Here is a 57,671-nt window from a genome sequence, read left to right on the forward strand (position 1 = left end):
CAGGAGCCGGCGGCGCAGGCGGCGTCACACCACCAGCCGAACCCTCAACCGGCACACCAGGAGCCGGCGGCGCAGGCGGCGTCACACCACCAGCCGAACCCTCAACCGGCACACCAGGAGCCGGCGGCGCAGGCGGAGCGACATCACCGGCGGCAGCCGCGATCGGTGCGCCCGGAGCAGGTGGGACGGCTCCGGCCTCGCCGACAACCGGGGCACCGGCCGGAGGAACCGCACCTGACGCGCCCTCCACGGGGGCACCGGCCGCACCTGCGCCGGCGGCGTCACCACCGGCACCGATTCCACCGCCAGGTGCCGCGTCTCCGGCGGCCGCGGCGACTGGGGCGCCGGGAGCCGGGGCGCCCGGGGCTCCGGCGGCGCCGGCCTGACCGACCACAGGCGCTCCGGGAACGCCCGGCGCAGGAGGCGCAGGTACCGCAGCAGGCACGGCGGCGGCGCCACCTGGGGCTGGCGGCGCCGGCGGGGCGACCGCTCCGACGGGCACGGCGGCGGGACCACCGGGGGCGGGCGGCGCCGGCGGGGTGACCACTCCGACGGGCACGGCGGCGGGACCACCGGGAGCCGGTGGCAGCGGCGGAAGCGCCGTTCCCGCCTGGCCGACGGTAGGCAACCCGGGCGCCGGCGGAGCCGGCGGCGCAGGATTCCCCACGGGAGTCCCCACGGGACCACCCGGGACACCGGGTACCGGCGGCGATCCCGCGTTGACCGTCGTGGCGGACGGGCCTCCGGGGACGGGCGGCGTGGGCGGCACACCGCCGCCGGTGGTGGTCGAGGCGGGGGTGCCCGGGCCGCCGGGCACCGGGGGCGTTGCGGCGCGGACCGGCGTGGACGTCGAGGCCGGCGGACGCGGGGGCACCGGCGGAGTCCCCGCGCGCGAGTTGGTTGCCGGCGGGATCACCACCGGGGGTGCCGGCTCCCTCGGTCCCGCAGTCAGAGACGTAGCTGCCTGCTGCAATGCCTGAGGGATGTCGGCCGGCCGGGAGACCATTTGCTGCAGGATGCCCACGCACGGAACTCCGCCACGGGTCGGCGCTGCAGTTGCCAACGGGCTCAGCATCGGGGCACTCAAGAACATCCCCGCGCTGCCCATCATGACAACGACGATGCCCTTCTTGGTCCGTGACATGTGCTCCCAGTCCTTCTGCGTCGTGCTGTGCGAATCGCTTCCGCTTACTGGGCTTACTGAACCGACAATTTGTGAAAACACCGGCGCGACAATTTGGGCGTTACCAACCTGTTGCGAAGGAGAAGCTGTCCCGTCATAGGCGAAGGCCGGTGACCTGGGGAAACGCTGTCAGCGCAAAATTACACGGATGTGCTTTTGGGAGTGTCTCAGGGCAGGGGTGCGCGCCACTCGAGCGTGGTTCCGCCCTCGCCGTTGGGGCGCAGTTCGAAGACGCCGCCGACGTCCTCGGCTCTGCGTCGCAGGTTGTCCAGACCGCTGACGGTGACGTTCTCCGCCACCCCGCACCCGTTGTCCGAAACCTGAACGGTCAGATCGTCGTCGACGGTCACCACGACACTCAGCATCGACGCACCCGCGTGGCGGACGACGTTGCTGACGGCTTCGCGCACCACGGCTTCGGCGTGGTCGGCCAGCGTCGCGTCGACAACCGACAGCGGCCCGACGTACTGCACCGACGTCTTGAGGTCCGCTCCGGCGAAGTCGGCGATCGCGGCGTCGAGGCGCTGACGCAACCGCGTCACCCCGGAGGAGCCACCGTGCAGGTCGAAGATCGTGGTGCGGATTTCCTGGATCACGTCCTGAAGGTCATCGACGCACGCGGAGAGCCGTTCCCGGACCTCATCGGACCGCGCTCGCGCGACTGTCCCCTGCAGCGACAGACCGACGGCGAACAGACGCTGGATGACGTGGTCGTGCAGATCGCGGGCGATCCGGTCCCGGTCGCTGAGGACGCTCATCTCTCGCATCCGGTGTTGGGCGCTGGCCAGCTGCCATGCCAGAGTCGCCTGGTCGGCGAAGGCCGACATCATGTCCAACTCCTCAGCCTGAAAGAGTTGAGCACCAACCGGTCTCATCGCGATCAGCACACCCGCCACCGAATCGGTGGCCCGCAACGGTAGGACCAGGGCGGGGCCACCGCCGGTACCGGCGCCGACATCGAAAGTCCCGAACCGTCCTGAGACTCCCCCGACGAACGCCTCACCCACCGCGTTCCCCGACACCGGGATCCGTTGGGGGAACGCACTGTCGACGTCGCCGGCGGCAGCGACGACGGAAAGCTCGGTGACTTCCCGGTCGTTCGTGTCGGGATCGGCGGGAATCGCCACGAGGGTGGCCTTGGCTCCGCTGAGTTCCTGCACCTTCTCGGCCACCGAACGAAAGACGCCGGCGGGATCGGTGCCGGACAACAGGTCGGTGCCGATGTCGCGGGTCGCCTCGATCCAGGACTGCCGACGACGCGCCTGGTCGTACAGGCGCGCATTGTCGATGGCGATCCCGGCGGCCGCGGCCAACGCCTGCACGAGCACCTCGTCGTCTTCGCTGAACTGCTGACCGTCGCGCTTGTCGGTCAGGTAGAGGTTTCCGAAGATCTCGTCGCGGATCCGTACCGGCACACCGAGGAATGTCCGCATCGGGGGGTGATTCGGCGGGAAGCCGACCGATGCGTCGTGGCACGAGATATCTTCGAGGCGAATGGCTTTGGGCTGATCCATCAGCACACCCAGGACTCCGCGACCCTCGGGCAGGTGCCCGATCAGCTCGCTGGTGGCCTCGTCGATGCCCTCGTAGATGAACTCGACGAGTTCATGCCCGTCACCGCGTACGCCCAATGCCCCGTACTGGGCGTCGACGAGCTCGATGGCGGTGTGCACGATGGTGCGCAACGTGCGGTCGAGCTCCAGACCGGAGGTGACGGCCAGCATGGCTTCCACCAGCCCTTCGACCCGGTCGCGGCCTTTGATGATCTGCTCCACCCGGTCCTGGACCTCGGTGAGCAGTTCACGCAGACGCAGCTGGGAAAGCGTGGTCCGCACGGGCTCCGCTCCCCCGCCCCTCGGCTGCTCGATGCTCGTCTCCGCCACCCCTCCATGGTGCACCACCTGACGTGCGCACCCGCCCATATGGTGACCATTGACCCTGGCGATACGCAGCCGACGCAGGCATCGTGGAGGTGCGAACGCGAAGGAGGCCGTCATGTCCGCCCACTCAGTCCCGTCGGAGATCATTCTCGACGCACTGCAGTTGGCGTGCCGGGCACCGTCGTTGCACAACAGCCAACCGTGGCGCTGGGTCGTCGCACCCGATCGCGTCGACCTGTTCGCCGATCCGGCCCGGCTACTTCGCGGATCGGACGCCTCGGGCGGAGAAGCCCTGATCAGTTGCGGCGCCGCACTGCACCACTTCCGGGTCGCGATGGCGGCGGCAGGATGGGACACCTGGGTGCGCCGCTTCCCCGATGAGAACGACCGCCGGCACCTGGCCGCCGTGGACTTCACGCCGGCCGCAGCGGTCACCGATCACCAGAAGCGAAGAGCCGACGCGATCCTGCTCAGGCACACCGAGCGGCTGCCGTTGGAAGCCCCCACCGAATGGGACCGTTTGTCGGGTCTCGCCGAGACCGTGGCCGAGACCGGGTCGGTCAGGATCGACCATTTGGCAGACGAAGACCGGCCGACCGTCGCCGAGGCATCCCGGTTGGCGAACTTCCTGCGTGCCGGCGATCCGCTCTACCAGGACGAGCTCCACGTCGCGACATCGGATTTCGCGTCGCCGGAAGCGATCCCGGTGTCGGCGCTGCCCTCCTCGGATCAGCAGCGGCGCGTCGATGTGGGCCGGGATTTTCCGGCGACCACCAGTCACCGCCGGCACCCGTCGGTGAGCGAGGACCGATCGACGATTCTGGTGATCTCGACCGTCGAAGACACCGCCGAGAACGTACTGCGTTGTGGGGAAGCACTTTCGGCGGTCCTACTGGATGCGACCACCGCGGGTCTGGCGACGTGCACGGTCAGCCATGTCACCGAGGTGGCGTCGGGACGCGACGTCGTGGCTGCACTGCTCGACGACCGCGTCGTCCCGCAGGTGCTGGTCCGCGTGGGGCGCGTCGCCACGCTCGACCCACCCCCACCGGCCACTCCTCGGCGCCCGATCGGTGAGGTCGTGGAGATGCGAAGGGGCACACCGTGAGTGAGTCCCATGGCGCGCCCTGCATCGTTGTCGGCATCGACGGATCACCTTCGGCGGTCGACGCTGCTCTCTGGGCGGTGGACTACGCCGTCGGTGACGGCGTCCCGTTGCGGTTGGTCTATGTCATCGAACCGTCCGAGGACAGCAGCACGCCCGACCCGCAGGACCGGGCGCGCCGTCTGGCCACGGCGGAATTGGCGGTGCGATACGCCGTGACTGCCGTGGAGTCAGCCGACCGACCGGTCGACATCGAGATCGCGATCATGCACGGATCGCCGGTGCGGGTGCTGCTCGAGGCGGCCCGCACGGCCACGATGGTCTGCGTGGGCGCCCGGGGCCTGCGCCATGCCACCCGGGGACGCATCGGTTCCACGGCGGCGGCGGTGTCGGCAGGAGCGCACTGTCCCGTGGCGATCGTGCGCGCTCACCGCCCGCACAGCGCACGTGAGCGCGCTGTCGTCGCCGAGTACCACGACGTCTCCGCCGGCACGAGCGTCGTACGACGGGCGCTCGCCGAGGCCCACCGACGACACGCCGCGGTGCGGCTCATCGCTCCGCCGCGCGTGTGCGGTGAGATCGCGACCCGTGGATCCCGTCAGCTGTCACAGTGGTCGCACGACTACCCCGATCTCGACATCAGCCCGGTCAGCTGCACTGACACCCTGGACTATCTGCGCCACCACTCCGGGACGATCCAGCTGCTGGTGATCGGCCGTAACCGCACGGCCGGGGTGACCGAGGTGGTCGGCCCACCCGGCAATGCAGCCATGCGGGACACCGATTGTTCGATACTGGTGGTGTGAACCGCATACAGACCGGTCTGTCGTCATGGTGAAGGTGTTCCTGGTCGACGACCACGAGGTGGTCCGCCGCGGCCTGATCGACCTGCTCGGAGCCGACCCTGATCTCGAGGTCGTCGGCGAGGCGGGGTCGGTGGCAGAAGCACTCGCGCGGATCCCCGCCGCCCAGCCCGACGTCGCAGTCCTCGATGTCCGACTACCCGACGGCAACGGCATCGAGCTGTGTCGTGATCTGTTGTCGCAGATGCCGGATCTGCGCTGTCTGATGCTGACCTCGTTCACCTCCGACGAGGCGATGCTCGACGCGATCCTGGCCGGCGCCAGCGGCTATGTGGTCAAGGACATCAAAGGCATGGAGCTCGCGCGCGCGATCAAGGAGGTCGGGGCGGGACGTTCCCTGCTGGACAACCGCGCCGCCGCGGCGCTGATGTCCAAACTTCGCAACGATGATGAGCGCGCCGACCCGCTGTCCGGGCTGACCGACCAGGAACGTGTTCTGCTCGACCTCCTGGGCGAGGGATTGACCAACAAACAGATCGCAGCACGCATGTTCCTCGCCGAGAAGACGGTGAAGAACTACGTGTCGCGGCTACTGGCCAAGCTCGGGATGGAACGTCGAACCCAGGCGGCGGTCTTCGTATCGAAGCTCGACCGGGACCGCCGCCCGGGGGCGAGTCAGTAGATCGGGCTGCCGTCGAGCGCGGTCACGATCTCCGAGAGGTCGCGTCGCGGCGTCGACGGTAACGGATCGGCGTTCAGCGGCGCCCACCCGATCCGCAGCATGATCTGCGGATGCGCGTCGGCCCCGAACACGTCGGCGCGGACGGTCTCGCGGGTCTCAGCCACTTCCAGCGGCTCGGTGATCGGGCAGCAGGCCAGCCCCTGTGCGGTGGCGGTCAGCATGACGATGCTGGCGGCCTCCCCGGCGCGCAGGCGCGAGATCGCGTCGTCGGCGGCGGTACCCAGCGCGACCACGACGGCGTTGTCCTCGTCGGCTCGGACCCCCGGCGGCTGCGCCAACACGCCACCGGCGAACGAGCGCACCGGGATCGGGCCCGTGCCGTTGGCGCCGGGGACACTACGGGCAGGAACCCCGGCGCGCGATGCGTAGCGGCCGCTCCAGGTTGTCAGTTCGGCCAGGTACTCGGGGTCGGCGAGGTGCCGCGACGCAGCCGCGGTGACCAGGTGGCGCAGTGCGTCGAGATCGTCGATTCGGCGCAGGATGACCCCGGCGCGCGCGGCCCGCACACCCATCAGCGCGATATCACGACCGGGCACCGGCCAGGAGCTGAAGTGGCGACGGTCGGTCCGCCGGCGTGGGATCGCGGCCGCCAAGGCGACATCGAGCTCCGCGGCGGGATAGGGGTACAGGGTCAATGCCGCCAGATGGTTGGCGTCCGCGGGATCCGGGAAACGGCGGATCTTGGCCTGCCACCCCAGCGCCGCCAACGCGACGACACAGTGATTGAGGGCGGCCCCGCAACTGAGCATGAGGTCTCGGCCGTCCGGATCGGTGTGCGGCAGCAGCAGATCCGGGTTCGCGTACAGGTGCAGGCTCTGCTCCCCCACCCGCCACTGCCACGGCTGCGAATTGTGTACCGATGGGGCCCTGCCGGCCAGCGCCAACGCCGCACGCAGTGTCTCGGCATCGGGGAACTCTTCGTCCATCGTCGCCACCACCCTTTTCGAGTCCTCGTCGTTCACCTCTCAGGGTGCGTGGACCGGCGCGCGCCGACGAGAGCACAAAGACCTTTCCTCAGCGCGCCTGTCGTAGCCAGGCAGCGGTGTCGGGGGGCAACGCGTCCTCGACGCCCGGTGCCGACGCGAGGATCACCGTCGCCTCGGCCGGCAGTGCGACGTCGCGATCACCGGTGTTGACCCAGCACTGCAGATCGCCACGCCGGAACACCGCGACGTCCGCGCCGGTGTCGAGCCAGCACACCGGACCCGCATCTCGCCACAGTGCCGGTCGCAGCTGCAGTGCCCGCCGGTACAGGTTCAGCGTCGAGTCCGGATCACGGTCCTGCGCCTGCACGCTGTGCTGCGCCCAGTGCGCGGGCTGCGGTAGCCATGTCACCGCCTCAGGACGCGATGCGAATCCGTAGGGAACGTCACTTTCGGTCCAGGGCAACGGGATTCGACATCCGTCCCGGCCGACGTCGGTGAACCCGGACTGCGCCCAGGCGGGGTCCTGCCGGACCTCGTCGGGCAGATCCTCGATCTCCTCGAGCGCCAGCTCCTCGCCTTGGTAGATGTAGGCCGTCCCCGGCAGCGCGAGCTGGACGAGGGCTGCGGCGCGGGCGCGTCGGCGTCCGAGTTCGTGGTCGGGTTCCTCGTCGGACCAACGCCCGCGCTCCCAATCGGTTTCGATCAGGTGCGGCGGCTGAGAACGTGCGAATCGCGTCACCGTCCTGGTGACGTCGTGATTGGACAGCACCCAGGTGGGCGGGGCGCCGACCGACGCGGCGGTGTCCACGGCGTCGTCGATCACTTTGCGCAACAGGGTCGAGCGCCAGGGGGTTCGCAGGAAATCGAACTGGAACGCGGTGTGCAGTTCGTCGGGACGCAGGTAGCGCGCCAGGCGTTCGTTGCCGTCCACCCACGCTTCGGCGATGAAGATGCGCTCGGGGGTGTAGCGGTCGGCCACGGCCCGCCACCCGCGGTAGATCTCGTGCACCCCGTCCTGGTCCCATGCCGGGTGACCCGCGCGGTCCTGGACGAGCGACTGTGCGGTGTCGACGGACTCGTCGGCGTCAGGGAGCCCGTCCTGCTTGACCAGACCGTGCGCCACGTCGATGCGGAAACCGTCCACGCCGCGGTCGAACCAGAACGCCAGGATGTCCTCGAATTCTGCACGCACCTCGGGGTTTTCCCAGTTGAGGTCCGGCTGGCCCGGCGCGAACAGGTGCAGGTACCACGACCCATCGGCGAGCTGCGTCCAGGCCGGCCCACCGAACACGCTCTGCCAGTTGTTGGGCGGTTGCGCGCCGTCCGGGCCGCGACCGGCGCGGAAGTGGTAACGCTCGCGGGCTCCGGGTTCGTCGGCCAGTGCGGCGCGGAACCATGCGTGCTGATCGGACGTGTGGTTGGGCACGATGTCGAGGAGCACGCGGATGCCCACGCGGTGTGCCTCGGCGATCAACTCCTGCGCATCGGCCAGGGTGCCGTAGGCCGGTTCGATGTCCCGGTAGTCGGCGACGTCGTAGCCGGCGTCGGCCATGGGCGACGGATACCACGGGTTGATCCAGATCGCGTCCACCCCCAGGCCGGACAGGTAGGGCAGCCGGTCCCTGAGCCCGACGATGTCCCCGATGCCGTCACCGTCACCGTCGGCGAAGCTGCGGATGTAGACCTGGTAGACGACGGCGGTCTGCCACCACGACGTGTCTGCAGCGGGCACGACTCTCCTGACTTCTACGCGGACTCCGATCCCCCAGCCTTGCGGGCCGCCCCGGGTGTGTCCACCCGGCATGGGCGCCATCAGACCGATCCTCCGCTGACCTTGTGAGGTGTGACACACTCGACACGTACCGAATGTGCTGCCTGTGACCCCTATCGGGGGCCACGGTGTCATGTACGAGGACAAACTTCATAAACGAGGACGTGATGAAACGAAACCTGTTCGCCCGCGGGCGACGGCGTCGCGCAGTCGCGCTGGCCAGCGCACCCCTGGTCGCCGCGTCACTGTTGTCCGGTTGCGGCAGCGAGGGCGGCCCACCGACGCTGACGTGGTACATCCTCCCCGACAACGGTGGCTCCGTCGCACGGGCGCAGGAATGCGCCGACGGCTCCGGCGGCGCGTACCAGGTCCGCATCGAAGCCCTCCCCAGCACCGCGACAGCTCAGCGCGAACAGATGGTGCGTCGACTGGCCGCCGGCGACTCCTCGATCGACATCGTCAGTCTCGACGTGGTGTTCACCGCCGAGTTCGCCAACGCCGGGTTCCTGAGGCCCTACACCGCCGACGAAGCCGCACGGCTGACCGCGGGCATGCTGCCCGCTCCGGTGGAGACGGGCACCTGGGACGACCAGGTCTACGGGGTGCCCTACAAGTCCAACGCTCAGCTGCTGTGGTACCGCAAGTCGCACGCCGCGGCCGCCGGGGTGGATCCGGCCGCACCCACCTTCACGTGGGACGAGATGATCAAAGCCGCTGTGGCACAGAACAAGAAGGTCGCCGTGCAGGCGCAGCGCTACGAGGGTTACACGGTGCTGATCAACGCCCTGATGCTCTCGGCGGGCGGGGAGCTGCTGCGGGACGTGGAAGCAGGCCGCGACGCCACCCCGGCGATGGCCGGCCCTGCCGGGGACAAGACCGCCGAGATCATCGGCAACCTGGCCCGGTCGAGCGCAGCGCCGACCGACATGTCCAACGCCTCCGAGGAGCAGGCCCGCGCCAACTTCCAGTCCGACCAGGGCATGTTCATGGTCAACTGGCCCTACGTGCTCGCCGCGGCGCGCACCGCCGCCAAGGACGGGACGCTGCCCCAGGAAGTCGTCGACGACATCGGCTGGGCGCGCTACCCGCGGGTGGCGCCCGACCGTCCCAGTGCTCCCCCGCTGGGCGGTGCGAATCTCGGTATCGGTGCGTTCACCGAGCATCCCGAGGAGGCCGTCGCGTTCGTCGAGTGCGTCAACGCACTACCGAAAGCCACGCAGTACATGCTCGACGAGGGCGAACCGTCACCGTATGCCGCGACCTACGACGACCCTGCCCTGCGCGCGGAGTACGAGAACGCCGACCTGATCCGGGAATCCATCGCCGACGGCGGACCCCGTCCGCTGTCGCCGTTCTACACCGACATCTCCGGAGCGGTACAGCAGACCTGGCATCCGCCGGCCTCGGTGAATGCCGAAACCCCGGAAAGGACAGACCAATTCATGGCTGACGTGCTGGCGGGGAGGCGGCTGCTGTGACCACACTGCAGGATCCGCCGCTACAGAAGGAACCGGGAAAGTCCGCGCTCAGTGAGCGGGCCAAGGGGGAACGGCGGCTCGGTCTCTACCTGACGGCGCCGTCGTATGTGGTGATGCTGCTGGTCACCGCCTACCCGCTGGGCTACGCGCTGGTGCTCAGTCTCTACAACTTCCGGCTCACCGACCCGGAGGGGCGCGAATTCGTCGGCCTGAGCAACTACGGCGTCATCCTCACCGACCCGGTCTGGTGGAACGACTTCGTCACCACGCTGGTGATCACGGTGGTCACCGTCGCCATCGAACTCGTGCTGGGCTTCTGGTTCGCGTTCGTGATGCTGCGCATCGTGCGCGGGCGCGGACCGCTGCGGACCGCGATCCTGATCCCCTACGGCATCGTCACCGTCGTTTCGGCGTTCATCTGGCGCTACGCGTTCGCCATCGACTCCGGCTTCGTCAACCAATGGCTCAACCTGACCGACTTCGACTGGTTCGGTGACCGGTGGTCGGCCATCTTCGTGATCTGTCTGTCCGAGATCTGGAAGACGACGCCGTTCATCTCGCTGCTGCTGCTGGCCGGTCTGGTACAGGTGCCCGAGGACATGCAGGAAGCCGCCAAGGTGGACGGCGCCACTGCGTGGCAACGGTTGTGGAAGATCACGTTGCCGAACATGAAGGCCGCCATCATGGTCGCGCTGCTGTTCCGCACGCTGGATGCCTGGCGCATCTTCGACAACCCGTATGTGATGACCGCAGGCGCGAACAACACCGAGACCATCTCGTTCTTGGCGTACCGACAGAACGTCACATTGGTCAACCTCGGGATGGGCTCGGCGGTCTCGGTTCTGCTGTTCCTGTCGGTGGTCGCGATCGCGTGGATCTTCATCAAGGTCTTCCGAACCGACCTCTCGCAAGTCAGGGGTGACCAGTGACCAAGAACACCAAGTGGTGGACGATCGCCGGCATCGTGATCGTCATCTACAGCTTCGCGCCGATGCTGTGGATGATCAGCCTGGCCTTCAAGCCGCCGTCGGACATCGTCTCCGGCAACCCGCAGTTCCTGCCGAGCACGTTCACTCTCGACAACTTCGCGCAGATCTTCAGCCAGCCCCTGTTCACCCGGGCGCTGATCAACTCGATCGGCATCGCGATCATCGCGACGATCATCTCGGTGATCATCGCGATGTTCGCCGCCTACGCCATTGCACGGTTGGAGTTCCCGGGCAAGAAGATCCTGCTGTCGCTGGCGCTGGCCATTGCGATGTTCCCGCAGGCCGCACTGGTCGGCCCGTTGTTCGATATGTGGCGTGGCCTGGGCATCTATGACACGTGGCTCGGGTTGATCATCCCGTACCTGACGTTCGCTCTGCCGCTGTCGATCTGGACCATGTCCGCGTTCTTCCGCCAGATCCCGTGGGAGATGGAGTATGCGGCGCAGGTCGACGGCGCCACCCAGTGGCAGGCGTTCCGCAAGGTGATCGTGCCGTTGGCGGCGCCGGGGGTGTTCACCACCGCGATCCTGACGTTCTTCTTCTGCTGGAACGATTTCCTGTTCGCGATCTCGCTGACCTCGACCGACAACGCACGCACGGTCCCCGCGGCACTGGCGTTCTTCCAGGGCGCCTCGTACTTCGAGTCACCCGTGCCCTACATCATGGCGGCGTCGGTCATCGTGACCATCCCGGTCGTCATCCTCGTCCTCATCTTCCAGCGGCGCATCGTCGCCGGCCTGACCTCCGGAGCAGTGAAGGGATAGCCATGGCAGCAATCACCCTGCGCAACATCGTCAAGAAGTACGGTGACGGCTACCCGGCCGTCAACGACGTCAGCCTCGACATCGCCGACGGCGAGTTCATGATCCTGGTCGGGCCGTCGGGGTGCGGCAAGTCCACCCTGCTCCGGATGATCGTCGGCCTGGACGACATCACCTCCGGTGATCTGTTGATCGGCGACAAGCGGGTCAACGACAAGGCCCCGCGTGATCGCAACCTCGCGATGGTGTTCCAGAACTACGCGCTCTACCCGCACCTCACGGTGTTCGAGAACATCGCGTTCCCGCTCCGATTGGCCGGCAAGCTCTCCGACGACGAGATCCGCAAGCGGGTCACCGACGCGGCCGACACCCTCGAGCTCGGCGAGCATCTGGATCGCAAGCCGGCCAACCTGTCCGGCGGTCAGCGCCAGCGCGTGGCCATGGGGCGCGCGATCGTTCGCGAAGCCGACGCGTTCCTGTTCGACGAGCCGCTGAGCAACCTGGACGCGAAGTTGCGTGGACAGATGCGCACCGAGATCCTGCGGCTGCAGCGCAAACTCGGCGTCACCACGGTGTACGTCACCCACGACCAGACCGAGGCGATGACCCTCGGCGACCGCGTCGCGGTGCTGAAAAAGGGTGTGCTGCAACAGGCTGCGAGTCCACGCGAGCTCTACGATCAGCCCGTGAACCTGTTCGTGGCCGGCTTCATCGGCTCCCCGCCCATGAACTTCGTACCGGCGCGGGTGAAGGGCGACCAGATCGAGCTGCCGTTCACCACCATCCCCCTGCTCGACGAATGGCGTGGCGCGCTGGGTGAGCGCAAGGACGACGCGGTGTACATCGCGGGGATCCGTCCGGGTGCCTTCGAGGACGCCGAGTTCGTCGACGCCGACAAGAAGAGCCGCGGCGTCACGTTCGACGTCAAGATCGACGTCACCGAGTGGCTGGGTAACGAGCAGTACGCATACGTGCCGATGGAGGCCTCCGCGGAGATCTCCGGGCAACTCGAGCAGTTGGCCCAGGATCTCGACAGCGAGCAGTTGCGCGACCAGATCGTCGTCGAGCTCGATCCGATGAGCCGGGTCAGCGCCGGCGACAACGCGACCTTGTGGCTGGATGCCCGTCGCCTGCACCTGTTCGATCCGCAGACGGGAGAGAACCTGACCCGGGTCGGCGAGTCGCGCGGACGGCACGCCGCACCGACGGGCTGAGCGTAGGCCGATGGCCGCTCCCGAGTTGCGGCTGCGGGCCCCCCGTCCGGGACTGGTCGCGCTGCCGTGGGAGCGCGCTCTGGCCGAATGGTCGGGGCCCGAGGTGGTGCTGCGCACGCTGCCGGTGGGGCCCAGCCGGCACCTGGTCCGCTTCGTCGAGTCCGACGGTGCGCTGTGGGCGCTCAAGGAACTCCCGCCGCGCATCGCCGCGCGCGAGTACGACGTACTCCGCCGGCTGGAGACCATGGGACTCAACGCGGTTCGGCCGGCCGGAGTGGTGGTCCAGCCCGACTTCGACGCGGCCATCCTGGTCACCCACTACCTCGAGTCGTCCTGGCAGTACCGCCGACTGTTCATGCGGCTACCACCGGACGCGCCCAAACACCGGGCTCGGTTGTTCGACGCGTTGGCCACCCTGTTGGTGGAGTTGCACCGCCACGGCGTGTTCTGGGGTGACTGCTCCTTGGCCAACACCCTGTTCATGCGTGACGGCCAGGCGCTCCAGGCCTTCCTGGTCGACGCCGAGACCAGCGAGGTCCATCCTCGACTGTCGAACGGTCAACGCGCCCAGGACATCGAGATCACCGTCGAGAACGTGGCCGCGGGCCTGCTCGACGTCGCGGCCAGCATCGGCCGTGACGACCTCGACGCGGCCTTTCTGCAGGAGGCCCTCGGTCTGCGCGATCGCTACGAGCAGTTGTGGGAATTGCTGCACGCCAAGCCGACTTTCGGCTTCACCGACCGTTACCGCGTGGAGGGCACCATCCGCAGGCTGAACGAGCTGGGCTTCGCCGTCGACGAGGTGTCGCTGCAGCCGGTCAGTTCCGGCGCCGAGGAACTGCGCCTGCACGTCACAGTCGGCGACCGCAGCTACCATGCCAGCGAGCTGCGGCGGCTGACCGGGATGAGCGTCGGTGAGGGACAGGCGCGCATCCTGCTCGGTGACCTGCACGCCTACCGCGGTCAGCTGTCCCGGGAAGCCGGCTACGACGTCGACCTGTCCACGGCCGCACAACTGTGGTTCATGGAGGTTGCCACCCCGATGATGCATCGCGCGCATCAGGCGATCGGCGCCACCGGGTCCCCGATCCAGGCGTACTGCGATCTGCTCGAGGTGCGATGGCTGCTCTCCGAGCAGGCGCAGCGCGACGTCGGCACCGAACGTGCGTTGCAGGCGCTGTCCCGCCAGGCCGTCCCCGACGAGTCGGCCGCCCAGCTGCGGGTGGTGGAGATCCCGACCGAGCCCTTCTCGGTTCTCGACGACGATTGATCCGTTAATGCGGATAGTATCGCCCTATGAATCCTCATCTGCGGACGAACTGATGGTTCCTGCGATCCGCATCAAGGAGGCCGCGGCGCTGCTCGGCGTCAGCGACGACACCGTGCGCCGCTGGGTGGATACGGGCGCCCTGCCGTCGACCAAGGACGACGCGGGCCGCAAGGTCATCCCGGGTGAGGACCTGGCGCAGTTCGCCCGCGAGCAGGCCGCACCGCCGCCCGACCCGCTGGGAGTGGGCAGCTCAGCCCGCAATCGACTGGTCGGCCTGGTCACGAAGGTGACCGCGGACAGGGTGATGAGCGAGGTGCAGATGCAGTGCGGCCCGTTCACCGTGGTGTCGTTGATGAGCAGCGAGTCGGTCAAGACGCTCGGCCTCGAACCCGGTGTGGTCGCGGTCGCGGTGGTCAAGGCCACCACCGTGATCGTCGAAACCCCCGAGGGCACGTCGTGACAGCGCCGCGCCGGTGGTTCGCCCTGGCCACGGTCGGCACGGCGGTCCTGGCCGGGTGCTCGTCACCGCAACCGGACACCCGCACCGTGACCGTGTTCGCCGCAGCGTCGCTGAAATCGCCGTTCGCCGAACTGGGCGCGATGTTTCAACGGGAAAACCCGGGCACCAGCGTGACATTCAACTTCGGCGGCTCGTCGGACCTCGTCGCGCAGCTGGCCCAAGGCGCGCCCGGGGATGTGCTCGCGACCGCGGACTCGGCGACGATGACCGCCGCGGTCGACGCCGGGCTCGTGTCGGGCGCACCCGTCGACTTCGCCGCCAACGTCCTGACCATCGTGACGTCGCGAGCAAACCCGAAGAACATCAACGCGTTTGCCGACCTCGCCGCGCCTGGCCTGGCGGTGGTGGTGTGCGCCCCGCAGGTGCCGTGCGGGGCAGCTACCCAGCGGGTCGAGCAGATCGCGGGTGTCGCGCTCACGCCGGTCAGTGAGGAGTCAGCGGTCACCGACGTGCTCGGCAAGGTCACGACCGGGCAGGCCGACGCCGGACTGGTCTATGTGACCGACGCCCGGGCCGCCGGCGACGCGGTCCACACGGTGCCGATCCCGGAAGCCGAGGACGCGATCAACACCTACCCGATCGCCGTGCTGGCAGAATCGGACAACCAGACCGATGCACGCCGGTTCGTCGATCTGGTCACCGGTCCGAGCGGTCGAAAGGCCGTCGCTGCAGCGGGTTTCATCACCCCATGAACAGACGTCGCGTCATCGGGGAGGTGCCGGTCGGGTTGCCGGCCTGGATCTATGTGCCGGCGCTGGCGGGCGCGGTCTTCGTGGTCCTGCCACTGGTGGCGATGCTGGCGCGGATCGACTGGCCGCAGTTCGTGCCGTTGGTCACCTCGGAGTCCTCGCGGGCAGCGTTGCTGTTGAGCCTCGAGACCGCGGCGGCGAGCACCGTCGTGTGCCTGGCCGTCGGCGTGCCGATGGCCACGGTGCTGGCGCGCAGCACCTTCGGCGGCTGGAAGTACCTGCGACCGTTGATCCTGCTCCCCTTGGTCATCCCACCGGTGGTCGGGGGTATCGCGCTGCTCTACACGTTCGGGCGACAAGGTCTGCTCGGGCACGAACTCGACGTCCTCGGCATCCGCATCGCGTTCACCACCGCCGCCGTCGTGCTCGCGCAGTCCTTCGTGTCGCTGCCGTTTCTGGTGGTCAGCCTCGAAGGGGCGCTGCGGTCGGCCGACACCCGCTATGAACAGGTCGCCGCCACCCTGGGTGCCCGCCCTACGACCGTGCTGCGAACGGTGACCCTGCCGTTGGTGCTGCCGGGGTTGGCGTCGGGAGCGGTGCTGGCGTTCGCGCGGTCGCTCGGAGAGTTCGGCGCGACACTAACTTTCGCAGGCTCCCTGCAGGGGGTGACGCGCACCCTCCCCCTGGAGATCTACCTGCAGCGCGAGACCGACGCCGACGCCGCCGTCGCATTGTCGGTGCTGCTGATCGCGGTCGCCGCCGTCGTGGTGCTCGCCACCGGCCGGCGACGGCTTGCCGGTGCGCTGTGAACGGGCTGCGCGTCCGGGCGCGGCAGGACCGCCGCGGACTCGACGTGGACTTCACCGTCCACAACGGCTCGGTCCTTGCCGTCCTCGGCCCGAACGGGGCGGGGAAATCCACGGTGCTGCAGATCATCTCCGGACTGCTCGGCCCCGACGCCGGCCGGGTACAGCTGGGTGCGCGGACACTGACCGACACCGAGACCCGCACCTTCGTTGCACCCCATGACCGGGGTGTGGCCCTGTTGTCCCAGCAGCCGCTGCTGTTCCCCCACATGTCCGTCGCCCGCAACGTCGCCTACGGACCGCGCTGCGCCGGCGCACCGCGCTCGGCGGCCCGCGCCACCGCGCAGCACTGGTTGGCGGCCGTCGGGGTAGCCGACCTGGCCGACCGGCGCCCGACCCAGTTGTCGGGCGGGCAGGCCCAACGGGTCGCCCTCGCGCGGGCGCTGGCCACCGACCCGGAACTGCTGCTGCTCGACGAGCCGATGGCCGCACTGGACGTGACGGCGGCACCCGCGATGCGCCGGCTGCTGCGTACGGTACTGCGCGAACAGAAACGAACCGCCGTCGTCGTCACCCATGACGTGATCGACGCGCTCGCGATCGCGGACTGCGCGGTCGTCATCGAAGCGGGCAGGATCGTGGAGAGCGGGCCGGTACGTCGCGTCCTGACCACCCCGCGCAGCGATTTCGCCGCGCGTCTGGCCGGGCTCAACCTGATCTCCGGCACCGTCACCGCGCAAGGCATCCTGGAAACGTCGTGGAAGACCAGCCTTTCCGGTCGGGGCGAGGTCGATCCCGGGGCTGCGGCGGTGGCGGTGTTCGCGCCGAGCGCGGTCGCGGTGCATCTCGACCGGCCGCACGGCAGCCCCCGCAACGTGTTCGCGGTGACCATCGAAACCATGGACGTCCAGGGGTCTGTGGTGCGCATCCGGGGCGGCGAGTTGCCCGACGGCACCGCCGGACCCGCCGCCGACGTCACCCCGGCCGCCGTGGCCGATCTCGAACTGCACCCGGGAAAAACGGTGTACTTCGCGGTGAAGGCCCAGGAAATCGCAATTCATCCCGCAGACGCGGACTGACGCCATCGGCTATGACGACTGCCAGGGACGGTGCCAATGGTCGCAGGCCGCGACCTCGGTCAGCGGTTTGCGCCGTACGACGTGATGGGCACCCCTCGGCCAGCCGACGGTGAGCAGCGTCGCCACCTTCCAATCCTCGGGTATGCCGACGAGCTCGCGCAGCTCGCTGTCGCACGAGTCCTGCCACAGCGTGATGGCTGCACCGAGGCCCTGCGCCCGCGCCGCCAGAAGGAAGTTCTGCACCGCCGGAAAGATCGAGCCGCCTTGTTGCAACTCGGTGGTGCCGCGCTGCGGTTGAACGCAGAACAACACCAGAGCGGGTGCGTTGCCACCGACGCGCATGTGTTCGGCCATCGTACGAATGGTCCGCGACTTCGGATCGTCGGCGGTCTCGTCGGGTTCGGCCAGACGATAGAAGTCCTTCATCACCTCCCACGTCCGATGCGCAGCCGAGGTCACCACGCTGCGTACCTGCGGCGAGTTGAGCACCACGAACTTCCACGGCTGCTGATTACCGCCTGACGGCGCCCAGGAAGCTGCTTGCAGACACCTCTCCAGCACGTCAGCGGGGACCGGTTCGTCCCGGTATCGGCGAACGGCCGTCGCCGAGTTCATCACCGTCCACAGATCGTCGGAGACCGGTGGAGCCTCGCCGCTCATGCCTCCGCCGAACGCGGCAGCACGCCCTGCCAGTTGCCGCCCCGCATCGGACCTGTGATCACCGGCAGGTCCAGGGTGGACAACAGACCTGGTTTCGCAGCCACCACGGCAGGGATGGCGTTCAGCTCACGCATCACCGTCGCATACGTCAAACCGCGCAGATTGCTTCCGCGACCATGCATCTCGATGTCGACGGTGTAGGTCGGCATACCCTCGACGATCACGCGGTAGCCGCCGTGGGGCGACGGATGCTGGGGCCAGTCCGGAGCCGACTGTTCCCCCATCCTGGTGAAGTGCTCCAAGATGACGCGTTCTTCGCCTTCGACGACACCGGCGAGCCGAAAGCGCATGGCTCCCATCGTGCCTGCTTCCACCCAACCGGACGCCACCTCGTAGCGTTCCGTGGCGATCCAGGGTTCGATCTCGGTGTCCACCCGGTCCAGCGGGAGACCCAGTCCGTCGGCCACGATGTGCACCACCGGCGCCCACAGCGCGGCAAGCCGCTGTTGATCCAACAGCGGAGCGGGGAAATCCGGCGGGTGACCGAAACCCATGAAGTCGAACATGATCTCGGGCTGATTGATCCCGCCGTAGTCCAGGATCTCTTGAGTGGTGACGGTGTCGACCCAGCTGCTGAACCCTGACATCACCAGCGGGATGACGTCATTGGCCCATCCGGGGTCGACCCCACTGTTGAACAGACTGACGCCGCCCTCTCGGCACGCCGCTTCGAGCAGCGTGACCGTCTCGACGTCGGCGGCCGGTGGATAGCACAGGGGCACCAACGATGTGCAGACGACATTCTTGCCCGCACGCAGACAGCGAGCGACGTCCTCAGCCGCGTCCCGGTAGCGGTAGTCACCAGACGCGAAGAACGCGACCACATCGGCGTCCACCGACAGCGCCGCCTCGACATCACGAGTGGCGATCACACCCGTTTCCGGCATCCCACAGAGCGCCCCGGCGTCCATTCCGTCCTTGGCTTCGGAGTGAACGATGAGCCCCACCAACTCCAGACCGGGATGGGCGATCACGGCGCGCAATGCGCCCACGCCGACCTGTCCGGGACCCCAGAGGATTACGCGATACTTGCGATTATCGGCCACGGGGTACCGTCGTCAAGAGGTCACGGAGGTTGGCTCCCATGATGCGTTCGACCACCGGTGGCTCCAATGCCGCGATCTCCGGGGTGAGCTCGGCCGGCTCGGCGAGTCCTTCGGGATGCGGGTAGTCGGACCCGAACAGCACCCGGTCGGCGCCGATGAGGTCGATCAGCCCGGTCATGTCCTCTTCGTGAAAAGGGTTGACCCAGACGTGCTCTCGGAACTGTTGGACAGGATCGACTGCGAACTCCGCAGGCATCTTCTTGTAGACGCGGTCGAACAACTCGATCAGCCGTGGAACCCAGTTGCCACCGTTCTCCACCACGCCGACGCGCACTCCGGGGTGGCGGGTGAACACCCCGTGGGCCACCAGCGCTGCGCAGGTGTCGAGGATCGATCGCGCGTCCTCGTAGACGATCGTGCGAAACGCGTCCGGTTTGAACGGCGTGTATTCGGCGCCCGCTCCCTCCCAGTCTCTGCTGTAGCGGTCATACCCCGAGTCACAGGCATGCATCAGCACCGGAATGCCGTGGTGTTCGACGCGGCTCCAGAACGGGTCGAAGTAGGGTTGCCCCATCGAGGTGGTGTGGCCGGACACCGTGGCCACGGGCCGCGGGTTCACCAAGACCGCGCGCGCCCCCCGCTCCACGCACCAGTCCAGTTCGGCGACGGCCTTGTCGACATCCGGCAGCGTGATCACGGGTGTGGCGAAGATGCGGCCTTGATAGTCGAACGTCCACTCTTCGAACAGCCACTCGTTGTAGGCGTGGACGACAGCGTGGGTCAGCTCGATGTCGTCGAGCATGCGCTCTTCCAGCATCCCGCCGGTGGTCGGGAACATCACGCATGCCTGGATGCGCTGGGAGTCGAGGAGCTCCAGCCGCTCCTGCGCCCGTCGGAACGAGTCCGGGCACGCCATCGGCTTGGCAAGCTCGCGAGGACTCTTGCCTTCCGGGTTGATACCGCGGAAGTAGTCGGCCCAGGCGCCCGGCGAAGCCACGACTTCGTAAGTCGGGTTCGGGATGGTGTCGGTGAGCCGACCCTTGATCATCAGCTTGGTGTGTCCGTCGACCTGGATCCATTGGATGGCACCGCGGTACTTCTTGGGCAGGTGACGGGTGTAGGCGTCCGGCGGTTCGTACAGGTGGTTGTCGGCGTCCCAGATTTCCAAAGCTTCGGTCATTCTGCGGAGTCCTTTCATCGACTCCGAGAATATATCCTCTCAATTGAGGATAGTCACGTTTTCGTTGCGTGCGGAAGGGTCGGCGCCGGTGGCGCGGTTGTGGGACTCAGCCCGTCATCTTCTTGGGTCGACGAGCCGACGTGGTCTGCGTCGCAGCCCTGGTCCGCCCCTTGGGCTTCTCCTCGATGGGCGGGCTCACCGCCTGCTTGCACCAGGCCCAGAGTTGGTCTTCGGTCAGTTCCGCACCCTTGACCCCCAGCTGGAAAACTCCGATCTGGGCCAGCGCGATGAGAGTGGAGTTCAGCAGAGTGGTCAACTGTGCGGGCGTGAGGTCTTTGCGTATCAAGCCCGCGCGCGAGCATGACGTGAGGATCTTCGTGAGCAGCTTCTGGTGCGGTTCCCAGATTTTGGCGAATTCGGCGGGCCGCTCGATCTCCAAACTCAGGTTGTAGATCGTCATGACGCGGCCCCCGATCGCCTCGGACGATTCCGCACGCGAGAGGAAACCACGGCAAAACGCTTCGAGCTGTTCCATCGGTCCGTCCGCCGCGGCGACCTCGTGCCGGATGCTCTCGGTGAACTGATTGGTGACGTTCTCGTAGAGCGCCAGTAACAGTTCTTCCTTGCCGGCGAAGTGTTGATAGAACGCACGCAAGCTGAGATTGGATCTGTCGATCAGGGTCTGGATCGTGAAGTCGGCACGTCCGGACTCCTCGATCAACTCGAGCGCGGTCGCGAGGAACCGGGCACTACGGGCGAGGGCACGTGCTCTTGCCGCGCTGAGCCGCCGCTCGATGGTGCGCTGCTGCCACGTGCCCGCCATCTCCGAGCCGGCGTCGACGATGCCGAGTTCCTCACCGGGGACGTCGGCCGTACCGTTCTTCTTCTTCATGATGCTGATGAGAATACGCGATTCGATCCAAGAACCACGGTTCTACCTACACGAGTATGTTGGTTATCAGGCCACCGGATGTGACGCATCGGAGCGAACTCCTGTGGAATGACCACCGCCGCACGCGATATGGTCTGCTGTTATGCCCGCCCCGAATCTCGGCGAACTCCTGAACCCGGCCACCACCGCGCTCGTCACACAGGAGTGCCAAGGGGGCGTGATCGGCGACCAGGCCGGGTTGCCGTTGCTCGCCGAGGAGGCGCGCCGCGAGGCGATCCCCAACATCGTGGCTCTTGTCGAAGCGGCACGGTCAGCCGGTGTCACCGTGGTGCACTGCCTCATCGAGCGGCGGCCCGACGGGCGCGGCTCGAACACCAACGCGCGCCTGTTCGCGGCGGGAAAGTCGATGGACGTGGACTTGTCACCCGGCAGTGCCGGAGCCTCGGTCCTGCCCGAACTCGGTGCAGATCCGTCGGACCTGATTCTGACCCGCACACATGGCCTCGGCCCAATGACCGGAACCGACCTCGACCCCGTCCTGCGTAACTTGGGGATCAAAACCATTGTTGGTGTTGGCGTTTCGGTGAACGTCGCCATCACGAACTTCGTCATGGACGCAGTGAACCGGGGCTACCAGTTCGTGCTTCCACGCGACGCGGTGGCCGGGTATCCGCGGGACTACGCGGAGTCGGTCATCTCCAACACCCTGGCACTGCTCGCGACGATCACGACGGCCGGCGAGGTACGCGAGACGTGGGCTGCGCGCTGATCGCCGAGTACTTCCTGACAAGTTCGGACTTGTACAACTTGCCCGCATCCGTACGGGGCAGGCGGGTCTCGAAGGCGAGTGTGCGCGGACATTTGTGACGCGCGAGGCGCTCCCGGGCCCATGACAGCAATTCCGTCGATGCGGCCTCGCCGGTCGGAACACCGTCGGTGAGTTCGATCACGGCCGTCACCGCCTGGCCGAGATCGTCGTCCGGCACCCCGAACACCGCGACATCCGCCACCGAGGGATGACTGATCAGAACGTTCTCGGTCTCCTGCGGATAGATGTTGACGCCGCCCGAGATGATCATGTTGTGTCGCCGGTCGGTCAGGTAGAGGTAGCCGTCCTCGTCGAGGTACCCGACATCGCCCACGGTCACCCAGCCCTGCGCGGAGCGAGACGCTGCGGTCTTCTCTGCATCGTTGAGATATTCGAAGGCATAACCGCCCTCGAAGTAGATGTCACCGATCTGACCCGGTGGCAGCTCGGTACCGTCGTCGCCGACGATGTGCGGACGTCCGAGTAGTGGCCTTCCCACCGAACCCGGATGCTCGAGCCAGTCCTGCGCCCGGATCAACGAAATACCCGCCCCCTCAGAGGATCCGTAATACTCGTCGATGATGGGGCCCCACCACTCGATCATCTGGTGCTTGATGGCCGGCGGGCACGGAGCAGCGGCATGGATCACCCGGCGCAGACTGGACAGGTCGAACTGCTTGCGCACATGCTCTGGGAGCCGGAGCATGCGGACGAACATGGTCGGCACGAATTGCGCGTGGCTGACGCGGTATCGCTCGATGCACTCGAGGGCCTGCGCCGCATCGAACCGCTCCATCATCACTGTGGTGGCGCCGACCGCCTGCGCCGACAGGGTCCACATCGCAGGCGCGGTGTGGTACGTCGGCGCCGGACTGAGGTAGACGGATCCGGACGTCACCCCGAGGGCCTTGAAGACCGGCGTGGGCAGAGTCGGACGTTCGGCGCTCGCAGCCGACAGCGGTCGGCGAATCCCCTTGGGCCGCCCGGTGCTACCGGCAGAGTATTGGAGCAGTTGGCCTTCCAGCTCCTCCGGTGTGAACTCGGCCGGCACGGCGGCCACATAATCCGGATAGCGTTGCCAGCCCTCCATGTCGTCGTCGGCCAGCAACGCTACTTCCGGCAAACCGTTCGGCAGATGCTGCGCCATCTGCCGACACAGATCGCGCATTGCACGTGAGGACACGATTGCCTTTGCCCCACAGTCATCGACGATGTATGCGACCTCAGGTCCCGTCAGGTGAATGTTGACCAGCGTGAAGTACAGTCCGGACCGGCGGGCCGCCCACATCACCGCGTGGATGTGCTCGTTGTTCTCCATGATCACCGCGATGGTGTCGCCCGCGACCAGACCGGCCCGGCGGAGATACCGCGCGAGCTTGTTGGCGCGTTCATCGAGTGCACGGAACGTGAGACTGCGCCCCGAGGGACACAGGATGAGTGCAGCATTGTCCGCGCCGACATGTTCGCAGAGATCCACGAGGGTGCCTCTTCCGCTCAGCAGTCCGCTCGGTCAGCCCGCGACGCTTGCGGGCTCGGCGTCGTCTTCCAACGGCGCGACTGCTTGTCGGCACCATTTCCACAGCTGGTCCTCACTCAGGTGGGCGTCGTTCATACCCAGATGAAGAACCCCGATCTGTGCGAGCGCCGTCAGCGTCGAGTTCAGCAGAATGGTCAGGGCGGCCGGCGACAGGTCTTGCCGCACGAGCCCTTCTCGTGCACACGCCGTGAGGATCTTGGTCAGCAACTTCTGATGAGGTTCCCAGATCTTGGCGAAGTCTTCGGGTCGCTCTATCTCGAGACCGAGGTTGTAGATCGTCATCACCCGTCCGCCGACCGGCTCCGATGATTCAGCCCGGGACAGAAACCCTCGGCAGAACGCCTCGAGCTGGCCCATCGGGCCGTCGGCTGCCGCGACCTCCTGGCGGATACTCTCGGTGAACCGGCTGGTCACGTTTTCGAACAGTGCCAACATCAATTCGTCTTTGCCGGCGAAATGCTGGTAGAAGGCACGCAGACTCAAGTTCGACCGGTCGATGAGGGTCTGGATGGTGAAATCAGCGCGTCCGGATTCCTCCACCAGTTCCAGAGCCGTCGCCAGAAATCGCGAACTGCGTGCGAGCGCGCGTGCCCGAGCGGAGCTCAGTCTCCGGTCGATGGTCCGCTGTTGCCATGGCGCCGGCGCATCCGATGCGGCGGCCCCGTCGGTCTCGAGCGCGCCGTTCTCGTCGACCTTGCGTTTCGCCGCCATGGTGCGTGAGAATACGCCCTCTCGCCCGGTAGGTGCGATCTATCGCCGAAGACTGCGCCGCCTGCCCGACAGAGGACTGCGTGCACTCGGGACATGTGCGGCCGGCCATGCGCTACCCTTGGAAACAATCATTCTCGAATGTGTAAATCATCATGTCGGTCGTCGAGCCCGTCGTCGAAGGAGTGCAGCGTTGAGCACAGACATTCTGATCGTTTCTCCGGACGACCATCTCGTGGAGCCGGCGGACCTCTGGACCAGCCGACTGCCACAGCGTTACCGCGACATCGGTCCTCACATCGTTCGGCACCGCGGACGCATGGACCCCACGGTCACTTCCGACGTCGCATTCATCGACGACGAGGAGGGTCGCGAAGCCGATATCTGGCACTACGAAGACTCCATCATCCCGATCCCGCTGATCAGCGCAGCAGCGGGTTACGAGATCGACGAACTGACCACCGACCCCATTACCTACGACGAGATGCGCCCGGGCTGCTACCGGCCGGCGGACCGGCTCGCGGACATGGACATCGCCGGAATCGAAGCCTCCGCGTGCTTCCCCAACACCCTCGTCCGCTTCTGCGGTCAGCGTTTCCTGCACGCCAAGGACAAAGACCTGGCGTTGCTGTGCGTGCAGGCCTACAACGACTTCCAGATCGACGAGTGGGGCGGTAGCTCCGGCGGCCGGTTGATTCCGTTGGGCATCATCCCGCTGTGGGATGTCGACCTCGCTGTGCGCGAAGTCGAACGCGTTGCCGCCAAAGGCATGCCCGCCGTCTGCTTCTCCGAACTGCCGGCCCGCCTGGACCTGCCGTCCATTCACAGCGGATACTGGGATCCCTTCTTCGCCGCGTGTGAGCGAAACCAGGTCGGCATCATGCTGCACATCGGCTCGAGCTCGTCGCTGACGAAATCCTCCCCTGACTCCCCGCATGTGGTGACCTCGGCGCTGATGGCGGTCAACTGCACGATCGCGCTGGTCGACTGGCTGTTCTCCGCAAAACTCAAGCAGTTCCCCAAGCTCAAGATCGCCTTTGCCGAAGCTCAGGCCGGCTGGATCCCCTACTACCTGCAACGCGTCGACGAGGTCTGGGAGGACCGCCGCGCATGGGGCGGCATCCACCCCCTGCTCACCGAACCGCCCAGCACCCAGGTGCCCGGCCGAATCTGGTTCTCCACCTTCGGCGATCCCGTCGCCTTCCGCATCCTCGATCTCGTCGGCGAAGACCAGCTGATGTTCGAGACCGACTACCCGCACAACGACACGAACTGGCCACACAGCACCGATGTGGCCAACAAAGCCACGGCGGGCCTGGACGAGGCCACCAAGCGGAAAGTGCTGTCCACCAACGCCAAGAATTTCTTCGGGTTGAGCTGAGACCCGTCTACCAACACTGTGAGAGCACTGGCTCTCACACACCATGCTCGTCCGGCACAAATAGGGAGTGAAGTGAGCGACTACCGGTTCCTGAAGTGGCAGACATTTGACGATGGCCGCATCGTGCGCATCTCACTCAACCGGCCCGACCAGCGCAACGCCCAGAACCGCGGCATGCTGGTCGAACTCGACGAGGCATTCGGAGCAGCCGAGGCCGACGACAACGTTCGAGTCGTGATCCTCGCCGGTGAAGGCAAGATGTTCTCGTCCGGACACGACATCGGGTCCAAACAGGCCAAGGCCGAATACCGCCCCGGTCCCGATCAACACCCCACCATGTTGATCAACGGCGGCAGCCGTGACGGCGCGGAGAGGACCATGCTGCAGGAATGGCACTACTTCTTCCAGAACACGCTGCGGTGGCGCAATCTCCGCAAGATCACCATCGCTCAGGTCCACGGTGACGTCTTTTCCGCGGGGCTCATGCTCATGTGGGCGTGCGATCTGATCGTCGGCAGCGACGACGTCCGCTTCGCCGATGTCGTCGGGACCCGGCTGGGCATGTGCGGCATGGAGTACTTCGGCCATCCCTGGGAGTTCGGTCCGCGTAAGGCCAAGGAGCTCATGCTGACCGGCGATGCCATCGACATCCACGAGGCGCACCGACTCGGGATGGTCAGCAAAGTGTTCGGTCGTGAGGAGTTGGCGGAGCGCACACTCGAGATGGCCCGCAGGATCGCCGACGTCCCGACCGTGGCCGCCCTCCTGATCAAAGAGTCGGTCAATCAGACCCAGGACAACATGGGTTTCTACACTTCTCTGCAGGCGTGTTTCACCCTGCATCAGCTCAACCATTCGCACTGGTCGCAGGTACGCGAGGACGGTCGCGCGACCGCCGGACCCGAGAACGGGGTGCCCGACTGGCGCGACGCACCCCCGGTGGTGCTGTCGGTGAAGGACCAGGTCCGCGCTCAATCGTGACGGATCTCAGAACACTGAGTCTTTGTGAACCGCAGCCGATGCCGCGCGGCGATCAGGCCGGCACGGCCCCGTAGCGAGCGTCCGCGACGCGATCCAACGCGACGTTCGGCTCGCCGAAGACCAGTGCCCAGCCGCGGACCCGGCGGTAGTAGAGCTGGATGTCGCCCTCCATGCCGAACCCGTAGCCACCGTGGATGTGCAGGCTGCGCCGGGTTGCGTCCCGGGCAGCCTCGTAGGCGAACGTGAACGCCATCGCCGCGAGCTCTGTCACGCGATTCGGCTCGTCGTCGAAGGCGCACGCGGCCTTCAGCGCGATCAGGCGCGCACCGTCCACGGCGGTCGCACTGTCGGCCAACGGATGCGAGACGGCCTGGAAAGCTCCGATGGCCTGACCGAACGCATGGCGTTGCTTCGCATACTCGACCGCCATCTCGACCGCCTTGGCACCAGCACCCACCAGGGCGGCAGCCGTGAGCGTGAGCCACAGGTCCAGTGCGTCGGAATACAGCTGTGCTGCGCACTCCCCCTCGGCCACGACGGCGGCGTCGGCGCCGATCGTCAGGTCCGTCAGGGGCATGGATCCGAGGTTGGTCACAGGGCGTCGCTCACCGGTGACGGGGATGGCGAGCAGGCGTTCGTCGATCAGTGCGACGACGGTATCTGCGACCGCGGCAGCCGGAACCATCGTCAGCGTGGCACCGCGACCCGCTCGCGGCGCGAAGGTGACGAGGCGACGCCCTTCGAGCACCGCGGAGAGCAGCTCGGAGGCGCCCGCGCGTGCGAGTACGCCTGCCGCAACCTGGGCCTCGATCACCGGAGCGGATGCCAAGGCACGGCCGGACTGTTCGGCCATCAGCGCGAGGTCTGCGACCGTGGCGCCCCATCCGCCATCCGCTTCACCGAGAGCCATCTCGATGACACCGGTCGTCCGTAGCGCCTGCCACAGCTCCGGGTCGAATCCCAGCGGCTCGGCAGCACGGACACGCTGCGACGACGATTCCCGCGCGTAGAGCGCGGTGAACGAGTCGACGAGCTGACGCTGCTCATCGGAGAGATTCAGGTCCACGTTCCATCCTGTGCCACACGAATATGCCTATTCTCATTTTTGAGATTATCAGTATCGTCTACGGGGGCGATCCAGCGCTACGCCACTCCACACAGATCGGGCATTGCCATGCACTTTCAACTCGATTCCGCCACCGCGGCCTACCGCGACGAGGTGGCTGCACATCTCGAAGAAGTCCTGACTCCGGATTTCGAGGAGCGGGTGTACCGCAGCGGTGTCGCACATGACGACGACTTCGCGAAGGGGTTGGTCGACAAACACTACTTCGCGCCGGACTGGCCCGAGGAGTTCGGCGGACAGAGCCGCAACCATTGGGATGCCCAAGTGCTCAAAGAGCAGATGATGCGCTTCGACGCACCCGTCTACCTCTCCGAGACCACCCGGATGGTCGCGTCGATTATCCGGGAGATCGGGACACCGACGATGAAGGATCGCGTCCTTGCCGCGGCGCTGCGCGCAGAGATCACGATTGCGCTCGGGTTCACCGAACCCGAATGCGGATCCGACGTTGCAGCCGCCGCCACGAAAGCTGTTCGGGAAGGCGACGACTGGGTCGTCAACGGATCCAAGATGTTCACCACCAACGGCCACATCGCGGACTACATCTTCCTGCTTGCCCGCACCAATCCTGACAAGCCCAAGCACAAGGGTCTGACCATGTTCCTGGTCCCGCGCACGACGCCGGGCTTCGAGGCACAAGCCGTCTGGACACTTTCCGGTGAACGGACCAACATCACCTTCTTCAACGACGTGCGCGTCGCCGACGAATGGCGGATCGGTGAAGTCGACGGCGGCTGGCAGGTGCTGAGCTTGTCTCTGCAGGACGAACATGCCTCGGGATGGGGTCCACACCTGGAGCGCCTGCTCCATCACGCCGAGCATTGGGCAACCACCACGTCAGCCAACCCCGACGGCCCACCCCGGATGCACGATCCCGACGTACGGCGCCGCATCGCGCGCGTGGCCATGGAGTACGAGGTGTCGATGCTGCTGCAACGCCGTTGCGTCTGGATGATCGAGCAAGGACGCGTGCCGGTGGCCGAAGGCCCGATGTCCAAGGTGTTCAGCACCGAAGCGCTCGAACGCGCCAGCCAGGATGTCGTCGAGATGGTGGGGCCCGACGCGTTGCGCAGCTACCTGGATCCGACCGCGCCGGAGCGGGGACGTTTCGATCACACGATGCGCTTCGCGTTGGGGACGACCATCTACGCCGGCACCAGTGAGGTGCAACGCACGATCATCGCCCAGCGCGGATTAGGCCTGCCGCGTCAGTAGCGGCACTACACGGCCTTCCAGTCCGGTGCGCGCTTCTCGAGGAAGGCGCGGGGTCCCTCGATCGCGTCCTTGGTCAACGCCACCTTCATCCGATAGTTCTCCGCCAGGAGTTCGGCTTCGTAGATGGGCAGGGTCAGCCCTTTGCGCACCGCCATCCGTGAGCCTCTGACCGCCAGTGGCGCATTGGAATTCACTATCTCGGCGATCTCCCAGGCCCGTTGCATCAGGGTGTCGTGCGGGACCACCTCGGTGAACAGACCGAGGTCGTAACAGCGCTGAGCGTCGAGACGCTCGTGCTTGCCCATCAGCACCAACCGCATGGCCACCGGCAACGGAAGAATCCGCGCCAACCGAACTGCTTCGCGGCCCGAGGTGACGCCGATGCTGACGTGCGGATCCATCAGCGTGGCCCGCTCCGAGGCGAGGGTGATGTCGGCGGTGGTGACCAGGTCCATCCCCGCACCGCAGGCTATGCCGTTGACCGCGCAGATGATCGGCTTGGTCATCTGCAGCCACGGCGGTGTGGCCTCCTGCGGTGCATCCCATTGACGCATGGAGCTCAGGATCGGCTCGCCCTGGTTGTCGATGCCTGCCGCGTTGTCCATGTCGTGGTCGGCGGCTTTGTTCACATCTGCCCCGACACACAGCGCGCGGCCCGCCCCGGTGATGATGACCGTCCAGATCTGCTGTGAGCGTTCGATTTCCGCGTAGACCTGGGCCAGCTCCGCGATCATCTCGTCATTGATCGCGTTGAGGACTTCGGGCCGGTTCAGCGTCACGCACGCGGTGTGCCCGCGAACCTCGAAGTCGATGGTGTCGTACGTCGTCACTGTTCAGGCTCCTCGATCTGTGGCCATGGCGGTCGGCCGCACGCCCAAGATGTCCTCGAAGCGTTCGCAGTAGAGCGGCCAGACGTCGGGGTTGAGTAGTCGCGGGGGCATCCGCCCGTCAAAGATCGTCTGCCACTGATCGGCGGTCGCGATGGCGATGTCGCGCGCGGCTTCGACGGTGATACCTGCGGTGTGCGGCGTGGCGACGACGTTGTCGAGCTGCAGCAGCGGGTTGTCCTGCCGCGGCGGCTCCTCGTGGAAAACGTCCAGGCCCGCGCCGGCGATACGGCCGCTGACCAGCGCGTCGCGCAAGGCCTGCTCGTCGTGGACCGGTCCCCGAGCCGTGGTGATGAAAAAAGCTGTCGGCTTCATCGCGGCGAACTGGGCCGCTCCGATCAACCCTTCGGTCTCGCTGGTGAGCGGACACGTCACCTGGACGAAATCCGAACGCTCCAACAATTCGTCCAGGGCAACCGATTCCACCCCGCGGACCTGGGCGGTGAGGTCGTCGAGGTACGGGTCGAAGACCAGAACCTCCATGTCGAAAGGCGCGCAGAGCTCGACGAGCCTGCCACCGATGGCGCCGAGACCCACGACACCGAGGGTCTTGCCGAGCAACTGACTGCCGCGCAGTGTGAGCCGGTCGCCGACCGGCCCACTGCGCAGCGCCCGGTCGGCCACCGTGATCTTCTTCGCCAGGTCCAGCATGAATCCCAGCGCGTGCTCTGCCACCGCCTCGGCGCCGGGACCCGAGTTGTTGCAGACCGCTATGCCGGCGCGGGTGCATGCGTCGACGTCGATGACGTCGTATCCGGCTCCCGCCGAGCACACCGCCAACAGATTCCGGCACCGTTGCACCAGCGCGGATCCGGCCAGCCACTGCGTGCCGTCGACACAACCTGCGACATCGGTGCGTGTCGCGACCTGGTAACCGTGGGCGGATTCCAGTGCCGCCCAGCCCTGGTCGTCGGGTGCGGACAGGTCGAGCTTGACGACGTCGATATCGGCCAGTTCCAGCACGTCCCCGGCGACGGGATCAGTCCACCGTTCGAAGACCAGACGGGGGCGCCGACCCGCACTCACGATTTCGGCTTGGGCTTGGCCTGCGCGGCCTTGAACATGTCGGCCAGCGCGGCGTCGACGTTCTTGTAGTCGTTGCGGGCGATCGCACCGTCGCGGCCCTCGACGGGGTCATACCCCAACCGCAGATCCTTGTTCTCCATGTGGAAGTACTCGCGGCCCTGCGGCAGGCGGCGGTCCGTGAGCGGGACCTCCATCCAGGCGCGCAGGAAGCAGCGCGCCTTCTTGGGGTCGTTGGCGCTGACGAAGTCCGACCGCGAGTGGCACATCGCAAAGTTGTTGGCCACCGCGGCTTCCCCGGATTCGAGCCGGAACTCGACCTGCTGCTCGACGAGGATGTTCCGCAGCAGCTCGATGGCCTCTTCTTCCTTCGGCGTGAACTCACGGCCGAGGGTTTTCATGGCGGGCAGAATGCTGCTGTAGGTGAAGTTGATGCAGATCCGACCGTCGATCTGGGAGAAGACCGGCACGTCATACGGAGTGACGTCGGGCTGATCGTCGGGCTGTTCACTACGGCGGTGATGCGGGAATCCCCGATAGAGCACGTCGAGCAGGTCGGGCCGCTCGGCGAGGATTCGATTGTGCGCTGCGGGACCGCTGGCGAACTGGCTCTCCCCACCGCGCAGCGCCGGGTAGACGCACAACAGCGACAAGATGTCTGCGGCATCGTTGTGCATCGCGAGTTCGGCGCTGGACTTGGTACCCCGCGCAGGCTGGACGCCGTTCGGCAGGATCTCCTCCTGCACCCGGACCAGGCGATGCCCGAACGAATTGTTAGACACGGGGTAGCCGAGGTGCCAGCAGAACGCCCAGTAGATGCGTTCGAGGTCTTCGATCGAGTGTTGCACGACCGGGAAACCCCGCACACACGCCAGGCCCTTGCCGAACATCAGCTCGCGATACAACCGAGCGAGGTCGTCGTCAAGATCGGGATGGTGTACGTCATCGGCGGTGATGTCGTCGCGGTCCTTGTGCGCTGTCTTGGCCAGGATCGACTCCAGCGCCGCGACGTTGCGAGAGGACAGGTCGAAGCAGAAATCCTCCTTGCTGGTGAAGTCGGCGCCTGTCCACGCCATCGAGTCGGTGACGTGTTCGGTGTAGATCGCGGTGGGCATCCGTCCTCCTGGTGTGCTGGCACGGTTTCAGTTCTGGGTGTCTTCGGCTCTCGGCGTCATCGGCGGGCTATCGCCGAGCGCACGGAGCGCCTGTGCGCGCGTCGTGGCCGCTTCGGTCATCATTCCCACATCCGTGCCCGCCGAAATGAATCGCAGACCCAGGTCCACAAAGCGTTCCAGCAGGTCAAGGGACTTGATACCGGCCACTCCGAGCGCGACGCCGTGGTTTCGACAAGCCGCTGCAACGGACTTTACCGCATTTTGGAAATGTTCATTCTCGTAGTCGCCGTGAATTCCCATCTCGGCAGTCAGATCGCTGGGTCCCAGCAGGATCATGTCGACGCCCTCGACTGCAGCGATGGCCTCGACATCGGCCACCGCGGCCGGGGATTCGACCATCACGGCGACGACAGTGCGACTCTCCAGGAGTGAGGTCAACTCGGGGGCCGGGCGGGTTTGGTAGCCACTCAGGGCGTTCGGCCCGGAAATCGACCGCCGCCCGAACGGGGGAAACCGCGCCGCATCGACGACGGCGCGCGCGTCCTCAGCCGAATCGACATGCGGCACAATCACTCCGCCGGCTCCACTGTCGAGCACCCGCGCGATGAGGCTGGGATCGGCTGAGGGCACCCGCACCAACCCCGTGATACCGGCCCCCAGCGCGCTGGCGCACAGCATCCCGGCCGTCTCCAAGGATGTCGTGGTGTGCTCGAGATCGACGTAGATGGCGTCGTATCCGGACACCGCCGCGATCGCCGGCACATCCGGAGTCCGCGAGTTCAGCAGAGCCAGGCACAGCACCAGCCGATCACCACGCAACAAATCCCGCAAGGATCCCTGCACGGACCCCACGCTAACCGAATGAGAACCGTCATTCCATCTGTTCGTAAACGTTGTTATCGGTGTGTTTAACATGAGTCATGCCAAGAAGCAGGGTTGCCATCGTGGGAGCCGGCCTGTCGGATTGCGGCCGCGTACCGGACAAAACGGCGACGGCTCTGATGGCGCAGGCATCCCGGCGAGCCATCGCCGATGCGGGTCTGACGAAGAACGACATCGACGGTTTCGGGGGCCACGGCACGCTGCTACCGCCTCTCGAGGTCAGCGAATACCTGGGGTTGCGGCCCATTTGGGTCGATGCGACCAATACCGGCGGATCGTCGTGGGAAGTCATGGCCGGCCACGCGGCGGCCGCGATCGCCAACGGCGAGATCGACGTCGCCCTACTCACCTACGGTTCGACCGCGCGATCCGACGTCAAGCGCAAGAAACGTGGTTCGGTTGCTGCGATGGGCACCGGCGGGGCGATGCAGTACGAGGCCCCTTACGGCGCCACGCTCATCGCCAAGTACGCCATGGCCGCCAGGCGCCACATGATCGAATACGGCACCACAGTCGACCAGCTGGCCGAGGTTGCCGTCGCGGCTCATGAGTGGGCAGCCATGAACGACAACGCGTTCGAACAGGAGCGCTTGACGCTCGCCGACGTCGCCGCCGCACCGATGATCGCGGATCCGTTCACCACCAAACATGTCTGCCTGCGTACCGACGGGGGCGGAGCCGTCGTACTCGCCGGCGAGCGGGTCGCGAAGGACTGTGCCAAGGAACCTGTCTGGATACTCGGTGCCGCCGACGCCGCATCGCACGTCAGCATGAGTGAGTGGGGTGACTTCACCACCTCGGCCGCCGCGATCTCCGGCCCCCGCGCTTTTGCCCAGGCGGGCGTGGATCCCGCCGACATCGACGTGTGTCAACTCTACGATTCGTTCACCGCCACGGTGCTGCTCGCCATCGAAGACCTCGGCTTCTGCCCCAAGGGTGAGGGTGGCAAGTTCATCGAGTCCGGGGCTCTGCGCCCGGGCGGCGCGCTCCCGACAAACACCGATGGCGGCGGGCTCGCGTCGTGCCACCCGGGGATGCGTGGCATGTTCTTGATGGTCGAGGCGGTACGACAATTGCGTGGAGAGTGCGGTGAACGCCAGGTGCACGGCGCGCAGCTGGCATGCGTGAATGCTATGGGCGGGTTCTTCAGCCACAGCGCGACGATGATCCTCGGGAGGGACTCGTGACGACACCGGACCGGCCGGTCACCGACAGCGACAGCGAGAACTGGTGGACCGCCGTCGCAGACCGCACTTTGCATGTCAACGTGTGCGGCGCCTGCGGCGCAAAGTCCTTGTACGCCCGGCCGTTCTGCCCGGTCTGCTGGAGTGAGGATGTCTCGCTACGTCCGTCGACCGGCCGCGCGACGCTCTACACCTGGAGCGTCGTGCATCAGAACGCCGCACCCTTCGCCGACCGCGTGCCGTATGTCGTGGCCATGGTGGACCTGGCGGAGGGCCCCCGGTTGATGACGGCCATCGAGGACTGCCGGGCCGAAGATCTCCGCGCCGGAATGGAACTGGTCCTGGCCTTCCGGGACACCGGGGACGACGGGTTCCTCGTCCCGGTGTTCGTGCCGGCCGACCAGTGAGCTGTTGCGGTGCAGTTCAGCGCGCGGCGTGGAGGCGGTCCGCCAACAGCCGGCGCAGACCGACGGATCGCTCCGCCAACCTGTTGCGTTCGACTTTTCCGTTCGCGTTGAGCGGTAGGGGCTGTTCCCAGAACACCAGTTCCTCGGGCAGCTTGTACTTCGGCAGGCCCGCCGCCACGAGCGCCGAGGACAACTCGGCCAACGTCAGGTCGGCGCCCTCGTCGAGGACCAGCGCAACGGCCAACCGCTCCCCCGTCGTCGCGTCCGCGACCGAGTAGGCGGCACACTCGCGGACGCCGTGGATCCCCAAAACGGCTTCATCCACCTCGGCGGCCGGAATCTTCATACCGTTGCGGATGACGATGTCTTTGATGCGCCCGACGATGCGGATCCGGCCGTCGTCGAAGTCTGCGACGTCGCCGGTGCGGAACCACTCACCGTCGAAGGCCTCGGCGTCGTCGTCGGCATCGGTGTAACCGAGAAACGTGTGCGGACCCCGGATGCAGCACTCGGTCGGTTCGGTTGCGGACCCGACGCGCACATCGACATCGGCCAGGGGTACGCCGTCGTCGGCGTGGCGCAGTTCCCGGGGTTCGGTGCGCAGTCCGGAGGTGCTGATGGGCACCTCCGAGGACCCGTAGGCACGCATCACCATGATGCCGAACTCGTCTTCGACACGCTCGACGATCCGCCGGTCGAGTTGCGTGCCGCCGAGATAGACCGCCCGCAGCGGGACCACCTCCTGACGAGCGCTCACCTCGTCGAGCAACCTGTCGAGGAGGCGGTCGGGGCCGCCGTACCAGGTGGCCCGCGCGGCGAGGAGGAACTCACAGGTGGTTGCTGGGTCCCACCGATCCTCGAGGACGACCGGGGCGGCAAGGATGGGCCCGATGAAGAGCGCTTGGAGGACGCCGGTGACCGAGGCCAGCGGGCTGACCAGGAAGATGCTGTCGCCGGCGCCCAGACCGGTGGCGGCGATGTAGTTCCTGGACGCCTTCGTCAGGGTACTGACCGAGTGCACGACACCCTTCGGCCGTGACGTGGTGCCCGAGGTGTACAACACGAACGACGGCTCGTCCGCGGCTCGTTCTGGACGCAGCGCGGCCACCCGGACCGGCACCCGCCCCCGGGCCGGAACCGGAATCCATGTGCACATGTCGGACAGCTCGTCGGCGGTGCTGCCCGAGCGCGCCATCGCGTACCGGGCGCCGGTACGCACCAGCACATCGCGGATCGCCGCAGTTCCCGAACTGCGCGCAACCAGCAGCACGGTTGCGTCGATCCGCAGCGCAGCATGAATCGCCACCACCGATTCGACATCGTTGCCCGCCACGATCACGACCGGACATCCCGCCGTCACACCGGCACCGTGCAGTTCGTGAGCCGCGCAGTCGACCAGCTCGTCGAGTTCGGCGTAGGACAGGGTCCGCTCCCTCGCCTGCAGCGCCATCCGCTCCGGGTACCGCTGGGCGGTGAAACGAACGGCATCGGCAGGCTCACCCGACCAGTGCCCGGCTCGCCGGTACCGCTCCCGCAGCGCCTCTGCTCTCCGCGTGGCCGGCGCAAGCAACCCTGTCGGGTCCGTCATGGGACTCTCCTCCGATGCAAATGCCGATTCTCTTACCTGTAAATGTAACCTCTCAGCCATGGAGCGACTCACATTCGAAGACCAGGTAGCCATTGTCACCGGTGCGGGGGGTGGGCTCGGCCGCTGTCACGCCCTGGAGCTGGCACGCCGAGGTGCTCGGGTGGTCGTCAACGATTTGGGCAGTGCTGTCGACGGCAGCGGCGCATCTGCTTCTGCAGCGCAGGCCGTGGTCGACGAGATCACCGCCGCCGGCGGAACCGCGATCGCGAACGTCGACTCGGTGGCCACCGAAGCGGGCGGAGCGGCCATCGTCGACACCGCGATGGATGCGTACGGACGAGTGGACATCCTGGTCAACAACGCGGGCATCCTCCGCGATGCGGCATTCAAGAACATGACCGCCGAGCAGGTCGATGCCGTGCTCGCCGTCCACCTCACCGGCGCCTTCAATGTCTCCCGGGCGGTCTGGCCGGTGATGCGCGAGCAGAGCTACGGCCGAATCATCCAGACAAGTTCCGGGACAGGCCTTTTCGGGAACTTCGGGCAGACCAACTACGGTGCGGCGAAGATGGGCCTGGTGGGCATGATGCATGTGCTGTCCATCGAGGGTGCCCGCAACAACATCGCGGTCAACGCGATCGCTCCGATCGCCAGAACACGTATGACCGAAGAGATCATGGGCGAAGCCGGCAAAGCCATGGATCCCGAACTGGTCACGCCGGTGGTCGTCTACCTCGCGCACCGCAGCTGCGATCGCACCGCGCACATCTACTCCGTCGGAGCGGGCAAGGTCTCGCGTGTGTTCATCGGGGTGACCACTGGAATCGAGGACACCGATCTCACGGCGGAGGTCGTGGCCCACAACATCGATCGCATCGACGACACGGCGGTGTTCACGGTCCGCGGCGGCCCCGCGAACGGATGAGTCAGAAGCCCTGGAAGCGCGGCTTCCGGCGCTCGGCGAACGACGTCAGCCCCTCCCGCAGATCCGCCGTGTGGGATACCACCTCCGCGGCCCAGGCCTCCTGCTCGAACGCCCGGTCGCGCCCGGACTCCGAGGAGACGGCGAGGAGGCGCTTGGTCAACGACAGCACCACGGTCGGACCCGCGGCCAGTCGAACCGCGAGCGCTTCGGCGGTGCTGTCGGTGTCCTGCGGCGCCACAACACGGTTCGCAATTCCCAATCGCTCACATGTTGCGGCGTCCACCGGCTCACCGAGCATCAGAAGCTCGGTGGCCCTGCGCAGCCCGACGATCCGGGTCAGCAGATGAACGGCTCCGGAGTCCGGCAGGATTCCGCGATGCACGAACGCCTGGACCAGACGCGCTTCGCGCGACATCACCACCAGGTCGCAGGCCAGCACCAGGCTTGCCCCGGCGCCCGCCGCCGAACCCTTGACCGCGGCGACGACCGGTTTGTCACAGTCCAACACCGAAGCCACCATGCGTTGGTAGCCGTCCTGCAGCATGCGTGCGATGTCACCGGGCCGCCGCTGTGGCGACGGTGTCGGAGAGTCCTGCGCCGCCACACCGGCCCCCGCACAGAAGTGCCGGTCACCCGCTGCAGTCAGCAGCACCGCTCGAACCGCAGGGCTGTCGTGTGCGTGCCGAAAGGCGTCGGTCAGCGCCTCACGTGCGTTCGGGGACAAGGAATTACCGACATCGGCACGATCGATCATGATTCTTTGCACGCCGTCGTCCCCGACGGTCACGACGATCCCCGGGCCTTCTGCATTCACCTGTGTGCACCCTTCAGCCTGCTGGCGTTAACGGCGTTTCCGCTTTTCGGGTATTTTAATTTCCACCTTGGTTCGGCAACGTGGCGGGCCATTCGAGGAGGCAGTGTATGGCGGACTCCCTGACAGCGACGGGCCAGATCACCGATGAGGGACTGGCGCGGCTGCGCGCCACGATCGGTATCCCCGTACCGAACCCGCAACCGCCGCACTATTTTCGCCCCGGCGAGGACGCCTTTCGGCATGTCGCGGAAAGCTACGGGGACGCCAACCCGCTGTGGACCGATCCGGGATATGCCGCCGCGTCGGTCTGGGGCCGGCCGATCGCGCCACCCGCGCTGGTCGGGGGCGACACCTTGATCGGTGAGGACGAGGCGATCGCGCTCTCCGACGACGAACGTGAGCTGACCAAGGGCGACCCACTGCGCGGCGTGCACGCGTTCTTCGCGTCGTCCTCGCGGGAATGGTGGGCACCGCTGCGCGCAGGCCGCCGGGTGTTCCGACGCAACGCGCTGGTAGCCGCCCTGGACAAGAGCAGTGAATTCGCCGAGCGCGCCATCCACGAGTGGTCGGCTCAGGTTTTCCGCGACGACGAAGGCACACTGCTCGGCGGGCAGTACCGCAACATGATCCGCACCGAACGCAGCAAGGCCCGGGGCAAGAAGAAGTACGAGACCGTCGAGCCGAAGGTGTGGAGCCCGGAGGAGATCGCCGAACTCGACGAACGGTATGCACGTGAAGTCCGCCGCGGAGCGGCACCCCGGTGGTGGGAGGACGTCGCCGAGGGCGATCCCGTCGGCTCGTTGACCAAAGGCCCGCTGACCGTCACCGACATGGTCTGCTGGCACGTCGGGATGGGCACCGGCATGTACGGCGTGCGCCCGCTGGGGTTGGCGTGGCGAAACCGACGACGCATTCCCCGTTTCTACACGCCCAACGAGCACGGCGTGCCCGATGTCCAGCAACGGGTGCACTGGGATCCCGCCGCGGCACGCAACGCCGGTAACCCGACCACATTCGACTACGGCCGCATGCGGGAAACCTGGCTGATCCATCTGTGCACCGACTGGATGGGCGACGACGCGTGGCTGTGGAAGCTCGAGTGTGAATTCCGCCTGTTCAACTACGTCGGCGACCTGCACACGATCTCCGGGACGGTGGTGCGGAAGTACCTCGCAGAGGGAGAACGTCCCGCAGTCGATCTCGAGCTCGCCGCGACGAATCATCGCGGCCAGGTGACTGTGCCGGGGCGGGCCACCATTCTGCTGCCCAGCCGTGAGCACGGCTCGGTTCGCTTGCCCGAACCGCCCGGCGGCGCCACTGATCTGGCCGAGCTTCTGAGCGCGGTCTCCGCCCAGTTCGCGGAACGTTGACGAGCATGTCGTATGAGACTGTCCCCGGCCTGCGCGCCGACCATCGGGGCCCCGTGCTGGAACTCACCCTCGACAGGGCGTCGAACCGCAACGCCGTCGACGACGTCATGCTCGATGCCATGATCGGCCACCTCGCCTCCGCGGGTGTCGACGAGTCGGTACGGATCATCCGCATCCAGGCCGACGGACCGGACTTCTGCGCCGGCTCGGACCTGGTCGCGAGGAACGCCAAGTCCGCACGGAAGCCCCGCGTCGGTAGTACGCAGCGCCGGCTGCCGAACAAAGCCAACCGGTTGATCCCGCTGATGCTCCAGACGCAGGTGCCGATCGTGGCCGTCGTCCGCGGCTGGGCGGCCGGCCTCGGTTTTCACATTGCGATGGCCGCCGACTTCTGTGTGGCCGCCGACGATGCGCGCTTCTGGGAACCGTTCATGGCACGCGGCTTCACTCCGGACAGCGGCGCTGCGTGGCTGCTCCCCCGCTTGATCGGTATGGTCCGGACCCGCCAACTGCTGATGCTGGGTGAGGAGATCTCCGGCAGCACTGCCGCGCAGTGGGGCATCGTCCACAGCGCCCATCCGGAGGCAGAACTCGACGCCGCGGCAGCACACCTGGAGACCAAGCTGGCCAAGGCGCCGACAGTAGCACTCGGCTTGACCAAGTGGTTGCTGCACAGCGGTAACGGCCTGGATCTCGACCGCCACCTTCACAACGAGGCGATGGCGCTCGAACTGTCCAGCCGTAGCGAGGATTTCAAGGAAGGACTGGCGGCCTTCCAGGAGAAGCGCGACGCTGAATTCCACGGCCGTTGACGAGGACTCATGACCCGGTTGACCATTGACGGATCCACCAGCACCGGCGACGCTGTCGCCGCGGTCGAGCAGTGGGTGCGCACCCATGTTCCCGAAACATGGCGTACCGCGGCCGACACGGGAGCCCAAGCGCTGCGGTCGGTACGCAGTCCGGCCGAATACCGGCAGTGGTACCCGGTGTTCGCGGAGTCCGGGCTCGTCGTGCCGACGTGGCCGGCGCAGTACGGTGGCCTGGGAATCAGCAATGAGACCGCTCGCGCCGTCGAAACGGTGTTGGCCCCACTGCGACTCAATCGGCTCAATCCCTTGGGACTCAACAACACCGCCGCGGCGCTGTTCAGCCACGGGAACGAAGAACAACGGCTGCGGTTCCTGCCACCGATCGTGCGCAACGAGGAGAAGTGGTGTCAGCTGTTCAGCGAGCCCGGCGCCGGCTCGGATCTGGCGTCGCTGGCGACGCGGGCGGTCCGCGACGGTGACGAGTGGGTGATCACCGGGCAGAAGGTGTGGACGACGTGGGCCGACGAGGCCAACTACGCCATCCTGCTCGCCCGCACCGATCCGGACCAGCCCAAGCACAAGGGCATCACCTACTTCCTGCTCGACATGCATCAGCCGGGCGTCCACGTACGACCGCTGCGTCAGATCACCGGCGAAGCGGAGTTCAACGAGGTGTTCCTCGACGGGGCGCGGGTACCCGACGCACACCGGGTCGGTGAGGTCAACGATGGTTGGCGGGTGAGCGCGTCGACGCTGTCCAGCGAGCGGCAGATGGTCTCCGGCTCGGGTTCGGGCGGTATGGGCCGACTCGGCGGTTCGAGCGCGGAGCGACTGATCACGCTCGCCCAGGAGATGGGGCGCTGGAACGATCCCGTGGTCCGGAGCAAGGTGATGCGCCTGTGGGCACAGGAGAAGATTCGCGGCTGGACCAACACGCGTGTGCGGGCAGCGCTGGCCGCCGGACAGTCTCCGGGCGCGGCTTCGTCGATCGGCAAGGTGCATCAAGCCACCCTCAATCAACAGATCCAGAACGTCATGGTCGATCTGCTCGGGACCGCTGCCCTGGCCTGGGACCCCGGCGACGGAGCAGACCACCTGCCCCGTGAGGTACAGGGATGGATGCGCAGCCTGGCCAACGGCACCGAGGGCGGCACCACCGACATCAACAAGAACATCCTCGGTGAACGGGTCCTGGGGCTGCCCAAGGAGCCTGACCCGTGGAAGGGCAAGCCCTGGAAGGATATTCCGCGATCATGACGGCATACGAGCGGCTCGTCGTCGACGTGGCCGACGGCATCGGCTGGCTGATCCTGAACAGACCCGAGGCGGGCAACGCGTTCGACGCGCTGATGCTCGACGAATTGGAGCAGGCGTGGGCCCAGCTGGACGCCGATCCCGATGTCCGGGTCATCGTCAACACGGCCAACGGCAGATCGTTCTGTACCGGCATGGACGTCGTACAGGTGGCCCGGGACAGGGATGCGATGCGGAAGCACTCCCGCCGCACCAGGGACGCCACCCCGAAGATCTCGTCCTGGCACTGCGAGGTCTGGAAACCCGTCATCGCAGCGGTCAACGGCGTGTGCGCAGGTGGTGGACTCCATCTCGTGGCCGACGCCGACATCGTCATCGCCGCCGAAGCCGCCTCCTTCGTGGATCCGCACGTATCTGTGGGGCAGGCCGTCGCCTATGAGGCCATCACCTTGCTGCGCAAATCTCCGATGGAGGCGATCCTGCGGATGACACTGTGCGGCAAGGGAGAGCGTATCTCCGCGCGACGGGCTCGCGAACTCGGAATCGCCTCCGACGTGGTGCCCGACGACCAGCTGGTCAGCGCCGCCGCCCAGCTGGCGAAGGCCGTCGCCGCGAATTCCCCCACTGCCATGCGTGCCACCAAGAAGGCGCTGTGGCGTTCCCTGGAAGTCGGCCTGACAGAAGCCAGACGTGCGGCCGCCGAGGACATCTGGCCACTGCGCGATCACCCTGACCGCGCGGAGGGCGTGCGCGCGTGGCGTGAGAAGCGCAGCCCGCAATGGCAGAAATGTGTGGAGGTGCAGTGACGTATCAACGGCTCATCGTCGAGCGACGCGGCCCGGTCGGATGGATCATCAACAACCGTCCCGACCGGCTCAATGCCTATGACAGCGTCATGCGTCAGGAATTCCCCAGGGCCTGGGCAGAACTCGATGCCGATCCGGCCGTACGCGTCATCGTCCACACCGGGAACGGGCGAGCGTTCCAGGTGGGCAACGACGTCGACGAACTCGACGGCGAGGGCATTCTGCAATTCCAGGAGACTCTGCGCACGCTCGATCTCAAGCTCACTGCCTGGCACTGCAACGTGGGCAAACCGGTCATCACGGCGATCAATGGAGTGTGTGCGGGCGGTGGCCTGCACTGGGTCGCCGACGCCGACATCGTCATCGCCGCGTCGGACGCCACCTTCGTCGACCCGCACGTGTCGATCGGCCAGGTGAGTGCTCTGGAAACCATCGCGCTCATGCGCAAGATTCCCGCCGAGGCCGTGCTGCGCATGGCTCTCGTGGGCGGTCACGAGCGGCTCACCGCGCAACGCGCCTACGAGTTGGGGATGATCAGTCAGATCGTCGACCCACCGGAACGGCTGCGCGACGTTGCCCAGGAGCTCGCCGAGACGATCGCCCGGAATTCCCCGGCGGCTATGCGTGCCACCAAACGTGCGCTGTGGGGGGCGCTGGAGTACGGATTGACCGACGCCTGCCGCGAGGGCGCGAAGCACCTCACGTCGATGTGGGGACATCCCGATCAAGACGAGGGGCCCCGCGCCTTCGCCGACAAACGCACCCCCGAATGGGCGCCCATCGAAGGCAGCTCGTGAGCCTCGCCGAGCTGCTCGACGGGCTGCCCGACGTCGCCGTCCACACGTTGGACGCCGATGTCACCAGTGCACAGTTGCGCGCCAGTACCCAGCGCCTGAGGACGGTGCTGGCGGACAGCGGACTGCAGGCCGGGCGAGTGGTCGCCGCGATGCTGCCCAACGACGCCACCACCGTCGCCGCGTTGTTCGGCACCTGGGCCGCCGGCGGTGTCTACACCCCGCTCAACCCGCGCGCGGCCGACGCCGAGCTGGCTGAGCAGCTAGCCACGCTTCGGCCGGTCGCGGTGATCACCACACCGACTCTTGCGCAGCGCTTCTCGTCGTTCGGGCTGCCGGTGGTGACAGGCGAGGATCTACGGTGGCACTTCACTGTCGGCACCGACGCGCCGAGCAACCCTCGGCAGTACGACGAGGATGTCGCGCTGCTGCAGTTCACCTCGGGCACCACGGGCGCGCCCAAGCCCGTCCCGCTGCGCCACGCCACCGTCGTCGATCTCATCGACCGTCTGCTGCTCAAACTTCGCGGCGCCAAGGCCGCTGCCCGCCCCTCGGGCAGAGCGCCGATGCCCAATCTGGTGCCGCTGTCGCTGTCACTGTGGGCCGGTATCTACCAGATTCTCTTCGCATTCCGGGCCGGCTCGGGTGTCGTGCTGATGGACCGGTTCTCTGCACCCGACTTCGCCGCGCTGGTGGCACGGCATCAGCTGCGCTCCACGGTGCTGCCACCCGCGGCGTTGACCATGGTGCTCCACGACGAAAGCGTCACCGATCTCTCGCCGCTGAAGATCGTCCGCTCTATCACGGCGCCGCTGTCGCCCGTGCACGCGGCCCGGTTCCGCGACAAGTTCGGAGTGCTGGTGCTGAACTCGTACGGTCAGACAGAACTCGGCGGTGAGGTCGTCGGTTGGTCGGCCGCCGACGCCCGTGAATGGGGCGAGGTGAAACTGGGATCGGTCGGGCGGCCCTTGCCGGGGATCGACGTGTCGATCGCCGAGGACGAAGTGATGGTCCGGACCCCGACCACCGCTGAGCGCAAGATCGACCCCGCCTTCCTCGACCGGCTCACCGATGACGGCTGGTTCCATACCGGCGACCTCGGATGGTTCGACGAGGACGGCTTCCTGTGGCTCGACGGCAGAGTCTCGGACATGATCAATCGCGGCGGGCTGAAGGTCTTCCCGGGCACCGTCGAAGATGTCCTGTTGGCCGCTGACGGGGTACGGGAGGCCGCGGTGGTCGGTGTTCCCGACGAACGCCTCGGCGAAGTGCCCTGGGCGTTCGTCGCGCGAACCGACGATTCGGTGACCGCAGACGATCTCGTGGCGTGGTGCCGGGAACGTCTGACGCCGTACCGTGTTCCCGCCCGCGTGGTGTTCGTCGAGCGACTTCCGCGCAACGACGTGGGCAAGGTGGTCAAACGCGACCTCGCCGTGCTTGCCGCCGGTGATCCCCAGACCGAGCGGAGCTGTTAGGACACCCGCTCCCGGTCAGTGCATGCGGTGTCGTGTCACCGCCCGCGACTCGCAGGTACGCCTCAGCTCTCTGAACAGTTCGTCTCGTCCGGCACGCGGAACGTCCGCCTGAGTTCTGTCTTGAGCACCTTGCCGGTCGAGTTACGCGGCAATGCCGGCACCAGCTCGAGTCGTTCGGGCGACTTGTGTCTGCTGAGCCCGAGTGCCCGACAGTGCTCGGAGAGCGCGCTCAGCGACACGTCAGCTCCGGGACGCACCACCACCACGGCGCAGACCCGTTCGCCGGTCCGCACGTCGGGGACCCCGATCACCGCGACGTCGACGACGTCGGGATGCGCCGCCAGTACGTTCTCGATCTCCAGTGCCGAGATGTTCTCCGCGTTGCGGATGATCGCGTCCTTGATCCGGCCGGTCACGAACACGTTGCCCGCGTCGTCGACATAACCTTGATCTCCGGTGCGGAACCATCCCTGGGAATCGAAGGCGTCGACGTCGAGTGTGGAGTCGACGTACCCGAGAAAGCACTGTGGTCCACGCAGCAGCAATTCGCCTGGCTCACCCGCGCCGACCTCGAACCCGTTGTCGTCCACCACCTTCAACGACACACCGGGTACCGCCTTGCCCACCGTCCGGTCGATCAGATCCGGGTCGCCGCACGGAGGAGCGGCCGTTGCCACGGGAAACTCGGTGAGACCCCACGAGTTCGCCACTCCGTCGACCGAGAAAGTCTCCCGCACCTGTCGGCTCAGCTCGGCAGTGACCGGAGCACCACCACCGACACACCCACGCAATGCCGGGTACAGCGGTTCTGCGCCGTTGCGTCGCTGCGCCGCAAGGAAAGCGACGAAGAACGGTGTCGCGGTGCCAAGAAGGGTCGGTTTGTGGCGTACCAGCGCGGACGGAGTGAGATCCGGATCGAACGTGTCGAACAGCACCAGCTTCATCCCGGTGACCAGCGACGCCGCCAGCATCGCGGCTCCGCCGATGTGGGAGACGGGAAACGCGATCGGGTTGACGTCGCAACTCGTCGCCCCCACGATGGCCACCACCCCGGCCGACCCGGCCATCACCGACCGGTCGCTGTGGCGCACACCCTTGGGTGCTGCCGTGGTACCCGACGAGTAGTACACCCAGCGCGCCTCGTCGGCGTCCGTGGGCGGCGGCGGAAGTGCCGAACGGTCTCCGACAGGAACGTCCAGTCCCGCCGGCACCGGGGTTTCCTGGTCGATGGTGATCACATTCATCGGGTGCGTCCCGGCCAGGGAATGCGCGAGGCCGGCGTGGTCGAATCCGCGCCAAACCCGGGGGGTGATGAACACCTCGGTACCGAATTGCTCTACTGCGAAACGGATTTCACTTTCCCGCCAGATCGGCAATATCGGGTTCTGGACAGCACCCAGACGGGCGAGCGCTGTCATGACGACCATGGCCTCCAGCCTGGTCGGCAACTGCCAGGAAACACGTGTTCCTCGGCCGACACCGTCGGCGGCCAGCGCCGCAGCGACATCCAGAGCGGCATCGCGCAGTTGAACACAGCTCAGACCGCGGTCGTAGTCATCGGCGAGGATGACGCGATCGGGCTGTGCGCCCGCGGCCTCGTCGACGAGGTCCCAGAAGGTGGCCGACGCGAGCCCGGTCATCGGGCGGGCAGCTTGAGTCGACGTTTGGCCAGGATGTTGCGCATCATCTCCGAGCTGCCCCCTGACACTGTGTACGCGCGCGACCACAGCCAGCACTCCCGCAGTCGCTGCTTGGCCTGCTGCACCGCGGTGTCGGCGAGGTCGACAGTGACGGCGGTCGCCGCCAACTCGGCACCGAAGGCCGCCACGGTGTGATAGGTCTCGGCGAAACTCAGCTTGGCGATGGAGCCGTCGCCGACCTGCTCGGCACCGATGATCATGCGCTCCACGTGATCGTCGATGAACGCCTTGGCCACCTCTGCCTCGACCGCGAGCTGGGCCACCTGCTGACGGACATCCTCGCGTTCGGCGGTGGGCCTGCCGTCGATCGTCGTCCCCCTCAGCACGGTCACCAGATCGTCGATGAGCAACTCCAACAGGATGACGTTGCCGCCGATCCCGAAGCGTTCGAAGTCCAGCCCGGTCATGATGATCGACCATCCCTGGCCTTCCGTCCCGATCAGCGCATCGGCCGGCACCCGCACGTCGGTCATGAAGACCTCGTTCACCTCGATGGCATCGCCGATGGTGCGGATCGGCCGTACCTGCACGCCGGGGGTGGAAAGCGGGATGGCGAACACCGAGAGACCGTGGTGGCGCTTCGAAGCGGGATCTGTCCGGATGAGCGCCAGGCCCATGTCCGCCCAGTGGCCGTCGGTGATCCAGGTCTTCTGGCCGTCGATGACCCAACTTCCATCGTCCTGCCGGACACCTCGGCTGCGGACACCGGCGATGTCGCTTCCGGCGTCCGGTTCGCTGAGCAGCTGACACCACACGTGCTCGCTGCGTCTGATCGGCGGCAGCATGGCCTTCTTCTGCTCCTCGGAACCGAAGTGCAGCAACACGTGTGCGGCGAGATTGACCTGGTCGACGGGACGCGGAACACGGGCCCGCAGGATCTCTTCGCTGACGATGCGATCGTGCATCGGGTGATGGTCGGCGCGTCCCCCGTGCTCGACGGGCCAGTCAGCGCCGATGAACCCGGCCTCGAACAGACCTGCAAACCACCTACGGAGTAGACGCTCCTGCTCCGCGTCGACCGGGGCGCGATGGCCTTCGCGCGCCTCGATCGGCGGTGCGTGTTGCCCGATGAAGGCTCGAACCTGCTGCCGGAATCGAGCCAACTGAGCATCGTCGGGCCGCGCAGCGCCCGCGCTCACCATCCCGCCGCCTCGGCCAGGCCCGCGCGGGCTGTACGGGCGGTGCCGAGCAGTGCGGCATTGGTGAACACTCGCCGCAGTTCGTTGTGCAGCGGATACTCCCAGGTGAAGCCGATGCCGCCGGACAACTGCATGCACTCGTCGACGGCAGCGGTCGCTTTGCCCGCCACGAAGGCGTGCGCCACCGCCGCGGCCTTGACCGTCTCGGCGCCGCCACCCGTCGCCGCCGCACGCGCCGCCTTCATGACCGCCGCGCGCGCCTTGACCTCGAACATCAGGACCTCGACGAGTCGGTGCTGGACAGCCTGGAAGCTCGCGATGGGCACGTCGAATGCGATGCGCTCCTTCAGGTACGCGGTCAGCCGGGCGAATGTGGTGGCCACCGTGCCCACCGAATCGGCACTGAGCAACAACCGTGCCAATGCCAAGAGCAGCTCAGCCCGTTCGCGTGATCCGATGGTGGTGGCCACCGCGTCCGACGCGTCGATGCGCCACGCCGGCCGGGCCACGTCGAGCAGATCATCATCGACGCGGCGTCGGGCACCGGCAAGTTCTGTCAGCACGACGCCACCCGGTCCCAGCGTGATCAGGATGTCTGCCCGGTCGCCGCGGATCAGCCGGACGACGTCGTCGGCGACGGCGATACCCGCCACCGCGCTGCCGTTCATCAACGGGCCCAACCACTTCTCGCGGATCTCGGCCGGAGCGCTGTCCACCGCCGCGGCGGCGACCGTCACCCCCAGCCACGCCGACCGGTCACCCGAGCGTCCGAGTTCCTCGGCGACCACCGCCGCTTCCACCGGGCGCCACCCCGCGCCGCCCGAGGATTCGCCGACGAGCAGGCTCGTCCAGTCCAGCGCGGCCAGGTCCTCGACCGAGTCCTTGTCCCCGCGGCCGGCGAGGAAGTCGCGTGCGGATTCGCGGACCAGGTCCAGCTCGACGGTCGCCTCGTCTTCTGTCACCACGGGCGGTTAGCCCCGGCGCAGCAGCTGCTCGGCGTTGTCCCGCATGATCCGCTTCTTGGCGGCGTCGTCGAGGGGATCGAGCAGCTTGACGAAGTCAGCCGGCTCCGCGAGACCTTCGGCGTGCGGGAAGTCCGAACCCATCAGCAGGCACTCGTCATATCCGAGCCGCTCGACGATGGCCGGGATGTCGTCTTCGGGATAGGGCACGACTCCGACATGGCGACGGAAGATCTGCGACGGACGTTCGGTCAGCTTGCCACCGATCCACGGGCCGTTGCGGCCCATTCCGCGGCTCTTGTCCATGTGGATGAGGAATTGCGGCACCCATTCGGCCCCATGTTCGGCGACCAGGACGTTCAGACCAGGGAAACGGCCGAACAGGTTGTCGAAGATCAGCGCGGACAGCGTGTCCTCGATCGGTCGCTGCCCATAGATGTTCATCCACTGCCACGCCGACATGTGCCACGCCGCCGGATCGGGGTTATGTCCCCACGCCGGCGAGATCGCATTGAAATACCAGTAAGGCTGGATGTGGAAGACCAGTGTGCAGCCGGCCTCCTGCAGCCGCGCGTAGATCGGGTCGAAGTACGGGTCGCCGGGTGAACGGCCGTAGGCGGGCCCGGTCGGCAGCAGTACCATGCGTGCGCCCTGCTCGATGATCGCCTCCGTCTCCGCGATCGCCAGATCGAGGTCGCGCAGTGAGAGCAGCGCCGTAGCGTAGATCTTGTCGTCGTAGTTGAAACCCCAGGTGTCGTCGAACCAACGATTGAAGGACCTCAGGTTTGCGTACAACGCCTCGGTGTCGTCGACGTAATGTTCTGCAGCCAAGGCCATTCCGGCGGGAAAGATGACTGCCCGCTCCACATTCTGCGCAGCCATCACCCGCAGTCGCGGTTCCCGTTCGAGATATTCGGGCTGCATGGGCTGCGGCTCGTAGGTCTCGTCGGGATTTCCCGACCCCATCTGCTTGAGCATCTCCTTCAACGAACCCGGCCGATAGGCCAGGTCGAAGCCCAGCCCCGCCTCACTGTTGAAGGTGGCCACCCGGTGGCCGGCAAGGATGACTTCCTTCCCGTCGGCGCCCCGCACGGGGGCGATGGCACGGTCATGAAATTCTTTGGGCAGGTACCGGGTGAATGCATCGCGCGTCTCATAGCAGTGCGTGTCGCAGTCGAAGATCCCGTACCCGAGTCTGCCTGTCATGCCGTGGCCCCTTCCCGTGAGAATCATTATTCTCCGATACTGGAAAACATACTATCCTCGTTCGGGAATGCCTATCCCGGGTTGGGGAGGCTACGCCGGACCAGGAGGCAACGTGCCCAAGAGCGAGCTCGACGAACTCCGTGAGGCGGTCCGCGACTTTCTGGGCAAGGCATCGTCGAGTCAGACCGTGCGCGAGCTGATGTCGACCGAGGACGGCTATGAGGACACGGTGTGGCGCCAGATGGCCAACGAACTGGGGCTGCACGGTATCGCGGTCCCCGAACAGTGGGGTGGCGCCGGGGCGGGGATGCCCGAACTGGCGGTTGTCCTCGAGGAGATGGGCGCCGCGCTGCTGTGCGCGCCCTTCTTCTCGACTGTTGCCATGGCGACCACCGCCCTGCTTTCCAGCAGCGACCAGGAAGCGATCGGCGACTTCGTTCCCGGGTTCGTCGACGGTTCGGTCACCGCGACACTCATCCTCAATGGGCGCCTCGACGCGTGGGACGCGGGAGCGGTCACACTGACCGCGCAGCGAGTGGACGGCGGGTACCGCGTGTCTGGTGAGGCTGCGATGGTGCTCGACGGCCACACCGCCGATGTCGTCCTCGCAGCCGCGAACACCGAACGCGGACCGTCACTGTTCGCTGTGTCCTCGGATGCGCCCGGACTGCGCCGCCGAGTGTTGGCCGGCTTGGACCGCACCCGCAAGGTGGCCCACCTGATCTTCGAGGAGGTGCCGGCGCGGTTGATCGGCACCGAGGGCGACGCGGAGATCCCGTTGCAGCGGACCTCCGACATCGCCACTCTGGCACTTGCAGCCGAACAACTCGGCGCCGCACAGCGCTGCCTGGACATGGCCGTCGACTACGCCAAGAGCCGTATTCAGTTCGGTCGCGCGATCGGCAGCTTCCAAGCGGTGAAACATCGCTGCACGGACATGCTGATCCTCGTCGAAGGAGCCCGCTCGGCGGTGGCACACGCCTCCGACGTCATCGACAGCGACGAGTTCGCCATCGCGGCCTCCGTCGCCAAGATGGCGTGCTCGGAGGCCCTCCTGCAGGTCGCGCTCGACAACCTGCGGGTGCATGGCGGCATCGGCTTCACCTGGGAACACGACGGTCACCTCTACGTCCGCCGCGCCAAGGCTTCGGAGCTGATGCTCGGCAGTCCGGACTTCCATGCTCAGCGCCTCGCCGCCCTGGTCGCCCCATGAAAGGAAACCTGTGACCCTCTCGTTCTCCCTCGAACTCCCCACGCACCGTGTCGATGCCGAGGAGGAGTTCGTGTGCGCATCGGCGATCTCCGAAATCGCCGGTGCTGCCGAAGCAAACGGGTATGCGGCAGTGCACGTCACCGACCATCCCGCCCCCGACGGAAAATGGCTCGACCACGGCGGCCACCATGCGCTCGATCCGTTTGTCGCCCTGTCGTTCGCCGCTGCTGCGACGTCGACCGTCAGGCTGTTGACCAACGTGTACATCGCCGCCTACCGCAACCCGTTCCTCGGAGCGAAGGCGATCCAGAGCCTGCAGGTGCTTTCGGGCGGGCGATTGATCATCGGGACGGCGGCGGGCTATCTCAAGCCCGAATTCCGGGCGCTGGGAATAGATTTCGACAACCGGGGCGCCCTCCTCGACGAGGCGCTCGACGTTCTCGACAAGGTGTTCTCGGGACAGGACGTCGCCTACGAGGGAACCTCTTTCGCCGCGCGGGGTGTGCGTCTGCGTCCTGTCCCGGACAAGCCACCGGTGTGGATCGGCGGCAACAGCAAGGTCGCGGTCCGCCGGGCGATATCGCGCGGACAGGGCTGGGCACCGTTCAACACCTTCGGATACGCAACGGCGTCGCGTACGGCGGAGATCTCCACGCTCGACGAACTCGAATCGGCCATCAACTGGGCCAGGAACTACGCCGACCAGGTCGGCCGGACGACACCCTTGGAGATCTGCTTTTCCGCAGGCAATCTCCTCGACTCCACCCGCTCGGTCGACGAACGTCACGCAACCCTGCAGCGACTCGCCAGTGCGGGTGTCACCTGGCTGCCCATCGCGCCCGCCGGCGCCGACCGCGCCGAGGTGCTCGAAGAGGCCGCGCAGTTCGCCAAAGAGTTCATCGCGACGTAGTGCTCATCCAGCCATCAGGCTCCCGTCTGCGAAGCCATCGACGCTGACCTTGCGATGAGCGAACAACCATGCCTGCCCGACAGGCACCAGCACATCGCGGTACCTCCCCCAGTGGTCCAGACCGACATCGGTATACACCGCGAAGTAGCTGCTCACCTCGATCCGGTCCGCCGCGACCGAGCCGAAACGCACGCTCGACACGTGGTGGCGAACGTGACTGGGCTTCGGCCGGCCCGCATCGCTCGGCGCGCTCAGCGCCGCACCGAGTCCGGCGACGATCTCGGCAGGTCCGGTCAGCGGTTGTGCCCCGCCCGTGAACTCCAAGATGCCGTCTACCGCGAAACATGCAGCGAGCACGGGCAAGTCGAACCGGTCGGTCGCCGCGGTGTAGTCCGCCAACGTCTGGCGCACCGATTCCCTTGCCACGATCTCCCACATCTGCATGCGCACTCCTCTGCACTGGTTCCCGGACCGAAAACAACGTCCCGCCGAAGCATATGGATGTTCGCACAGCGAGGTGATAACGTCATTCTCACTAATCGTAAATGCTGATATTCGCTGCTCCTGAGGAGGAATCAGCCCCATGGCCACCCGCTCGCTGCCCTACCCGGTTTTCGACATCGACAACCACATGTACGAGACCACCGATGCGTTGACCAAGTTCCTCCCTCGCCAGCACCGGGGGAAGGTCGGCTACGTCGAGGTCAACGGACGTCCGAAGCTGGTCGTCAAGGACCACATCAGCCATATGATCCCCAACCCGACGTTCGAGCGGGTGGCGCGACCGGGCAGCGCCGAGGACTACTTCCTCGGCAACAACCCCGAAGGTCTGAACTTCCGCGAATTCGTCGGTGAGCCGATGGAAGTCATTCCTGCCTTCCAGCATCCGGCGCCACGTCTGGAACTGATGGATGAACTCGGTATCGACCAGTGCGTGATGTATCCGACGTTGGCCAGCCTCATCGAGGAGCGCACCACCGACGACGTGGTCCTCACCCACGCGATCATCCACGCACTCAACGAGTGGATGCACGAGCACTGGACGTTCAACTACCAGGACCGGATCTTTGCCACCCCGGTGATCTGCCTGCCCTTGGTCGACGAGGCCATCAAGGAGTTCCACTGGTGCCTGGAGCGCGGGATGAAGACATTCCTGGTCCGGCCCGCGCCGGTGCCCAGCCGGTTCGGCGGGTCACGGTCCATGGGGCTGCCCGAGTTCGACCCCTTCTGGAAGGAGGTGGTCGACGCCGGCATTCCCGTGACGTTCCACGCCGCGGACAGCGGCTACCAGAAGCACCTCATGGAGTGGGAGGGCGGCGACGAGTACCTGTCGTTCAAGCCCAGTGCGCTGCGGGAGGTGGTGATGGGGTTCCGCGCCATGGAGGACACATTGGCGGCGTTGATCTGCCACGGGGCCCTCTCCCGCTTCCCCGACCTCAAGGTCCTCGTGGTGGAAAACGGCAGCGGCTGGGTGCGAAATCTGCTGCGGCTGTTGGACAAGGCCTACCGGACGATGCCCAAGGAGTTCGACGAGCATCCCGTCGAGGTGTTCAAGCGCAACGTCTACATCCACCCGTTCCTCGAGGATGACATCAAGGGGATCATCGAGATCATGGGTGAGGACCACGTGATGTTCGGCTCGGACTTCCCGCACCCGGAGGGCATCGGCGACCCGTTGAGCTTCGTCGACCGGCTCGAGGGTGTGTCGGAATCGGCCAAGGCGAAGATCATGGGCGGCAACGCCATCGAGCAGTTGGGGCTCAAGGTCTCGGTATGACGGACACGTCCGTGACGCCCTCTGTTTCACCGAAGACCTTCGACGGTATCGCCGGCTTCGAATCCCACGTCGGGGAGCACCTCGGCTACAGCGACTGGCGGCAGGTCACGCAGAAAGAGATCGATCTGTTCGCCGAGGCGACGGGTGATCATCAGTGGATCCACGTCGACCCCGAGCGGGCGGCGGCCGGGCCGTACGGCAGGACCATCGCGCACGGGTATCTGACGCTGTCGCTCGTTCCGCTCTTGGTCAAGCAGATCTACCAGGTGACGGGGCTGTCGATGCAGGTGAATTACGGCGTCGACAAGCTGCGGTTCCCGGCGCCGGTTCCGGTGGATTCGCGGATCCGCGCCGGCGCCGAACTGATCAAGATCGAACGAAATGATCGTGGCGGACGGGCGACCGTGCGGGTGACGGTCGAAGTGGAGGGCTCCGACCGCCCCGCCTGTGTGGTGGACACCATCGCCGCCATGGTCGACGCCTGAGCGCGCTAGGCGTTCAGGAGCTTCTCCCCGATCACGTTTCGAGCGCGTAGCGAATCGATCTGCTCGTCCGAGAGCCCATGTGCGCGAAGCACATCGGTGTTGTGCTGCCCCAGAGTCGGCGGCGCACTGCGATGGTGGTGCGTCGGCCCGACGCTGAACCGGAACGGCCACCCCGGGTAGCGGTGCCGGCCAGTGATGGAATGTTCCAGCTCCTGATAGAACCCGCGCGTTTCGAGCTGCTCGACGTCGTACATCCTGTCCGCTGTCAGCACCCGGCCGGCCGGCACCCCCCGCTGACCCAGTTGCTCGACGGCGTCATCCGGTTCCAGCGTTGCACACCACGCAGAGAGCACGTCATCGATGTCTTCTTGGTTGGCGCGGCGGTCTTCCGGGGTGGCGAATCGGGGGTCCGCGAGCAGTTCAGCGCGACCGATGAGTTCCACCACCGCCTGCCAGTCGGCATCGTCACGGATACTGACGGCAACCCACTCGTTTTCTCCGTCAGCGGGATAGACGCCTTGCGCGTAGTGCCGATGGCGGTTGCCCTCCCGTGGTCGCAGCGCACCGGTGAGCGAGTACTCGATGACCGGCTCGGCGGTGACCGCTGCGCCGACCTCGATCTGCGCGACCTCGATCAACTGACCCTCACCGGTCCGGGAGCGGTGGTCGAGCGCGGCCAGCAGGGCGACCGCCGCGTGCACGCCGGCGAGCGGGTCAGCCGGTCCCTGCAGATTGCACGGTGGGCCATCGTCGTACCCGGTTACGGCCGACATTCCGGAGAGCTGCTCGATGTTCAACGCCCAGCCGACATAGTCGCGCCACGGGCCCTCGAGGCCGAACCCGGGCATGCGCACCATGATGACGTCCGGATTCACCTGCGCCAGCGAGTCGTAGTCGAGCCCGAACTGCTCGACCACCCGAGGCGAGAAGTTCTCCACCACCACGTCGGCCTCGGCAGCCAGTTTCATCGCAAGCTCTCGCCCCTCGACCGAAGACAGGTCCAACGTGACATCGCGCTTGTTCAGGTTGGTCCCCTGCCACAGCGGGCCGCGCTCGTACCAGTCGTCGCCTTGGCGGAGCAGGGCTCCCGAGAACCGGTGCGCGTCCGGGCGCTGGATCGACTCGATCTTCACCACGTCGGCGCCGAACGCACCGAGATAACACGTGAGATATGCCCCGGCCCAGAAAGTGCTGAGGTCGAACACTTTCAGGCCTGCGAAGGGCAGCGCGATGTCGCCGACTGGTTGGGGCGCGGCCGGCTCGTCGCGCGCCGGCCATGCCTCGGTCGGCACTGTGCCCAGGCGAGGTGCCGGTCCCGGCAACGTCTGAGCCGGAGTCTTCGAGAGTCGGAAAGCCGGTCCCGGGCGGAGGAAGCGCGTCGTCGTCGCAGGCTCGCCGCCGGTCTCGGTGAAGAATCGCCGCTCGGCGTACTGGGGACATCCCGATATCGAAGATCCGTCGGTCACCGGCGCTGCCGGTATGCGCATCGCTTGGCAGACATCGACGATCTCGGCGACGGTCATCGAATCCAGCCAGGGCTGAGCCTTCGCGAAGAACTCGTCGCGCTCGGGGCCGCCGAGCATGATCGCCAGCTGGTGCTCCTCGAACTCGGACAGACCGACCATTGCACACACATCGAGCCAGTGCTGACCGGTGAGGCAGTTGATGCCCACCCATCCGTCGGACGCACGCACGATACCCAGCATCGGGCCGGCTTTGGTGTCCGTCGGCAATCCCATGCTCTTGAGCCTTTCGGCCAGCATCATCGGGTATGGCAACGTCGACAACAATGACTCGAGCATCGAGAGATCGACCTCGACCACGCCGTCAGCTCCGTCGGCGACGCGCAACGCCGTGAGCGCACCGAGCGCCGCGTACGCCCCGCCGATGTACTCGGGGATTCGTCCGCCCGCTTGCACGGGTGTCCTGCCGAACTCCCGATCGTTCACCCAGCCCGAGACCGCTTGCAGCGTCAACGGTGTGGTTTCCCGGCCGCGAAGTGGTCCCGCTTGACCGAAATCGGAGATTCGAATAACCACCAGGTGGGGGTTGATCTGCTGCAAGCTGTCGGCACTCAACAAATCGACCCATTCCCCAGGTGCCGGAGCGGTCAGATTCTCCACCAAGACATCGGCACCGGCTATCAACTCTCGAACCGAGTCGGCCTGGCGGACATCCCGCAAATCCGCGGTGGCCCCGAGCTTTCCGGCGTTGAGGTACTCGAAGAGCCCACTGTGGACAAGTTGTGTGCCGTCGCCGAGGATCGGGCCCCAGGACCGCATCGGATCGCCATCCGGCGACTCGATCTTGTAGACATCGGCACCGAGGTCCACGAGAAGCTTGGTGCAGTACGGCGCCGCGATGTCGGTTCCGAACTCGACGACGCGAAGCCCGGACAGGGGCCCACTCAACATACCGGCACTCCGATCGCCTTGGGCTCCATGTAGGCACGCAGGCCCATCACACCCCCCTCGCGACCGATGCCGCTCTGCTTGAAGCCTCCGAACGGAGCATCTCCGGGGATGGTCCCGTTGATCGACACCTGTCCGGTGCGAAGTCGGCGTGCGATCGCGACGGCCCGATCGACATCGCCGCTCCAGACTCCACCCCCGAGTCCGTAGGAAGAGTTGTTGGCGATGGCAACGGCTTCGTCGTCACCGTCGTAGCGCAGGACGGTCAGCACGGGACCGAACACCTCCTCTTGGACGATCATCGCCTCCGCGGAGACACCGGTCAGAATCGTCGGCTCGTAGTAGAAGCCACGATCGTGGCCCGTGGCCGGCTGCCCGCCGGTCACCACTGTCGCGCCGTCATCGACGGCCCGCGCGACCAGTCCTTCGACGCGTTCGAGGTGTTGCGCGCTGATCAAAGGTCCCATCGTCACGTCCGCACCGACCGGATCTCCGACGACGGTCTCCTTCGCCAGCACGCTCAACCGTTCGACCACCTCGTCGTGAATGGCAGTGGGCAGCAGGAGCCGGCTGTTGAGAATGCATGCCTGTCCGGCGTGCAAGGTGCAGCCCTCGAACAGAATCCGTTGCAACAGCTCATCGTTCAGCTCGACATCGTCAGTCAGGATGGCCGCCGACTTGCCGCCGCATTCCAGCAGCACGCGCTTCATCGTGGTCGCCGCCCCGGCCATCACCTCACGGCCGACGGCCGAGCTACCGGTGAAGCTGACCATGTCGACGCGAGGATCCAGCGTGAGTAGCTTGCTCGCATCCACACCTGTCGGGGTCACGACGTTGACGACGCCGGGCGGGATGTCGGTCTCCTCGTCGATGATCTTGGCCAGGGCCAGTGCCGACAGCGGGGTCAAGGGAGACGGTTTCAACACCAGGGTGTTGCCGGCCGCCAGCGCCGCACCGAGTTTCATCACGTTGAGCGTGTGGGGAAAGTTCCATGGAGTCAGGGCAGCCACGACGCCGAGGGGCTCGTACCGCAGATAGGTCGTCCCCGCCGCCCCCCACGCGTCCATCGGAGCTTCAGCCGGCTCGATCGCCAGTTCCGCGGCATGCCCGACCATGAACGCCGGCCCCTCGACATGGATCAATCTCTCGTTTGACGTGCAGCCCCACTCGGCTTGGGCCAGAGCGTAGACATCGTCGCCGCGTGCGAGCAGCGCATCGCTGAGCTGCTGCAGACAACGTGCGCGCTCCTCAGGCTCGAGGTTCGGCCACGGACCGGCGTCGAAAGCCTGACGCGCAGCGGCCACCGCGGATTCGACCTGGGTGACCCCGGCGTCCGGGGCCGTCGTGAGGACCTCTTCGGTAGCCGGGTTCACGACGTCGTAGCGGCCGCCCTCCGGTTCGACCCATTGCCCGCCGATGTAATGCCCGTACTCCTCGACGAGTGGACTCGTTGTGACCATCGGCGCGTGAACCTCTCCCGCTGCGGCTGGACTGTCGGACTCTTGAGGAGGCGGCTGCGTGATCAACGGCAACGCGTGAGCTCCTACACATCAACCCTCTGTGTACACCTCCCGCTATTGTGGCGTCAATGTTTATTGTCCTGAACTGCGCTTTTCTTAGTGAACGCCACGGCGATTCAACGGCTCACGGCATGATGACCGGACACTACGTCTCATTGTGTCCGGGCGCTTCGTGCCGCGCGGCCGTTGCTTCAAGGTTCGG

Annotated in this window: 54 protein-coding genes; 30 read left to right on the forward strand and 24 right to left on the reverse strand. The window is 66.5% G+C overall.

Features of this window, described 5'->3' with window-relative positions; genetic code table 11:
- Window positions 1-81 precede the first annotated feature (81 nt).
- A complete protein-coding gene (locus ACAG25_RS14900) occupies window positions 82-459 on the reverse strand; it encodes a hypothetical protein (protein WP_370489245.1) in 378 nt (125 codons plus the stop codon).
- A gap of 80 nt (window positions 460-539) precedes the next feature.
- On the opposite strand from ACAG25_RS14900, the gene ACAG25_RS14905 reads away from it, so the two are divergent.
- Window positions 540-980 (forward strand): hypothetical protein, encoded by a 441-nt coding sequence (locus tag ACAG25_RS14905; protein ID WP_370489246.1) that lies wholly within the window; start codon window positions 540-542, stop codon window positions 978-980.
- A gap of 370 nt (window positions 981-1,350) precedes the next feature.
- Here the strand turns inward: ACAG25_RS14905 and ACAG25_RS14910 are convergent, their stop codons facing one another.
- A complete protein-coding gene (locus tag ACAG25_RS14910; RefSeq protein ID WP_370489247.1) occupies window positions 1,351-3,105 on the reverse strand; it encodes a GAF domain-containing protein in 1,755 nt (584 codons plus the stop codon).
- Window positions 3,106-3,178: 73 nt separating this feature from the next.
- Here ACAG25_RS14910 and ACAG25_RS14915 point away from each other — a divergent pair, with 73 nt between their 5' ends.
- The 3 genes from ACAG25_RS14915 to ACAG25_RS14925 are packed head-to-tail and all read left to right on the forward strand — an operon-like array spanning window position 3,179 to window position 5,653.
- The gene (locus ACAG25_RS14915) at window positions 3,179-4,171 is read left to right on the forward strand and encodes an NAD(P)H nitroreductase (protein ID WP_370489248.1); all 993 of its coding nucleotides are present in this window, start codon (window positions 3,179-3,181) and stop codon (window positions 4,169-4,171) included.
- A complete protein-coding gene (locus tag ACAG25_RS14920) occupies window positions 4,168-4,974 on the forward strand; it encodes a universal stress protein (protein WP_370489249.1) in 807 nt (268 codons plus the stop codon). The genes ACAG25_RS14915 and ACAG25_RS14920 overlap by 4 nt, the downstream gene beginning before the upstream one ends.
- A 25-nt stretch (window positions 4,975-4,999) precedes the next feature.
- On the forward strand, window positions 5,000-5,653 hold the full coding sequence (locus ACAG25_RS14925; protein WP_370489250.1) for a response regulator: 654 nt from the start codon (window positions 5,000-5,002) through the stop codon (window positions 5,651-5,653).
- On the opposite strand, the gene ACAG25_RS14930 is transcribed toward ACAG25_RS14925, so the two are convergent.
- Both ACAG25_RS14930 and ACAG25_RS14935 read right to left on the reverse strand, forming a co-directional pair.
- Window positions 5,647-6,639: a nitroreductase family protein gene (locus ACAG25_RS14930; protein WP_370489251.1), complete on the reverse strand. Its 993-nt coding sequence runs from the start codon at window positions 6,637-6,639 to the stop codon at window positions 5,647-5,649. The genes ACAG25_RS14925 and ACAG25_RS14930 overlap by 7 nt on opposite strands.
- 88 nt (window positions 6,640-6,727) lie before the next feature.
- Window positions 6,728-8,443: a glycoside hydrolase family 13 protein gene (locus tag ACAG25_RS14935; protein WP_370489467.1), complete on the reverse strand. Its 1,716-nt coding sequence runs from the start codon at window positions 8,441-8,443 to the stop codon at window positions 6,728-6,730.
- A gap of 134 nt (window positions 8,444-8,577) precedes the next feature.
- On the opposite strand from ACAG25_RS14935, the gene ACAG25_RS14940 reads away from it, so the two are divergent.
- From ACAG25_RS14940 to ACAG25_RS14980, 9 genes are read left to right on the forward strand one after another with little or no spacing between them, the layout of a single operon-like run.
- A complete protein-coding gene (locus ACAG25_RS14940) occupies window positions 8,578-9,888 on the forward strand; it encodes an extracellular solute-binding protein (protein ID WP_370489252.1) in 1,311 nt (436 codons plus the stop codon).
- Window positions 9,885-10,817: a carbohydrate ABC transporter permease gene (locus tag ACAG25_RS14945; RefSeq protein ID WP_370489253.1), complete on the forward strand. Its 933-nt coding sequence runs from the start codon at window positions 9,885-9,887 to the stop codon at window positions 10,815-10,817. Before ACAG25_RS14940 ends, ACAG25_RS14945 begins: the two co-directional genes overlap by 4 nt.
- Window positions 10,814-11,641, forward strand: coding sequence for a carbohydrate ABC transporter permease (locus ACAG25_RS14950; protein ID WP_370489254.1), 828 nt, complete (start codon window positions 10,814-10,816; stop codon window positions 11,639-11,641). Before ACAG25_RS14945 ends, ACAG25_RS14950 begins: the two co-directional genes overlap by 4 nt.
- Before the next feature lie 2 nt (window positions 11,642-11,643).
- Window positions 11,644-12,852, forward strand: a complete 1,209-nt coding sequence (locus ACAG25_RS14955; protein WP_370489255.1) for an ABC transporter ATP-binding protein — start codon at window positions 11,644-11,646, stop codon at window positions 12,850-12,852.
- A 10-nt stretch (window positions 12,853-12,862) separates the two neighbouring features.
- Window positions 12,863-14,122 (forward strand): DUF4032 domain-containing protein, encoded by a 1,260-nt coding sequence (locus tag ACAG25_RS14960; RefSeq protein ID WP_370489256.1) that lies wholly within the window; start codon window positions 12,863-12,865, stop codon window positions 14,120-14,122.
- 52 nt (window positions 14,123-14,174) lie between these two features.
- Window positions 14,175-14,582: a molybdopterin-binding protein gene (locus tag ACAG25_RS14965; protein ID WP_370489257.1), complete on the forward strand. Its 408-nt coding sequence runs from the start codon at window positions 14,175-14,177 to the stop codon at window positions 14,580-14,582.
- Window positions 14,579-15,334, forward strand: a complete 756-nt coding sequence (modA, locus tag ACAG25_RS14970; RefSeq protein WP_370489258.1) for a molybdate ABC transporter substrate-binding protein — start codon at window positions 14,579-14,581, stop codon at window positions 15,332-15,334. The genes ACAG25_RS14965 and modA overlap by 4 nt, the downstream gene beginning before the upstream one ends.
- A complete protein-coding gene (locus ACAG25_RS14975) occupies window positions 15,331-16,140 on the forward strand; it encodes an ABC transporter permease (RefSeq protein WP_370489259.1) in 810 nt (269 codons plus the stop codon). The genes modA and ACAG25_RS14975 overlap by 4 nt, the downstream gene beginning before the upstream one ends.
- Window positions 16,137-17,216, forward strand: coding sequence for a sulfate/molybdate ABC transporter ATP-binding protein (locus ACAG25_RS14980; RefSeq protein ID WP_370489260.1), 1,080 nt, complete (start codon window positions 16,137-16,139; stop codon window positions 17,214-17,216). The genes ACAG25_RS14975 and ACAG25_RS14980 overlap by 4 nt, the downstream gene beginning before the upstream one ends.
- Window positions 17,217-17,225: 9 nt before the next feature.
- Here ACAG25_RS14980 and ACAG25_RS14985 read toward each other — a convergent pair whose 3' ends face one another.
- The 4 genes from ACAG25_RS14985 to ACAG25_RS15000 form a co-directional block, all read right to left on the reverse strand.
- Window positions 17,226-17,876 carry a nitroreductase family protein gene (locus ACAG25_RS14985; RefSeq protein WP_370489261.1) on the reverse strand — a complete coding sequence of 217 codons (651 nt, stop codon included), beginning with the start codon at window positions 17,874-17,876 and terminating at the stop codon, window positions 17,226-17,228.
- Window positions 17,873-18,982: a dihydrodipicolinate reductase gene (locus ACAG25_RS14990; protein ID WP_370489262.1), complete on the reverse strand. Its 1,110-nt coding sequence runs from the start codon at window positions 18,980-18,982 to the stop codon at window positions 17,873-17,875. Before ACAG25_RS14990 ends, ACAG25_RS14985 begins: the two co-directional genes overlap by 4 nt.
- A complete protein-coding gene (locus ACAG25_RS14995; RefSeq protein ID WP_370489263.1) occupies window positions 18,972-20,162 on the reverse strand; it encodes an amidohydrolase family protein in 1,191 nt (396 codons plus the stop codon). Before ACAG25_RS14995 ends, ACAG25_RS14990 begins: the two co-directional genes overlap by 11 nt.
- A 106-nt stretch (window positions 20,163-20,268) precedes the next feature.
- Entirely contained in the window at window positions 20,269-21,054 is a 786-nt protein-coding gene (locus ACAG25_RS15000) for a TetR/AcrR family transcriptional regulator (RefSeq protein ID WP_370489264.1), read from the reverse strand.
- 142 nt (window positions 21,055-21,196) lie between these two features.
- Here ACAG25_RS15000 and ACAG25_RS15005 point away from each other — a divergent pair, with 142 nt between their 5' ends.
- Window positions 21,197-21,823, forward strand: coding sequence for a cysteine hydrolase (locus ACAG25_RS15005; RefSeq protein ID WP_370489265.1), 627 nt, complete (start codon window positions 21,197-21,199; stop codon window positions 21,821-21,823).
- On the opposite strand, the gene fadD4 is transcribed toward ACAG25_RS15005, so the two are convergent.
- Both fadD4 and ACAG25_RS15015 read right to left on the reverse strand, forming a co-directional pair.
- Window positions 21,780-23,339: a fatty-acid--CoA ligase FadD4 gene (gene fadD4 / locus ACAG25_RS15010; RefSeq protein WP_370489266.1), complete on the reverse strand. Its 1,560-nt coding sequence runs from the start codon at window positions 23,337-23,339 to the stop codon at window positions 21,780-21,782. The genes ACAG25_RS15005 and fadD4 overlap by 44 nt on opposite strands.
- 33 nt (window positions 23,340-23,372) lie before the next feature.
- Window positions 23,373-24,110: a TetR/AcrR family transcriptional regulator gene (locus ACAG25_RS15015; protein ID WP_370489267.1), complete on the reverse strand. Its 738-nt coding sequence runs from the start codon at window positions 24,108-24,110 to the stop codon at window positions 23,373-23,375.
- Window positions 24,111-24,300: 190 nt separating this feature from the next.
- Between ACAG25_RS15015 and ACAG25_RS15020 the strand changes: the two genes are divergently transcribed.
- Window positions 24,301-25,488, forward strand: a complete 1,188-nt coding sequence (locus ACAG25_RS15020; protein WP_370489268.1) for an amidohydrolase family protein — start codon at window positions 24,301-24,303, stop codon at window positions 25,486-25,488.
- Between the two features lie 72 nt (window positions 25,489-25,560).
- Window positions 25,561-26,469: an enoyl-CoA hydratase gene (locus ACAG25_RS15025; RefSeq protein ID WP_370489269.1), complete on the forward strand. Its 909-nt coding sequence runs from the start codon at window positions 25,561-25,563 to the stop codon at window positions 26,467-26,469.
- 52 nt (window positions 26,470-26,521) lie between these two features.
- Here the strand turns inward: ACAG25_RS15025 and ACAG25_RS15030 are convergent, their stop codons facing one another.
- On the reverse strand, window positions 26,522-27,535 hold the full coding sequence (locus tag ACAG25_RS15030) for an acyl-CoA dehydrogenase family protein (RefSeq protein WP_370489270.1): 1,014 nt from the start codon (window positions 27,533-27,535) through the stop codon (window positions 26,522-26,524).
- A 108-nt stretch (window positions 27,536-27,643) separates the two neighbouring features.
- Here ACAG25_RS15030 and ACAG25_RS15035 point away from each other — a divergent pair, with 108 nt between their 5' ends.
- Window positions 27,644-28,810 (forward strand): acyl-CoA dehydrogenase family protein, encoded by a 1,167-nt coding sequence (locus tag ACAG25_RS15035; RefSeq protein ID WP_370489271.1) that lies wholly within the window; start codon window positions 27,644-27,646, stop codon window positions 28,808-28,810.
- 5 nt (window positions 28,811-28,815) lie between these two features.
- On the opposite strand, the gene ACAG25_RS15040 is transcribed toward ACAG25_RS15035, so the two are convergent.
- Genes ACAG25_RS15040 through ACAG25_RS15055 form a run of 4 tightly spaced genes read right to left on the reverse strand, consistent with a single transcriptional unit; the run spans window position 28,816 to window position 32,678 of the window.
- Window positions 28,816-29,640, reverse strand: coding sequence for an enoyl-CoA hydratase/isomerase family protein (locus tag ACAG25_RS15040; RefSeq protein WP_370489272.1), 825 nt, complete (start codon window positions 29,638-29,640; stop codon window positions 28,816-28,818).
- Window positions 29,641-29,643: 3 nt separating this feature from the next.
- Complete coding sequence (locus tag ACAG25_RS15045; protein ID WP_370489273.1) at window positions 29,644-30,723, reverse strand: hydroxyacid dehydrogenase; 1,080 nt, start codon at window positions 30,721-30,723, stop codon at window positions 29,644-29,646.
- On the reverse strand, window positions 30,720-31,835 hold the full coding sequence (locus ACAG25_RS15050; RefSeq protein ID WP_370489274.1) for a TauD/TfdA family dioxygenase: 1,116 nt from the start codon (window positions 31,833-31,835) through the stop codon (window positions 30,720-30,722). Before ACAG25_RS15050 ends, ACAG25_RS15045 begins: the two co-directional genes overlap by 4 nt.
- Before the next feature lie 27 nt (window positions 31,836-31,862).
- Window positions 31,863-32,678, reverse strand: coding sequence for an HpcH/HpaI aldolase/citrate lyase family protein (locus ACAG25_RS15055; RefSeq protein ID WP_370489468.1), 816 nt, complete (start codon window positions 32,676-32,678; stop codon window positions 31,863-31,865).
- A gap of 77 nt (window positions 32,679-32,755) precedes the next feature.
- On the opposite strand from ACAG25_RS15055, the gene ACAG25_RS15060 reads away from it, so the two are divergent.
- Together ACAG25_RS15060 and ACAG25_RS15065 are read left to right on the forward strand one after the other, a co-directional pair.
- Window positions 32,756-33,904 (forward strand): acetyl-CoA acetyltransferase, encoded by a 1,149-nt coding sequence (locus ACAG25_RS15060; RefSeq protein WP_370489275.1) that lies wholly within the window; start codon window positions 32,756-32,758, stop codon window positions 33,902-33,904.
- A complete protein-coding gene (locus ACAG25_RS15065) occupies window positions 33,901-34,308 on the forward strand; it encodes a Zn-ribbon domain-containing OB-fold protein (protein WP_370489276.1) in 408 nt (135 codons plus the stop codon). Before ACAG25_RS15060 ends, ACAG25_RS15065 begins: the two co-directional genes overlap by 4 nt.
- Before the next feature lie 16 nt (window positions 34,309-34,324).
- On the opposite strand, the gene ACAG25_RS15070 is transcribed toward ACAG25_RS15065, so the two are convergent.
- On the reverse strand, window positions 34,325-35,896 hold the full coding sequence (locus ACAG25_RS15070; protein WP_370489277.1) for a class I adenylate-forming enzyme family protein: 1,572 nt from the start codon (window positions 35,894-35,896) through the stop codon (window positions 34,325-34,327).
- Window positions 35,897-35,954: 58 nt separating this feature from the next.
- On the opposite strand from ACAG25_RS15070, the gene ACAG25_RS15075 reads away from it, so the two are divergent.
- On the forward strand, window positions 35,955-36,821 hold the full coding sequence (locus ACAG25_RS15075) for an SDR family NAD(P)-dependent oxidoreductase (RefSeq protein ID WP_370489278.1): 867 nt from the start codon (window positions 35,955-35,957) through the stop codon (window positions 36,819-36,821).
- 1 nt (window position 36,822) lies between these two features.
- On the opposite strand, the gene ACAG25_RS15080 is transcribed toward ACAG25_RS15075, so the two are convergent.
- Window positions 36,823-37,635, reverse strand: coding sequence for an enoyl-CoA hydratase/isomerase family protein (locus tag ACAG25_RS15080; RefSeq protein ID WP_370489279.1), 813 nt, complete (start codon window positions 37,633-37,635; stop codon window positions 36,823-36,825).
- 119 nt (window positions 37,636-37,754) lie between these two features.
- On the opposite strand from ACAG25_RS15080, the gene ACAG25_RS15085 reads away from it, so the two are divergent.
- Genes ACAG25_RS15085 through ACAG25_RS15110 form a run of 6 tightly spaced genes read left to right on the forward strand, consistent with a single transcriptional unit; the run spans window position 37,755 to window position 44,146 of the window.
- The gene (locus ACAG25_RS15085; RefSeq protein ID WP_370489469.1) at window positions 37,755-39,005 is read left to right on the forward strand and encodes a hypothetical protein; all 1,251 of its coding nucleotides are present in this window, start codon (window positions 37,755-37,757) and stop codon (window positions 39,003-39,005) included.
- A gap of 5 nt (window positions 39,006-39,010) precedes the next feature.
- Complete coding sequence (locus ACAG25_RS15090) at window positions 39,011-39,817, forward strand: enoyl-CoA hydratase/isomerase family protein (RefSeq protein ID WP_370489280.1); 807 nt, start codon at window positions 39,011-39,013, stop codon at window positions 39,815-39,817.
- A gap of 9 nt (window positions 39,818-39,826) precedes the next feature.
- Window positions 39,827-41,074, forward strand: a complete 1,248-nt coding sequence (locus tag ACAG25_RS15095; RefSeq protein ID WP_370489281.1) for an acyl-CoA dehydrogenase family protein — start codon at window positions 39,827-39,829, stop codon at window positions 41,072-41,074.
- A complete protein-coding gene (locus ACAG25_RS15100; RefSeq protein ID WP_370489282.1) occupies window positions 41,071-41,877 on the forward strand; it encodes an enoyl-CoA hydratase/isomerase family protein in 807 nt (268 codons plus the stop codon). The genes ACAG25_RS15095 and ACAG25_RS15100 overlap by 4 nt, the downstream gene beginning before the upstream one ends.
- Window positions 41,874-42,674, forward strand: coding sequence for an enoyl-CoA hydratase/isomerase family protein (locus ACAG25_RS15105; protein WP_370489283.1), 801 nt, complete (start codon window positions 41,874-41,876; stop codon window positions 42,672-42,674). Before ACAG25_RS15100 ends, ACAG25_RS15105 begins: the two co-directional genes overlap by 4 nt.
- Window positions 42,671-44,146, forward strand: a complete 1,476-nt coding sequence (locus ACAG25_RS15110; RefSeq protein ID WP_370489284.1) for a class I adenylate-forming enzyme family protein — start codon at window positions 42,671-42,673, stop codon at window positions 44,144-44,146. The genes ACAG25_RS15105 and ACAG25_RS15110 overlap by 4 nt, the downstream gene beginning before the upstream one ends.
- A 62-nt stretch (window positions 44,147-44,208) precedes the next feature.
- Here ACAG25_RS15110 and ACAG25_RS15115 read toward each other — a convergent pair whose 3' ends face one another.
- The 4 genes from ACAG25_RS15115 to ACAG25_RS15130 are packed head-to-tail and all read right to left on the reverse strand — an operon-like array spanning window position 44,209 to window position 49,153.
- Window positions 44,209-45,786, reverse strand: a complete 1,578-nt coding sequence (locus ACAG25_RS15115) for a class I adenylate-forming enzyme family protein (protein ID WP_370489285.1) — start codon at window positions 45,784-45,786, stop codon at window positions 44,209-44,211.
- The gene (locus ACAG25_RS15120) at window positions 45,783-46,985 is read right to left on the reverse strand and encodes an acyl-CoA dehydrogenase family protein (protein ID WP_370489470.1); all 1,203 of its coding nucleotides are present in this window, start codon (window positions 46,983-46,985) and stop codon (window positions 45,783-45,785) included. Before ACAG25_RS15120 ends, ACAG25_RS15115 begins: the two co-directional genes overlap by 4 nt.
- Entirely contained in the window at window positions 46,982-47,947 is a 966-nt protein-coding gene (locus ACAG25_RS15125; RefSeq protein WP_370489286.1) for an acyl-CoA dehydrogenase family protein, read from the reverse strand. Before ACAG25_RS15125 ends, ACAG25_RS15120 begins: the two co-directional genes overlap by 4 nt.
- A gap of 9 nt (window positions 47,948-47,956) precedes the next feature.
- Entirely contained in the window at window positions 47,957-49,153 is a 1,197-nt protein-coding gene (locus tag ACAG25_RS15130; RefSeq protein ID WP_370489287.1) for an amidohydrolase family protein, read from the reverse strand.
- Between the two features lie 112 nt (window positions 49,154-49,265).
- On the opposite strand from ACAG25_RS15130, the gene ACAG25_RS15135 reads away from it, so the two are divergent.
- Window positions 49,266-50,366, forward strand: a complete 1,101-nt coding sequence (locus tag ACAG25_RS15135) for an acyl-CoA dehydrogenase family protein (RefSeq protein ID WP_370489288.1) — start codon at window positions 49,266-49,268, stop codon at window positions 50,364-50,366.
- Window positions 50,367-50,376: 10 nt separating this feature from the next.
- Window positions 50,377-51,276, forward strand: coding sequence for a TIGR03619 family F420-dependent LLM class oxidoreductase (locus ACAG25_RS15140; RefSeq protein WP_370489289.1), 900 nt, complete (start codon window positions 50,377-50,379; stop codon window positions 51,274-51,276).
- 3 nt (window positions 51,277-51,279) lie between these two features.
- Here the strand turns inward: ACAG25_RS15140 and ACAG25_RS15145 are convergent, their stop codons facing one another.
- Complete coding sequence (locus tag ACAG25_RS15145) at window positions 51,280-51,720, reverse strand: nuclear transport factor 2 family protein (RefSeq protein ID WP_370489290.1); 441 nt, start codon at window positions 51,718-51,720, stop codon at window positions 51,280-51,282.
- Between the two features lie 139 nt (window positions 51,721-51,859).
- Here ACAG25_RS15145 and ACAG25_RS15150 point away from each other — a divergent pair, with 139 nt between their 5' ends.
- Both ACAG25_RS15150 and ACAG25_RS15155 read left to right on the forward strand, forming a co-directional pair.
- Window positions 51,860-53,053 (forward strand): amidohydrolase family protein, encoded by a 1,194-nt coding sequence (locus tag ACAG25_RS15150; RefSeq protein WP_370489291.1) that lies wholly within the window; start codon window positions 51,860-51,862, stop codon window positions 53,051-53,053.
- Window positions 53,050-53,538 carry a MaoC family dehydratase gene (locus tag ACAG25_RS15155; RefSeq protein ID WP_370489292.1) on the forward strand — a complete coding sequence of 163 codons (489 nt, stop codon included), beginning with the start codon at window positions 53,050-53,052 and terminating at the stop codon, window positions 53,536-53,538. The genes ACAG25_RS15150 and ACAG25_RS15155 overlap by 4 nt, the downstream gene beginning before the upstream one ends.
- 5 nt (window positions 53,539-53,543) lie before the next feature.
- Here ACAG25_RS15155 and ACAG25_RS15160 read toward each other — a convergent pair whose 3' ends face one another.
- A complete protein-coding gene (locus tag ACAG25_RS15160; RefSeq protein WP_370489471.1) occupies window positions 53,544-55,949 on the reverse strand; it encodes a CaiB/BaiF CoA transferase family protein in 2,406 nt (801 codons plus the stop codon).
- On the reverse strand, window positions 55,946-57,409 hold the full coding sequence (locus ACAG25_RS15165; RefSeq protein ID WP_370489293.1) for an aldehyde dehydrogenase family protein: 1,464 nt from the start codon (window positions 57,407-57,409) through the stop codon (window positions 55,946-55,948). Before ACAG25_RS15165 ends, ACAG25_RS15160 begins: the two co-directional genes overlap by 4 nt.
- Window positions 57,410-57,671 lie beyond the last annotated feature (262 nt).

The organism is Mycobacterium sp. pV006 (assembly GCF_041287115.1).
Classification (GTDB): domain Bacteria; phylum Actinomycetota; class Actinomycetes; order Mycobacteriales; family Mycobacteriaceae; genus Mycobacterium.

Coding starts and splice junctions, on each gene's coding strand:
- ACAG25_RS15060 (WP_370489275.1), top strand. CDS start 32,756: ATGCCAAGAAGCAGGGTTGCCATCGTGGGAGCCGGCCTGTCGGATTGC.
- ACAG25_RS15115 (WP_370489285.1), bottom strand. CDS start 45,786: ATGACCGGGCTCGCGTCGGCCACCTTCTGGGACCTCGTCGACGAGGCC.
- ACAG25_RS15090 (WP_370489280.1), top strand. CDS start 39,011: ATGTCGTATGAGACTGTCCCCGGCCTGCGCGCCGACCATCGGGGCCCC.
- ACAG25_RS14930 (WP_370489251.1), bottom strand. CDS start 6,639: ATGGACGAAGAGTTCCCCGATGCCGAGACACTGCGTGCGGCGTTGGCG.
- ACAG25_RS15145 (WP_370489290.1), bottom strand. CDS start 51,720: ATGCAGATGTGGGAGATCGTGGCAAGGGAATCGGTGCGCCAGACGTTG.
- ACAG25_RS14910 (WP_370489247.1), bottom strand. CDS start 3,105: ATGGGCGGGTGCGCACGTCAGGTGGTGCACCATGGAGGGGTGGCGGAG.
- ACAG25_RS14960 (WP_370489256.1), top strand. CDS start 12,863: ATGGCCGCTCCCGAGTTGCGGCTGCGGGCCCCCCGTCCGGGACTGGTC.
- ACAG25_RS15130 (WP_370489287.1), bottom strand. CDS start 49,153: ATGACAGGCAGACTCGGGTACGGGATCTTCGACTGCGACACGCACTGC.
- ACAG25_RS14955 (WP_370489255.1), top strand. CDS start 11,644: ATGGCAGCAATCACCCTGCGCAACATCGTCAAGAAGTACGGTGACGGC.
- ACAG25_RS15155 (WP_370489292.1), top strand. CDS start 53,050: ATGACGGACACGTCCGTGACGCCCTCTGTTTCACCGAAGACCTTCGAC.
- ACAG25_RS14925 (WP_370489250.1), top strand. CDS start 5,000: ATGGTGAAGGTGTTCCTGGTCGACGACCACGAGGTGGTCCGCCGCGGC.
- ACAG25_RS15015 (WP_370489267.1), bottom strand. CDS start 24,110: ATGGCGGCGAAACGCAAGGTCGACGAGAACGGCGCGCTCGAGACCGAC.
- ACAG25_RS15100 (WP_370489282.1), top strand. CDS start 41,071: ATGACGGCATACGAGCGGCTCGTCGTCGACGTGGCCGACGGCATCGGC.
- ACAG25_RS14985 (WP_370489261.1), bottom strand. CDS start 17,876: ATGAGCGGCGAGGCTCCACCGGTCTCCGACGATCTGTGGACGGTGATG.
- ACAG25_RS15095 (WP_370489281.1), top strand. CDS start 39,827: ATGACCCGGTTGACCATTGACGGATCCACCAGCACCGGCGACGCTGTC.
- ACAG25_RS14915 (WP_370489248.1), top strand. CDS start 3,179: ATGTCCGCCCACTCAGTCCCGTCGGAGATCATTCTCGACGCACTGCAG.
- ACAG25_RS15050 (WP_370489274.1), bottom strand. CDS start 31,835: ATGCCCACCGCGATCTACACCGAACACGTCACCGACTCGATGGCGTGG.
- ACAG25_RS14965 (WP_370489257.1), top strand. CDS start 14,175: ATGGTTCCTGCGATCCGCATCAAGGAGGCCGCGGCGCTGCTCGGCGTC.
- ACAG25_RS15075 (WP_370489278.1), top strand. CDS start 35,955: ATGGAGCGACTCACATTCGAAGACCAGGTAGCCATTGTCACCGGTGCG.
- ACAG25_RS15000 (WP_370489264.1), bottom strand. CDS start 21,054: ATGAAGAAGAAGAACGGTACGGCCGACGTCCCCGGTGAGGAACTCGGC.
- ACAG25_RS14935 (WP_370489467.1), bottom strand. CDS start 8,443: ATGCCGGGTGGACACACCCGGGGCGGCCCGCAAGGCTGGGGGATCGGA.
- ACAG25_RS15005 (WP_370489265.1), top strand. CDS start 21,197: ATGCCCGCCCCGAATCTCGGCGAACTCCTGAACCCGGCCACCACCGCG.
- ACAG25_RS14940 (WP_370489252.1), top strand. CDS start 8,578: ATGAAACGAAACCTGTTCGCCCGCGGGCGACGGCGTCGCGCAGTCGCG.
- ACAG25_RS15070 (WP_370489277.1), bottom strand. CDS start 35,896: ATGACGGACCCGACAGGGTTGCTTGCGCCGGCCACGCGGAGAGCAGAG.
- ACAG25_RS15150 (WP_370489291.1), top strand. CDS start 51,860: ATGGCCACCCGCTCGCTGCCCTACCCGGTTTTCGACATCGACAACCAC.
- ACAG25_RS15035 (WP_370489271.1), top strand. CDS start 27,644: ATGCACTTTCAACTCGATTCCGCCACCGCGGCCTACCGCGACGAGGTG.
- ACAG25_RS14995 (WP_370489263.1), bottom strand. CDS start 20,162: ATGACCGAAGCTTTGGAAATCTGGGACGCCGACAACCACCTGTACGAA.
- ACAG25_RS14975 (WP_370489259.1), top strand. CDS start 15,331: ATGAACAGACGTCGCGTCATCGGGGAGGTGCCGGTCGGGTTGCCGGCC.
- ACAG25_RS15165 (WP_370489293.1), bottom strand. CDS start 57,409: ATGGTCACAACGAGTCCACTCGTCGAGGAGTACGGGCATTACATCGGC.